This is a genomic window from Mesobaculum littorinae, assembly GCF_004011175.1.
In the GTDB taxonomy this organism is placed as follows: Bacteria; Pseudomonadota; Alphaproteobacteria; order Rhodobacterales; family Rhodobacteraceae; genus Tranquillimonas; species Tranquillimonas littorinae.
This window is the reverse complement of the sequence record NZ_RQXX01000009.1, coordinates 1-55184: the sequence shown is the minus strand read 5'-3', so window position 1 is coordinate 55184 and position 55184 is coordinate 1. Positions and strand designations below refer to the sequence as shown.

The window sequence follows — 55184 nt, the reverse complement described above, 5'->3', positions numbered from 1 at the left end:
TCCTCCAGCATCGGGCCCAGCGTCTTGCAGGGGCCGCACCATGTCGCCCAGAAGTCCACGATGACCGGAACGGTCTGGGACGCCTCGACCACATCGGCCATGAACGTGGCCTCGGTCGTGTCCTTGATGTCGCCTGTCGCGCCCGCGTTGGGCGCCTGGCCGAATTCCAGCATGCCTGCGCTCCCTTGAAAAACCCGTGTGATGTGCGTCGTCGCGGCGTTAGATGGAGCACGGGGGCCCATTGTGCAAGGTCACCCTGGCCCGGCGGCCGCCCTGCGCGCCCCACGCCCCCGTCAAAGCGTGGCGAGGTAGGTGTCCCAGAACCCGTTGCGAAAGCGCAGATCGGGGTCGAGCCTGCGTTTCGCGGCGGCGAATTCGGCCGCGCGCGGGTAGGCACGGCGGAACTGCGCGGACGTGGCATGGGGCCTGTACGGCAGATAATAGCTGCCCCCCAGATCAAGCGCGCGGTCGATCAGATCGCGGGTCAGCCGCGTCATGTCGGCCTCGGCCCGCGTTGTCATCTCCTGGCTGAAGGTCAGGGCGACGCCAAGGCGTGGCCCGTCGGGCGCGTAGGACAGCCAGCTTTCGCGGTCGGCGCCGACATGGCGCAGCGTCGCCTTCAACAGCTCCTGGTACGAGGCGGGCACGATCTCGGCGCAGGATGCCAGGAACTCGGCCAGACGCGGCGGAGGGAGGAAATATTCCTGCTGGATGCCGGTGCGCCCCCTGCCCCACCGAACGGGCCCCGCCGGGCAGTTCAGCAGCGTGTTGCGGGTGACGTCCGAGGGCCGGACCAGCGGCGCGGCCTCGGTCTGTGCCCACCAGCGCAGCCGCTTTGCCGCCGCGCGCCCGGTCTGCGCGGTCAGCGTGCGCCGGGCAAGCGCCCCGACCCGGCCGGGCGCGGAGACGGGCGGCAGTTCGGACTGGTTGTCGGTTGCCTCAAAGGCCGTGACCTGCACCTGCCGGAACGCCGCTGAGGGCGAAACCGACAGCCATCCCACGGCCTGCACGACCTGCGGATCGGCGGCGATCCGGGCGAAGACCTCTCCCGCCTCGGCGACGGGCAGCGTGCGGCGCACCGGCGTCAGCCGGCGGTTCGGCACCATCTCGAGCTCGAGATCGGTGATCAGGCCGGTCAGCCCGTACCCCCCCATCGTCATCGCGAAAAGCTCGGGTGCGTCGTCGCGGCTGCAGGTGACCCAGTCGCCCGAGGCGGTAATCATCCGTAGCGACCGGACCGTTGCACCCACGGGCGTCGCCGGCACGTCCCCGCCATGGGCATTGACACAGAAGGCCGCCGCGACGCCGAAATCGCGCCCCGCCTGCATCACCGCCGGGGAAAACCCCAAGGGGTCGAGCGCACCGATCACCTGGTGCCAGCGCGCCCCGGCATGAACCCGGTAGGTGCCGCGCGATGTGTGCGGTTCGACAAACCCGTTGTCGAACCTGACCGCGTGGCCCGCCCGGGGCAGCGCGTGGCCGCCCATCGACTGCCGCGCGGCGCCGATGCAGACGGGCGCGCCGGTTTCGGCGGCCTCGTCCATCGTGTTGCGCAACAGGTTGGCCAGCCTCTCGTCCGCCTCGGCGTCGATCACCCGGGCAGAGCGCACCGGCGTGGGGCTGAGACCGCTGGCATCGTTCAGAATCCCCTCGACCTCGGGGCGCTGCAACGACCGTGTGCCTGTCCGCGTCGGAAGGGCGGGCGCCACGACGCGCACGCCCAGGACCCCGACCGCCGCACCGGACGCAAAGAGCAGCGCGCGGCGGGTCAGGCTGCCCATGCCTGCCTCAAAGATCGAAGCGGGCGAAGACGGGGACGTGGTCCGACGGCTTTTCCCAGGTGCGCGCGTCGCGCAGGATGCGGCTTTCGTCGGCCGCCGGGGCGATATCGGGCGTGGCCCAGATGTGGTCCAGCCTGCGCCCCTTGTCGTTGGTCTGCCAGTTCGGGTTGCGGTAGGACCACCACGAATAAAGCTGCCCCTCGGGGTGGTGCATCCGGGTGATGTCGACCCAGCTGCCGGCGTCCTGCGCCTGGGCCAGATGCTCGACCTCGACCGGGGTGTGGCTGACGACCTTGAGCAGTTGCTTGTGGCTCCAGACATCGTCCTCGCGCGGGGCGATGTTCAGATCACCCACGAGGATCTGCCGCTCGGGCCGTTCGGCATGGAAGCGGTCGCGCATCTCGGTCAGGAAATCCAGCTTGTGGCCGAATTTCGCATTCACCTCGCGGTCGGGCGTGTCGCCGCCAGCGGGGACGTAGAAATTGTGGATGACGATGCCGTTTTCCAGCCGCGCCGCGACATGACGCGCGTCGCCCATGCCGACCCAGTCGTGGTGGCCCGCATCCTCGAGCGGGAGTTTCGACAGGATGGCGACGCCGTTATAGCCCTTTTGCCCGCGCGCGACGGCGTGGGTATAGCCCAGCTCGCTGAATGTCTCGAACGGCATCTTGTCGACCGGCGACTTGCACTCCTGCAGGCACAGGATGTCGGGCAGTTCCGTGGTCAGCAGATGGCTGACCAGCCCTGCCCGCAGGCGGATCGAGTTGATGTTCCACGTGGCGATTGTGAAGGGCATGGGACCTGCTGTCTTTGAAGGGGCTCACCCCGTCTTGGGCCAGCCCGCTGCGGAAGGCAACCTTGGCCCGCGGGTCCCCACCTGCGGAACCGCGGCCGACGCGCCATCCGGCGCCCGGGGATCGCGCCCACGAGAGGCGCAGAAAAAAGCCCGGACGCAAAGGTCCGGGCGAAGTCTGTCAGGGAAAATGCGCACCTCACCCGGGCGCGCGCGGGTCTCTTCGCGAGGGCGGGACAAAGCTGCCACCGCCACGTTCGTCGTCAGCCCAACCACCCTGTCACGCTGCGGTTCCACGGAGCGGAAGAAAAATCGCGATCGTGTCCGCGGGGCCTGCGGGATCAGGCCACCAGACGGTAACCTCCCGACTCGGTCACCAGCAGGCGGGCGTTCGACGGATCGGGCTCAATCTTCTGGCGCAGACGGTAGATGTGCGTCTCCAGCGTGTGCGTGGTCACGCCCGCATTGTAGCCCCAGACCTCGTGCAGCAGGACATCCCGCGCCACGACGCCATCGGTCGCGCGGTAGAGGTACTTGAGGATATTGGTCTCTTTCTCGGTCAGGCGGATCTTGCGCTCTTTCTCATCGACCAGAAGCTTCTGCGCGGGACGGAAGCTGTAGGGCCCAAGCTGGAACACCGCATCCTCGGACTGCTCGTGCTGCCGCAACTGCGCGCGGATGCGGGCCAGCAGGACCGGAAACTTGAAGGGCTTCGTGACATAGTCATTGGCCCCGGCGTCGAGACCCAGGATCGTATCCGCATCGCTGTCATGGCCGGTCAGCATCAGCACGGGGCACTTGACCCCCTGCTTGCGCATCCGACGGCACAATTCGCGACCGTCCGTGTCCGGCAGACCGACGTCGAGGATCACGAGGTCGAAGTGACCGGCCTTGACCTTCTCCATCGCGTCCGCGCCGGAGCCCGCCTCGAAGACGTCGAAATCCTCGGTCATCACAAGCTGTTCGCTTAATGCCTCGCGCAGATCGTCCTCGTCGTCGACCAGCAAAATCTTCTTCAGACCACTCATTCCTCGGCACCTCCGCTTCTTCGCCACAACAAGTCGTGATGCATGGCGGTTCCCTCAAGGCGACGCCGCCGCGACTCACGCGGACGTGTCGAAATCACGGGGTTTGTTTCAATTCCGCGAAGATGCGCCTAGATCGGGGCAAACGCCGAAAGAGTCCCGCCCCATGACCTATGCCCCCACCGACGCCGAACGCATTGCCCGCGCCCGATCCGACCTGCGGATGGGGTTGCCGGTGATCCTGTCGCGGGGCGGGGTCGAGGCGCTGGTCGCCGGGGCCGAGACGCTGAAACCCGCGCGCCTGACCGCGCTGGCCCAGGGCGGGGCCGCGGAACTGGCAATCACCCACCGGCGGGCCGAGACGCTGAAAGTGCGGGTCTACGACGACGACATCGCCCGCCTGCCCGTGCCCGAGGATATCACGCCGCGCGGGCTGAGGGCGATCATCGATCCCGCCGGAGACCTCGCAACCCCGCTCAAGGGTCCGTTCCGGGCGTTGCGCGGGGGCGAGGCCGGGCTGCACCGTGCCGCGATCCAGCTGGTCAAGTCGGCGCGGCTTTTGCCGGCCGCGGTGCTGCGCCCGGTCGCGGCGGGCGAGGCGCTGGCACGCGACAGCGCGCTGACGCGAATCGTGATCGGCGACCAGGTGCCGTTCCTGTCGCAGGCGCCGGCCCTGGACCCCGTCATCTCGGCCCGCCTGCCCATGGCCGCGGCCGAGGCCGGGCGGCTGCACATCTTTCGCCCCGACGACGGGGGCGAGGAACACTACGCGGTGGAAATAGGCCAGCCGGACCGGTCGCTTCCCACCCTGACGCGGCTGCACTCGGCATGTTTCACGGGTGACGTTCTGGGATCGCTCAAATGCGATTGCGGGCCGCAGCTGCGCGGCGCGCTGGCGCAGATGGCGGCGACGGGCTCCGGCGTGCTGCTGTACCTCAACCAGGAGGGGCGCGGCATCGGGCTGGCCAACAAGATGCGTGCCTACAGCCTTCAGGACCAGGGGTTCGACACGGTTGAGGCCAATCACCGGCTGGGGTTCGAGGATGACGAGCGCGATTTCCGCATCGGCGCCGCGATCCTGCGGAAAATGGGATTCGCGCAGGTCAGGCTGCTGACGAACAATCCCGCCAAGGTCGCCATGCTGGAAAAGAGCGGCGTCGCGGTGACCGAGCGGGTGCCGCTCAAGATCGGGCGCAATCCGCTGAACGAATCCTACCTCGCGACCAAGGCGGCGAAATCGGGACACCTGTTGTGACGGACCTGCGCCTGACCCCGCGTGGGCTGTTTGCCTTTGGGCACCGCCTGCCCTGCACGATCGGACGTGGCGGCGTCGTGACGACCAAGCGCGAAGGCGACGGCGGCACGCCTGCCGGGACATGGCGGATCGAGGCCTGTCTTTACCGGCCCGACCGAATGCCCGCCCCGGCCCCCTGGGCCCGCCCGATCGGGCCGCGCGACCTCTGGTCAGACGACCCGGCCGACCCCAACTACAACGGCCCGGTGCAGGCGCCGCACGCCTATTCGCACGAAAGGCTGCGGCGGGGAGATGCGCTTTACGATCTGATCCTGGTCACCGACTGGAACCGGCACCCGGCGGGCCGGGGGCGCGGGTCGGCGATCTTCCTGCACCGCTGGCGCGGACCCGCGCGGCCCACCGAGGGGTGCATCGCCATGGCCCCCGGCGATCTGCTTTGGCTGGCCCGCAACGCGCCGCCGGGCACGCCCCTTGCGGTGCCCGCGGGCCTGCCGCCGCGTGGCGGCTGAGAAGGCGGCCGCAAAACCGCTTCCGGAGGGCGGTCAGCCGGTCTGGCGCGCCCCGAAGATGGCCGAGCCCACGCGGACATGGGTCGCACCCTGCATCACCGCCTCTTCGAAGTCCCCGCTCATCCCCATCGACAGCGCCGGCAGGCCGTTGCGCGCGGCGATCTTGGCCAGCAGCGCGAAATGCAGGCTGGGCTGTTCGTCGGCCGGAGGGATGCACATCAGGCCCTTTACCGGCAGGTCCAGTGCGCGGCACTGGCTCACGAACTCATCGGCCCCGGAGGGGGCGACACCGGCCTTCTGCGGCTCTTCCCCGGTGTTGACCTGCACGAAGAGGTCGGGGCACTGCCCCAGCTCCTGCGCCAGCCGGGCCAGCGCCTGCGCCAGCTTGGGCCGGTCCAGCGAATGGATCGCCTGGAACAGCTCCATCGCCTGCCGCGCCTTGTTGCTTTGCAAGGGGCCCAGAAGATGCAGGTCGACGGGCCCGTGACTGTCGCGGAATCCCGGCCATTTGCCGGCGGCCTCCTGCACCCTGTTTTCGCCGAACACCCTGTGGCCCTGGTCCAGCACGGCGCGCACGCGGTCGTCGGGCTGCACCTTGGACACGGCGATCAGCGTGACCGACCCCGGGGCGCGGCCCGCACGGATCTCAGCCGCGCGCAGACGGCGGGTAATGTCATCAAGGCTCATGGCGGCACCTCCCTTTCGCGACCCTCGTAAAGCCACAGGACTGCGCAAAAGAAAAGGGCGGGCCAAAGGCCCGCCCTCTCGTCTTCAATCCCAGTGGGATCAGAAGGACATCGCCACACCCAGCGAGTAGGTGTCGAAGTCGACGTCGTCGTCGCCGAAGTCGTTGTTGCCGTAGCCGGCTTGCACTTCGGCACCGCCGCCCAGGTCGTAGTTGGCGATCAGGCCGTAGCCGCTGACGTCGTCTTCGCCGTCGAGTTCACGATCGAACACGCCGTAGTTGGCAGCGACGGTCAGAGCACCGGTGGTGTAGCCCAGCGCGATGCCGGTGTGGCTGTCGTTGCCGTTGTAGCCGTCGAGATCCGAGTAGTTCGCGATGGCCGAGAAGCCGCCGCCGAACTCGGCGCCCAGCGACAGACCGTAGATGTCGAAGCCTTCGTCGTCGACGTCTTCGTCGTCGAAGTCAACGTCCGAGGTCTGGTAGCCGAGGCCGGCCGAGAAAGCGACGCCAGCGAAATCGCCGGTGTACTTACCACCCAGGCCGAAGACGGGGTTGCCGTCGCCATCGGTGTCCGGATCGTCGTCCATTTCGACCGACGCGGCGACTGCGAAGTCGGCGAAGGCATATTCGTAACGAACGATCTGACCGTCGTAGATGCCGTCCAGGCCAGCGTTGCCGTTGTAGCCGGCATGCTCGTGGTCGTCACGGATCGACGAGCCGATGATGGCTTCTTGCAGGGCCCAGTCGAAGCCGCCGTCGGTGTCACCGAAGGTGATGGTGCCGAAGGCGCCCGACACGAAGATCGACGCGCCGCCGTCGTCCGAGTCGTCGCGGGTCGCGCCGGATTCAGCACCGCCGGTGACGGCGTTGTTGTCACCGATTTCCTCGTCGAGGTCGATGTCGAAGCCGAAGGTCAGGCCGGTGTCGGTTTCGCCGGTGCCGGTGAAGGTGACGTCCACGTCGGTGTGGAACTGGTCTTCGATGTCCGAACCGCCGAAGATACCGGCTTCGGCAGCACCCGAAACTTGCATTTCCTGGGCCATCGCAAAGCCGGAGGTCGCCAGCAGCGCGGTGGTCGCGAAGAGAACCTTTTTCATGTTTTCCCTCATTTTCAGAACTTGGCCCCGAGGGAAAACTCCCCTCAGGCACGGGGCGAGAAATGCGCCTTTCCCCCTCTTCGTGCAAGACTGCCGAGCCCCCGGCCGGGCTAGTCCCCCAAAATTGGTGCAAGCGTGCCACACCGGGGAAACCCGCCTGCCCGACACCGGCCCGGACGCCGCCCTGCACCCGTTTCATACAAGGGAAAGACAGGACTTTCGCGGCCGCCCCTCGCTGTCCGCCCCGGCCCACCAGGTGCGCCCCCCGCGTAGGCCCGCGCCCGCGCCCGGCGCCTCGCGCGCGGGCGCGCCATCATCTCTATGGGCTCCTTGGCGGGGCGTTCGCGGCCATGCCGACCGCGCTGCGAAGGAGCCGACGCGGAAAGACCGCCGGGCCTGCGCCGCGCGGGCCACGTGGCCCGCGGGGGCTTGGAATCACCGGGTGGGCCGCACAGGGGATTCGCCTGCGCCTTGTGGCAGGGTCGCGAGTGCGTTACCAAATCCTCGCATTTCTAACGGGCCGGAGACCGGGGAAGTATGAACATGTTGAGTCTCGCCAGGGCCTGCGCCCCGCTCGTCCTTCTTGCCGGTTGCGGCGTGGGACCCTTTGGCGGCGGCGCGGCCGAAACCGCCGGGCCGCAAACCGGCCCAAGCGAGGCCGTGCTGCGCCAGCGCGAAGCGACGCCGCTTGCCCGCCGCGCCAACCGCGACACGGTGTGGGACCTGTTCAATTCGGGCGACGACCCGAACACCACCGTCGAGGTGAACAAGTACATCTGGACGGCGGCGCAGGAAGTCCTGGACTTCATGCCGGTCGAGGCCGCCGACCCGTTCTCGGGCGTTCTGGTCTACGGCTACGGCACGCCTCCGGGGGGCGGCACCCCCTACCGGGCTACCGTCTACGTGCAGGACCCCGCGCTGGACGCGCGGTCGCTGAACGTGGCGCTGGCCTCGCGCTCGGGCCCCGCGACCGCCGACACGGTGCGCGCGATCGAAGACGCGATCCTGACCCGCGCCCGCCAACTGCGCATTCGCGACAGCAAGCTGTGATCCGCGGCGCCGCGACCGGCGCCGCAACATATCCCCACCGCCCCTGCCCTCCGGGCCCGCGCAGCGCCGAATCCTCATGGGCCTCGGGGATCGTCGCGCGCCCGGCGATGGCAGGCCAGGCTACGCAGTGCCGTTTCGCGCAGGGCCCGAGGCCGCAAGCCGCTCGACCCAGGCGAAATGCTGCGGCAGGCAGACCCGGCTCAGGTCGTAGCGCTCCACGATCCTCTGCCGCGCGGCCCGGCCCAGCGCGGCGCGCCGCTCCGGGTCGGCGGCCAGCCGCGCAATCTGGTCGGCGATCGCGGCCGGATCGAAGAAATCCACCAGAACCCCCGTCTGCCCGTCCTCGATCACCTCGCGCACCGGGGCGGTGTCGCTGGCGACGATCGCGCATTCCGCCGCCATCGCCTCCATCAGGCTCCAGCTGAGCACGAAGGGATAGGTCAGGTAGACATGCACGGTCGAGACCTGCAGCAGCGACAGGAATGCGCCATAGGGCAGCTGGCCCACGAAATGGACCCGCGCCCAGTCCTCCTGCGGGATCTGCGGGCGCACCTCGTCGAGGAAGACCTGCTTCCACGACCGGCCGTCCTTGGGCGCCGCCCCGTAGGAAACGCCGTCGCTGCCCACGATCATCACCCGCGCCCGCGGCCGCGCCTTCAGAAGAGCCGGCAGCGCGCGCATGAAGGAGTGATAGCCGCGATAGGGTTCAAGGTTGCGATTGACGAAGGTCACGACCTCGTCGTCGCGGGTCAGGCGCAGGCTGTCATGGTCGTAGACCGCGTCGGCCGCCGGGCGGATGGCGTCGGTGTCGATGCCGTCGTGGATCACGTCGATCCGGTCGCGCAGGTCGGGCGGATGCGTATCGGCCTGGAACCGGGTGGGGCTGATTCCGCGGTCCGCCGACTCAAGCTGCATCCGCATCGCCAGGTTCCGCATGCGGATCCGCGCGCTGCGCCCGAACTCCTGTCCGGTCTGGAACTCGGGGTCGAAATCGATATCGCTGCCCTCGGCCCGGTAATAGAGCTCGGAGAAGATGCCCAAGGGGGTATCGGGAAAGACGTCGCGCACGAAGAGCGCCTCGCCCCAGCCCGAATGCGCGATGATCGCGTCGGGCTGAAGTCCCCGCGCCTTGAGCGACTGCAGCGCGCGCAGGCAGACCTCGCCCCGGTGGACGGCGCGGTTCATCAGGCCCAGCCACGCGTGGTGTCGCTGCGCCTCGGGCTCGGACCAGCGATAGGCGATGATGCGGACGCCGCGCCATGTCTGCGACTGCTCGAAGCGTGAGGTCAGGGCGAAGACCTCGTGCCCCGCCTGCACCAGCGCCGGGGCCAGATGCTTGAACTGGCCGGGAAAGTTCTGGTGCAGGAAGAGGAATTTCATCGCCGTCCGTCCGTTGCTGCGCACGCGCCAGCCTAGTCGCCCGCCGCCCCGCTGGCCAGCGCGGGGGCCCCGCCGCGGGGTCGCCGGGCAAAGCTTCTGGACGTGACCGGCCCCCGCCCGTATCAAGCCCGGGGCGCGCGCGCCGCCGCAAGGCGGCCGCGCCCGGCCGAGCCGGGGTGGCCGAAGGCCCCGGCCGACAGAAGAAGGCGAGGGTTATGGCGCGCTACGCGGCAGGCGAGATCGAACCGAAATGGCAGGACGCCTGGTCCGAGGACGAGACGTTCAAGGCAGTCCGGGATCCGGGCAAACCGAAATACTACGTGCTCGAGATGTTTCCCTACCCGTCGGGCGACCTGCATATCGGGCATGTGCGCAACTACACGATGGGCGACGTCGTGGCCCGCTACAAGCTGGCCACCGGCCACGCGGTGCTGCACCCGATGGGCTGGGACGCCTTCGGCCTGCCCGCCGAGAACGCCGCGCAGGAGCGCAAGGTGCATCCCGGCGACTGGACCTACGGCAACATCGCCAACATGAAGGCGCAGTTTTCCAAGCTGGGCCTGTCGCTGGACTGGAGCCGCGAATTCGCCACCTGCGACCCCGACTATTACGGCAAGCAGCAGGCGATGTTCATCGACATGATGGAAAAGGGTCTGGCCTACCGCAAGAACGCGGTGGTGAACTGGGACCCCGTCGACATGACCGTGCTGGCCAACGAACAGGTCGAGGACGGGCGCGGCTGGCGCTCGGGCGCCCTGGTCGAGCGGCGTGAACTGACGCAGTGGTTCTTCCGCATCTCGCAGTATTCGGATGAGCTTCTGGCCGCGCTGGACCGGCTGGACAACTGGCCCGACAAGGTCAAGACGATGCAGCGCAACTGGATCGGCAAGAGCCAGGGCCTCGCGTTTTCCTTCGGATTGAAGGGCGCGCCCGAGGGCTTTGACGACCTGCCCGTCTATACCACCCGCGCCGACACCATGCGCGGCCCGAGCTTTGCCGCCATCGCCGCCGACCACCCGCTGGCCCGCGCACTTGAGGCGCAAAGCCCTGAGGTCGCCGCGTTCTGTGCGCAGTGCCGCCGGATAGGCACCTCGGAAGAGGCGCTGGAAACCGCCGAGAAGCTGGGCTTCGACACCGGCGTCAAGGTGACCCACCCCGCCGATCCCGACTGGGAGCTGCCGCTCTACATCGCGAACTTCGTGCTGATGGACTATGGCACGGGCGCGATCATCGGCTGCCCGGCGCATGACCAGCGCGACCTCGACTTCGCGCGGAAATACGACCTGCCCGTCCATTCCGTCTTCGTGCCCGCATGGTGGACCGACGAGGTCGCCGACCACGGCTCGCCCGACTACGTGCCGCCAGAACGCGGCGGCCCGGCCTTCGTGCCCGCGAAGACCGAGACCGTGAAATACATCCGCTGGTTCGGCGAGGCGGGGACCGAGATCACCTGCCAGGAGGCGATGGACCAGACGCTGGCGCTGTTCGACGAGAACGGCTGGGGCACCGCCCGGACCCAGTTCCGCCTGCGCGACTGGGGGCTCAGCCGCCAGCGCTACTGGGGCTGCCCGATCCCGGTGGTGCATTGCGACGCCTGCGGCGTGGTGCCCGAGAAAAAGGAAAACCTGCCGGTCGAACTGCCCAAGGACATCGATTTCGACAAGCCGGGCAATCCGCTGGACCGCCATCCGACGTGGCGCGACGTGGCCTGCCCTTCCTGCGGCGGGCCGGCCAAGCGCGAAACCGACACGATGGACACCTTCGTCGATTCGTCGTGGTACTACGCCCGCTTCACCTCGCCCCGGGCCGAAACGCCCACCGACGCCGAGGAAGCCGCCTACTGGATGAATGTCGACCAGTATATCGGCGGCATCGAGCACGCGATTTTGCACCTGCTTTATTCGCGGTTCTTCGCGCGGGCGATGAATGCCACCGGCCACCTTCCCGAAAAGGGGGTCGAGCCCTTCGACGCGCTGTTCACCCAAGGCATGGTCACGCACGAGACCTATTCGACCCGGGACGCGACCGGCCGCACCACATGGTATTTCCCCTCGGACGTCGAAGAGCGGGACGGCCGCACCGTGCTGAAATCCGACCCCGCGGTAGAGGTGACGGTCGGCCCCTCGATCAAGATGTCGAAGTCCAAGCGCAACGTCGTCGACCCGGTGGCGATCATCGACCATTACGGCGCCGACACCGCGCGGTGGTTCGTCCTGTCCGACAGCCCGCCCGAGCGGGACGTCGAATGGACCGCCAGCGGGGCCGAGGCCGCGCATCGCCACCTGTCGCGGGTCTGGCGCCTGGCTTCCGAGGTCGACGAGACCGCGGTCGAGGGCGACCCCGAGGCGGACCAGGATCTGCTGCGCGCTCTGCACCGCACCATCCACGACGTGACGATGGGGATCGAAAGCTTCGGCTTCAACTCGGCGGTCGCGCGGCTTTACGCCTTCACCAACCAGCTGTCGAAGTCCGAGGCCGGGCGTGGCGCCAAGCGCGAGGCGATGCAGACGCTGGCGCAGCTGATGGCGCCGATGACCCCGCACCTGGCCGAGGAGATCTGGCAGATGCTGGGCGGCAAGGGGCTCGTCGCGCGCGAGGAGTGGCCAGAGGCCGATCCCGCCCTGCTGGTCGAGGACAGCGTCACCATGCCGATCCAGATCAACGGCAAGCGGCGCTCGGAAATCACCGTGCCGGCAGACATGGGCCGGGCCGAGATCGAGAAGCTCGTGCTCGACACCGACACGGTGCAGAAGGCGCTGAATGGCGGCAGCCCGAAAAAGCTGATCGTCGTGCCCGGACGGATCGTCAATGTCGTGGTCTGATCGCCGCAGCCTGCTGCGCGGCGGGGCCGCGGCGGGGGCGGCGGCCCTTCTGGGCGCCTGTGGCTTCCGCCCGGCCTATGGGCCCGGCGGCGCGTCCGAGGGCCTGCGGGGGGCCATCGCCGTCGATCCGCCCGACGACCCCGAGGGCTATGTGCTCGTCCAGCGGCTGGAAGAGCGGCTGGGCCTGCCGCAGGCCCCGCAATACCGTCTCGCCGCCGACATCTACGTGGGCGAGGACGGGCTGGGCGTCAGCCCGGACCAGGAAATCACACGCTACCAGGTGTTGGGCCGCGTCACCTATCGCCTGACCCGGTCCAGCGACGGCGCCCTCGTCTCCTCGGGCGAGGTGGAAAGCTTCACCGGGTATTCGGCCCCGGTCTTCGACGCCGCCCGCGGCACCAGCGCGGGCAATCCCGTTTCGGTGCAGACCGCGCGCACCGCCGCGCGGGAACGGCTGATGGTGATCCTGGCCGACCGTCTGACGCAAAGGCTGCTGGCGACGGCGGCCGACTGGCGCGCATGAAGCTGTCGTCGCGCGATGGCGCCGCCTTCATCCGGCGGCCGCCCTCCGGCGCCGCGGGCGCGCTGCTATATGGTGGCGACGCGATGCGCGTGGCGATGAAGCGGGCCGAACTGGTCGGCACGATCGTCGGACCCGAAGGCGAGGCCGAGATGCGGCTTACCCGCATCACCGCCGCCGACCTGCGCCGCGACCCCACGCTTGCCGTCGACGCGCTGCGCGAACAGGGATTCTTTCCCGGGCCGCGCGTCGTGCTGATCGAAGAGGCGGGCGACGGGCTGACCGATCCGATCAAGTCCGCGCTTGCCGACTGGCGCGAGGGCGACGCCCAGCTGGTCGTGACCGCCGGCGTCCTGCCCGCACGCTCGAAGCTGCGCAAGCTATTCGAAAGCCACCGCTCGGCCGCGGCCATCGGCATCTACGACGACCCGCCCGGCCGCGACGAAATCGAGGCAATGCTGTCCAAGGCCGGCCTGCGGGATGTGGGCCGCGACGCGATGGGTGATCTCGAATCGCTGGCCCGCGCCGTGGGGCCCGGCGACCTGGCGCAGACTATCGAGAAGCTGGGGCTATACAAGCACGGCGACACCTCGCCCCTGTCGTCGGAGGACGTCACCGCCTGCGCCCCCGCCTCGACCGAGGCGGCGCTCGACGACCTGCTCAATGCCGCGGCCGAGGCGCGCACCGCCGATATCGGCCGCCTGATGAGCCGGATCGAGGCGCAGGGCACCTCGCCCACATCCCTGTGCATCGGCGCGGTCCGCCATTTCCGCCAGCTTTACGCGGCCGCCTCCGACCCCGGCGGCCCGGGCTCGGGCATCGCCAAGCTGCGGCCGCCGGTCTTCGGCCCGCGGCGCGACCGGATGCTGCGGCAGGCGCAGGGCTGGGGCGCGATCAAGCTGGAGCAGGCGCTGAGCCTGCTGGTCGACTGCGACCTGACGCTGCGCTCGGCCGCGCGGGCGCCGCAGATGGCGGTGATGGAGCGCGCGCTGATCCGGCTGTCGATGATGGCGCGCTAGCCGGGTCGCGACATACGCGCCGTCACGGCGTCGGTGGACACCCCCTTCGGGTTGCGCCACACTCCGGCCGGTTAAAGGGAAGGAGCCCTTTCATGCGCAAGTTCCTCGTCATCCTCGACGACACCCGCGAATGCCTGAACGCGATGCGGTTCGCGGCGATGCGGGCCGCCAAGACCGGCGGCGGGGTCGAGATCCTGTCGGTCATCCCGCCGGACGAGTTCAACCACTGGATCGGCGTCGGCGAGATCATGCGCGAAGAGGCGCGCGAACGCATCCGCGCCCATTTCGAGGTCTTCGCCAAGTGGATGCGCGACAAGCAGGGCGTCGAGCCCGAGCTGGTGATCCGCGAAGGCGAACCCGTGCCCGAGATCCTGGCCCAGATCCGCGAGGACCCCGACGTGGGCGTTCTGGTGCTGGGCGCCGGAACCGACAAGAACGGGCCCGGTCCGCTGGTCACCCAGCTGTCGCGCAGCTCGGGCACCCTGCCCGTGCCGATCACCATCGTCCCGGGCGAGCTGTCGAAAGAGGGGCTCGAGGCCGTCACCTGAGGGCGCGGGCCGGAGGCAGCCCCCCGCGACCACGTCCCGGCGCGACCGCCGCACCGGCCCCCGGATTTAGAACCGTTCCAAACTATTGACTTCATGCCCCCCAGGGCGCACATGGGGAGGGCGACAGGAGGCAGAGACATGTTCATCCAGACCGAATCCACGCCGAACCCGGCGACGTTGAAATTCCTGCCCGGGCAATCCGTGCTCGACGCCGGGACGGCCGATTTCCCCAGTGTCGAAGCGGCCGAGAAATCGCCGCTGGCCGCGCGGATCTTTGCCGCGGGCGGTGTCAGCGGCGTGTTCTTCGGCACCGATTTCGTGACCGTGACCAAGACCGACGATGTCGAGTGGGACCATATCAAGCCCGCCGTCCTCGGCGCGATCATGGAGCACTACCAGTCCGGGCAGCCGGTGATGTCGGGCACCAGCGGCACCGTCGATCATGCGGTCCATGACGGGCCCGACGGTGAAATCGTAGGCCAGATCAAGGAACTGCTGGACACCCGCGTGCGCCCCGCCGTTGCGCAGGACGGCGGCGACATCACGTTCCACGGCTTCGACCGCGGCGTCGTCTACCTGCATATGCAGGGCGCCTGCGCGGGCTGCCCCTCTTCGACCCTGACGCTGAAGATGGGGATCGAGAACCTCTTGCGCCACTACATCCCCGAGGTGGTCGAGGTCCGGCCGGTTGCCTGAGCCGTCGCCTGCCGCGGGCCCGGACGGCGGGCTCGTCCTGGGGTTCGACACATCGGCCGCGCATTGCGCGGCCGCTTTGCTGTCGGGCGACACGGTGATCGCCGCCCGCACCGAGGAGATGTCGAAGGGACAGGCCGAACGCCTGTTTCCCCTGCTCGAAGAGATCCTGGCCGAGGGCGGCGCGGGCTGGAGCGATCTGGCGCGGATCGGGGTCGGCACCGGGCCCGGCAACTTTACCGGCGTGCGCATCGCCGTCGCGGCCGCGCGGGGGCTGTCGCTGTCGCTCAAGATTCCGGCCATCGGCGTGACCATGTTCGACGCCCTGGCCCACGGAACAGATGCACCAGTGCTCGTCAGCCTCGACGGGCGGCGCGGGACGCTTCTGATCGCACCGCCCGACGGCGCCCCCATCATCGCGACCGAGGATACCTTGCCCGAAGGCCTGTCTCGCCCCGGGCTGACCTGCCTGGGCCACGCGGCCGCCCCCCTTGCCCGCCGCCTCGACGCACAGGCCGGCACGCCGGCGTACCCGGCGGCCGTGGCCATCGCACGACTCGCCGCGCGGGCCACGCCGCCCTTCGACCGCCCCGCCCCGCTTTACCTTCGGCCCGCCGACGCCGCGCCGCCGCGCGACGCGCCGCCGCAGCTCTTGCCATGATCGCCGCTTCCTTGAGACCGCTCCTGTGGCCCCTGCGCGCATGACCCTTCCCCGATGACGCTGCCCGACGCCGATCCCGTCGCTTTGGCACGCCTGCATGCCGCCGCGATGGAGGTGCCCCGGCCATGGAGCGCTGCGGACTTCGCCGCGCTGATGGGGGCCCCGGGCGTCTTTCTGCGTTGCGTCCCGCACGGGTTCGCCCTGGGCCGCGCGGTGCTGGACGAAGCCGAGCTTCTGACCCTCGCCGTCGACCCCGCCGCGCGGCGCCGGGGCCACGGGCGCGCGGCGCTGACCGCGTTCGAAACCGCCGCGCAGCAGGGCGGCGCCCGGGTCGCGCATCTTGAAGTTTCGGCCGAAAACATTGCTGCCCGGGCGCTTTACGCGGCGGCGGGGTGGGAGGTATCCGGCCAGCGGCGGGGCTACTACGACCGCCCCGGCGGCGGGCGCATCGACGCGATCGCGATGCGGCGGATGCTGTCGCCCGCCTGACCTCGCCAGATCGCGCGGACCAGAGTCCGGGCCATCGCCACTGACGGTACGTCATGCGCCCATTCTGCGGGCAAGTGCCTGTGAACCATGCGTGAGATCCGGAAAAAGCTATTGACCCTATGGGGTCGCTGCGGCCTTATTCGCCAATGGATTGCGTGGCAACGCGCGGTCACGGGGTCTGGTCCCCCGGCGCGCGGAGGCCGGGGCCCCGCAATTAAAAACCTGGGAGATTCACATGACCGCACTCACGAAGTTTCTCGGCGCAGCCGCCACGCTGGCCCTGTCGGCCGGCGCCGCGCTGGCCGAACCGGGGCTCGTCATCGACCTCGGCGGCAAGTTCGACAAATCGTTCAACGAAAGCGCCTATACCGGCGCGCAGCGCTGGGTCGAGGAAACCGGCGGCGACTACATGGAGACCGAGCTTCAGTCCGAAGCGCAGCGTGAACAGACCATGCGCCGCATGGCCGAGCGCGGCGCCAACCCGGTCGTGGTGCTGGGATTCGCCAACACCTCGACGCTGGAAAAGGTCGCCCCCGACTATCCCGACACCAAGTTCGTGATCATCGACGGCGTCGTCGAACAGCCCAACGTGCAGTCGATCATCTTTTCCGAACATCAGGGGTCGTACCTGGTCGGCATGATCGCCGCGATGGCGTCCGAGACCGGCACGGTCAGCTTCGTCGGCGGGATGGACGTACCGCTGATCCACAAGTTCGCTTGCGGCTATGCCCAGGGCGCCAAGGCGGTGAACCCCGACATCGAGATCGTGCAGAACATGACCGGGACCACCCCCGCGGCATGGAACGACCCGGTGAAGGCGGGCGAGCTGACGCGCGCCCAGATCGGCCAGGGCTCGGACGTGGTCTTTGCCGCGGCGGGCGGCTCGGGCGTGGGGGTCCTTCAGACCGCCGCGGACGAAGACATCCTGTCGATCGGCGTCGACAGCAACCAGAACTACATGCACCCCGGCAAGGTCCTGACCTCGATGACCAAGCGGGTGGACAACGCCGTCTACAACGCCTTCGAGATGGGCGAAGAGATCGAGCCCGGGATCAACATCCTCGGCATTCAGGATGACGGCGTGGGCTACGCCGTGGACGAGTACAACGAAGAGCTCATCACCGACGAGATGAAATCGGCCGTGGAAGAGGCAATGGAAGGAATCGCCTCGGGCGAGATCGAGGTGCACGACTACACCTCGGACGACTCCTGCCCGGTGATGTAAGCCCCTTGGCTTTCCAGGACACAGACACGGGGCGGCCCGGCGCCGCCCCCGACCCGTCGCCCGGCAACCGGGGCGACGGGGCCACCCCTGCGATCGAGCTGCGGGGAATCTCGAAATCCTTCGGGCCGGTGCAGGCCAACAAGGATATCGCGATCCGCGTCATGCCGGGCACGATCCACGGCATCATCGGCGAGAACGGGGCCGGGAAATCGACGCTGATGTCGATCCTCTACGGCTTTTACAAGGCCGACGCGGGCGAGATCCGGATTCACGGGAAACAGACCGCCATCCCCGACAGCCAGGCCGCGATTTCGGCCGGCATCGGCATGGTGTTCCAGCACTTCAAGCTGGTCGAGAATTTCACTGTGCTTGAGAACGTGGTGCTGGGGGCCGAGGACGGCGCCCTTCTGCGCCCGTCTCTCGCCAAGGCCCGCAAGCTTCTGAAACAGCTTTCGGACGAATACGAGCTTCACGTCGAGCCCGACGCCAAGATCGAGGATCTGGGCGTCGGCATGCAGCAGCGGGTCGAGATCCTCAAGGCGCTCTACCGGCAGGCCGACATCCTTATCCTCGACGAACCCACCGGCGTTCTGACCCCGGCCGAGGCGGACCACCTGTTCCGCATCCTCGACGGGCTGAAACGCGAGGGCAAGACGATCATCCTGATCACGCACAAGCTGCGCGAGATCATGGAGACGACCGATACCGTCAGCGTGATGCGCCGCGGCGAGATGACCGCAACCGTGCGCACCGCCGACACCAGCCCCGAGGAACTGGCCGAGCTGATGGTGGGCCGCAAGGTGCTGCTGCGCGTCGACAAGACCGCCGCCCAGCCCGGCGCGCCGGTGCTTCAGGTCGAGGATCTGCGCGTCGTCGACAGCCAGGGCGTCGAACGTCTGCGCGGCGTGTCGCTGGACGTGCGCCGGGGCGAGATCCTGGGCATCGCCGGGGTCGCCGGCAACGGGCAGTCGGAACTGCTCGAGGTGCTGGGCGGCATGCGCGAAGGCCAGGGCCGCGTTCTGGTCAACGGCGAGCCCATCGATCTGACGGGCACCCGGTCCGACGCCCGCACCCGGCGCCGCCGCGGCATCGGTCACGTCCCCGAGGACCGCCAGCGCGAGGGGCTCATCATGAACTTCTACGCGTGGGAGAACGTGGCCTTCGGCTATCACGACGATCCCGCCTATAACCGCGGTCCGCTGATGGACCAGGCGGCGATCCGCGCCGATACCGAAGCCAAGATCGCCAAGTTCGACGTCCGCCCCGCGAATGCGTGGCAGGAGGCGCGGAACTTCTCGGGCGGCAACCAGCAGAAGATCGTCATCGCCCGCGAGCTTGAGCGCAATCCCGACCTTCTGCTGGTGGGGCAGCCAACCCGCGGCGTCGATATCGGCGCGATCGAGTTCATCCACGAGCAGATCGTCGCCCTGCGCGATCAGGGCAAGGCGATCTTGCTGGTCTCGGTCGAGCTGGACGAGATCATGTCGCTGTCGGACCGCATCGCGGTGATGTTCGACGGCCGCCTGATGGGCGAACGCCTGCCCTCGGAAACCGACGAACGCGAACTTGGCCTGATGATGGCGGGGATCTCCGACACCGGCGGCGATCACGACATCGCCGAGGTCGAGCGCAACCTCGCCCATCCCTCGGGCGATCCCCACAAGGAAAGCTGAGCGATGCAAGCGCCCCACCTGCCCGGGTCCGCCCGCCCCCTGCCCATGGAGGGCGCGGCCTGATGGACAAGATGCCGAAATGGGCCGACGTCCTGCTGATCCCGCTTCTGAACCTCGTGCTGGCGCTGGTCGTGTCGGGCCTCGTCGTCGTTCTGATCGGGCAAGACCCGTTCGAGGCGATGGCCATCATGGTCCGCGGCGCCGTCGGCTCGACCTATGGCTGGGGCTACACGCTTTATTACGCGACGAACTTCATCTTTACCGGCCTCGCGGTCGCGGTGGCGTTCCACGCACAACTGTTCAACATCGGCGGCGAGGGGCAGGCGCAGCTGGGATCGCTCGGCGTGGCGCTGGTGTGCCTGTTTGTGCCCTGGCCGCACTGGAGCCTCGCCCTGGCCGCCGCGATCGCGGGCGGCGCGCTGTTCGGAGCGGCCTGGGCCGCGATTCCGGCCTATCTGCAGGCCAAGCGCGGCAGCCACATCGTGATCACCACGATCATGTTCAACTTCATCGCCTCGGCACTTCTGGTCTATCTGCTGATCTCGTCGCTCAAGGCACCGGGCATGGCGCCCGAGACGGCACGCTTCCCCGAGGCGACGCGCCTGCCCTTCGCGCAGGACGTCTTTGCCGCCATCGGCATCGACTGGAGCCGGTCGCCCCTGAATGTCTCCTTCCTCGTCGGGCTTGCCGCCTGCTGGCTCGTGTGGCTGCTGATCTGGCGCACGCGGCTTGGATACGAGATCCGCGCCTACGGCCAATCCGAGCCCGCCGCGCGCTATGCCGGCATTTCGCAGGTGAAGATCGTCATGGTGACGATGCTGATCTCGGGCGCCCTGGCGGGGCTCATGGGCATCAACGCGGTGATGGGCGAACAGCAACGGCTGTTGCAGGACAACGTGCTGGGCGCGGGCTTCGTGGGCATCGCCGTGTCGCTGATGGGCCGTGGCCACCCCGTGGGCGTGCTGCTGGCCGCGATCCTCTTCGGCGCGCTCTACCAGGGCGGGGCCGAGCTGGAGTTCGAAACCAGCGTCCCGCGCGAGATGATCGTCGTGATCCAGGCGCTGGTGATCCTGTTCACCGGGGCGCTCGACAACATGGTGCGCGATCCGGTGTCGCGCATGTTCCTGCGGTGGGGCCGGCGCAAACCGACCCCGCAGCCCGCGGGCGACTGACGCCCCTTGCCCGCCCCTTTTCCGACCTAGCCCGGGACCCGCACCATGGATTTTCTGACCGTCATCCAGATCCTCGATTCGACCGTGCGGCTGGCCATCCCCCTGCTATTCGCCTGCCTCGCCGGCCTGTTTTCCGAACGTGCGGGGATCGTCGACATCGGGCTTGAGGGCAAGATGCTGGTCGCGGCCTTCTTCTCGGCGGCCGTGGCGGCGCTGACCGGGTCGGTCTGGCTGGGGCTTCTGGCAGGGATCGCCGCGGCGCTGATCTTTGCGTTAATCCACGGGCTGGCCTCGATCACCTTCCGGGGCGACCAGCTGATCTCGGGCGTTGCGATCAACTTCCTCGCATCAGGGATGACCGTACTGATCGCGCAGGACTGGTTCAGCCAGGGCGGGCGCACGCCGTCGCTTTCGGGGACCGGCCGATTCAACAGCATCGACCTGCCCGGGGCCAATGCGCTCGAGGCCGCCCACGCCGCGGCCGAGTCACCGGGGATGGGCCTCTCCGCGATCTACTGGGAGCTTCTGTCGGGCCACACGATCCTGGTCTACGTGGGCTTTCTGGCCGTGCCGATCACGTGGTGGGTGCTGTTTCGCACCCGCTTCGGCCTGCGGCTGCGGGCAGTGGGCGAAAACCCCGGTGCCGTCGACACCGCCGGCGTGTCGGTGGTGCGGCTGCGCTACGCGGCCGTGCTGATCTGCGGCCTGCTGAGCGGCCTTGCCGGTGCCTACCTTGCCACCGGGCTTGCCGCTGGGTTCACCCGCGACATGACCGCCGGGCGCGGCTACATCGCGCTGGCCGCGCTGATCTTCGCCAAGTGGCGGCCGGTCTACGCGCTGGGGGCCTGCCTTCTCTTCGGGTTCCTCCAGGCCGTGTCGAACCGCTTCAACGTGATCGACCTGGGCCTGATCGAGATCCCCAACGCCTTTGTCCTGGCCCTGCCCTACATCCTGACCGTGGTGATCCTCGCCGGGTTCGTGGGCAAGGCGATCCCGCCGCGCGCCGGTGGCCAACCCTACGTCAAGGAACGCTGATCCCATGTCCGACCCTCGTGCCGCCGAAGACCTAGCCGCCTTCATCCGCGATCGTGCCGGAGCCGAGCCGCCCCGGATCGGGCTGATCCTGGGATCGGGTCTCGCCACCCTGGCCGACGAGGTCGAGGGCGTCGCGATCGGATACGACCAGCTTCCGGGCTTTCCGGGGACCGGCGTGTCGGGCCATAGCGCCGCCCTGACCATCGGCGATCTTGCCGGGGTGCGGGTGGCCGTCTTCGGCGGCCGGTCGCATTACTACGAACACGGCCGGCCAGACGCGATGCGTCTGCCGCTCGCCGTGCTGCGCGCGCTGGGGGCCGAGACGCTGATCGCCACCAACGCGGCGGGATCGCTGGACCCCGAGATGCCGACAGGCAGCCTGATGATGCTGGAGGACCACATCAACTTTTCCGGGCTGAACCCGCTGATCGGCGAACCCTCGGACGCGCGCTTCGTTCCGATGGGCGACGCCTACGACCCCGATCTGCGCCGCACCCTCGCCGCGGCGGCCGAGGCCGAAGAGATCGCGCTGAACCGGGGTGTCTACGCGTGGTATTCCGGCCCCTCCTTCGAGACCCCGGCCGAGATCCGCGCAATCCGGATGCTGGGCGCCGATGCCGTCGGCATGTCGACGGTGCCCGAGGTGATCCTTGCACGGTTCTTCGGCCTGCGTGCCGCCGCGATCTCGACCATCACCAACATGGCCGCGGGGATGAGCGACGAATCGATCAGCCACGAACACACCAAGGCGATGGCCCCCATCGGCGCCGAAAAGCTGGCCCGCGTCCTGCGCCGCGCCCTGCCGATGATGTAGGGCGCCGTCTCGGCGAAATCCCGTCGCGCGGAGGTCAGGGCGTCTGGCCATTTCGCGCAATGGGTGGTTTCTAGGGGCACGTGCGCTGGCGGACGACGTGGCCCATATGCAGATCTACCTTCCCATCGCCGAGGTTTCGGTCAATGCCTTCCTCATCCTCGGGCTGGGGGGGATCGTCGGCATCCTGTCGGGCATGTTCGGTGTCGGCGGCGGCTTCCTGATCACGCCGCTTCTGTTCTTCGTGGGCATTCCGCCCGCCGTGGCCGTCGCCACCTCGGCCAACCAGATCGTCGCATCCTCCGTGTCGGCCGTGCTTGCGCACCTCAGGCGTCGCACCGTCGACCTAAGGATGGGCACCGTCCTGCTGTGCGGCGGGCTGGTCGGGGCCGCCGCGGGGGTGCAGGTCTTTGCACTGCTGCGGCAGATGGGCCAGGTCGACCTGCTGGTGCAGCTGTCCTACGTGCTGTTCCTTGGGGTGATCGGGCTTTTGATGTTCATCGAAAGCCTCAATGCCATCCGCCGCGACAGCAAGGGAGGTCCACGCGGACCGCGCAAGCGTCACAACTGGGTGCATGCCCTGCCGATGAAGATGAAGTTCCGCACCTCGGGGCTCTATATCTCGGTCATCCCGCCGGCGCTGGTCGGGGTCTTCGTCGGGATCCTGTCGGCCATCATGGGGGTCGGCGGCGGCTTCATCATGGTGCCCGCGATGATCTACCTTCTGGGCATGCCCACCAAGGTCGTGATCGGCACGTCGCTGTTCCAGATCATCTTCGTCACTGCGGCGACGACGCTGATGCATGCCGTCACCACCCATTCGGTCGACATGGCTCTGGCGCTTCTGTTGCTGTTCGGCGGCGTGATCGGCGCGCAGCTGGGCACCCGGATCGGCCTGATGATGAAGGCCGAACAATTGCGCATCCTGCTGGCCCTTCTGGTTCTGGCCGTCTGCGGCAAGCTGGGGCTCGACCTGCTTCTGCGCCCGGACGAACTTTATTCCCTCGGCGCGCCGGGGCAGACATGATCCGCCACGCGCTCGCCCTTCTGGCCCTGACCCTGCCGCTGCTGCCCGTCCTGGCCTTGCCCGCTGCCGCGCAGGAGGAGGTTCTGGCCGGCCTCAGCCAAAGCCGGATCTCCATCGACGCCGATTTCGACGGCTCCGAGATCCTGATCTTCGGTGCGATCAAGCGGCAGGCGCCGGTGGCGGGCCCCGGGCTGGAGGTGATCGTCACCGTTTCGGGTCCGCGCCTGCCGGTCACGGTGCGGCGCAAGGACCGGTTCGCGGGCATCTGGCTGAACCGCGATTCGGTCGACGTGGACGCCGCGCCCAGCTTCTACGCCATTGCCACCACCTCTCCGCTCAGCGACATCCTGAGCGCGACCGCGAACCTGCGCCATGGCATCACCATCGACCGGGCGATCCGGTCGGTCGGCGCGCCCGCCTCGATCCGCGACTCCAACAGCTTTACCGAGGCGCTGATCCGGATCCGCGAAGAGGCAGAGCTGTACCAGATCAACGAGAACACCATCGATCTTGTGGAGGAGACGCTGTTCGACACCTCCGTGTCGCTGCCCGCGAACCTGATCGAGGGCAATTACACCGTGCGGATCTTCCTCACCCGCGGGGGCGAGGTCGTGGCGGAAAGCGAATCGCTGATCTATGTCCAGAAGGTCGGGCTTGAACGGTTTCTCTACAACCTCGCCTACGAACAGCCGCTGATCTACGGGATCCTGTCGATCGCCATCGCGATCTTTGCCGGGTGGGGCGCGTCGACCGTATTCCGCTACATCCGCAGCTAGGCGAAGCCAGCGGTGGGCGAGGTGTCCGCGCCTTCGCCCTCGGCTCCGCCATCCGACCCGCCGTCGCGCGGGGCATCGGATCCACCGTCAAGCTTCAGCGGCGTGGGCTTTGCCTTCAGATCATCGGTGGTCAGCCCGCCCTCCGGCCGCGCCAGCCGGTTGCGCACGACCCAGTGCAACCGCTCTTCGGCGCGGGTGATGGCCACGTAGGCGAGGCGTTTCCACAAGGGCTGCCCGGCCTCGACCCGCCCTGCCCGCGCCGCGGCCCAGAGGTCGGGCGCAAAAACCTGCACCTCGGGCCATTGCGAGCCCTGCGCCTTGTGGATCGTCACCGCGGCACCATGCAGAAAGGCGGCGCCCATGTTGGCGGCAAAGGGAATGAACGGCTCTTCCTCGTCCGGCATCTCGATCTTGACGATCGAGGCCGCGGAAAGCTGCGGATCCTCGGCGCCGATCACGTGCAGGCGCGAAAACCCCGGCCGCTTGCCGGGGCCCAGCCAGACGACCTGCGCGCCCTTGATCAGGCCGCGCGCCTCGAGGTCGATCCGCTTCTTGCGGTGCTTGAGCGGCAGCTCGATCCCGTCGCAGATCAGCGGCTCGCCGGGCAAGAGCGCGTCGGGCGGCGCGCCATAGGCCGCTCGGAAGGCATGGATCAGCCGGATGCGGGTCGCGTTGCGCCACACCAGCACCGGCGACCGGGCCATCAGGTCGGCCTGCACGCGCTGGCCCATGACCACGCGGTCATCGCGGGCCGCGGCCTCTTCGACCATCCGCTCGAACTGATCGAACGTCAGCCCCTCGTCACCCAGCGCGTGGGCCAGGTCGAGGATCGGGTTGTCGCGCGTCTGCCGGTGGACCCGGCTGAGCGTCAGCCGTTGGGGTTCGGGCAGCGTGTCGAAGACCATTTCGCCCGACTGGTTCACGGGGGCCAGCTGCGCCGGATCCCCGAACAGCACGAGCGTCGGAAAGATCTCCTGCAGGTCGTCGAACTGCCGCTTGTCCAGCATCGAGCTTTCGTCGACGAACCCGATGTCGAGCGGCTCTTCCCGCCGTTTCCAGCCGGTGATGAAGTCCGAGCCGCGCAGCCCTGCCGCCGCAAGTGCACCGGGGATCGAGGCATGCTGCTGGTAGAACGCCTGCGCCCGGTCAAGCGCGGTGTCGGTCATCCCCTCGATTTCGGGCCGCTCGCCATTGCCCAGCAGCCATTCCGCGATGCGTTCGTATTCCGGGTCGTAGACCGGGGTATAGAGGATGCGGTGGATCGTGGTCGCGGGCACCTTGCGGTTGCGCAGGACGCTTGCCGCCTTGTTCGTCGGCGCCAGGATCGCCAGCGTGCGGCGGTCCTTCTTGCGACGCGTCTCGTAATCGCCGCCGACGATGTCGACCCCGGCCTCGGCCAGCGCCTCGTGCAGCTTGGCCAGAAGCAGGGTCTTGCCCGACCCCGCCTTGCCAATCACGGCCAGCGTCTGGGACTTGCCCTCGGCCATCGGGCGCAGCGGGCCGCCGGACAGGTCGATACCGGCCTGCGCCAGCGCCTCGGCCACGCGGTCATATGCTTCGGCCTGGTCGTCCGAGAAGGTAAGCTGGGTCAGCGTCATGGCAACAACCCTACCCCGCCCGCGTCGCCTGGACCAGAGTCAGCGCGCCACGGAAAGGTCGACGGCGCCGTGTTTCACGGTGCCGTCACGCCGTTTTGGCGCCGGGCCGGTGGCCATACCTCCCCGCGTGCGTGGCCGGTGGGGGGCCTGCTGCGAAGCTCTGGCGGAACATCCGGCCTCCTGTCGGGCGGCGCGGGTCAGCGGGACAGTTCGGCGGCCCTTGCCCCCCGTGTCGGGTCAGGCCGCCAAGGCCAGCCGACCCTCGCCAAAGCCACGGCGCAGACACCAGGCAGCCAACTCGGGCGAGATCCCGGCAACCCGGCGCAGCACGGGCCGCAGCGCGGGAGTGAACGCCCACCGCCCAGCGGCGATCCCGTCCTTGCCAGCCCCATCCTCGCCCAGCACGACAGGTGGCCATCCCAGTCGGCGATAGACCCGCAGCATGCGCGCATCGAACACGCCAACCGAGCCGGTGAGCCCCAGCTGCAGCCCCATCTCGAGCGCACCCAGCATCAGGGCTGCGGAGATCCGCGCGCCCCCTGTCCCGGTCGCCCCCGGGGCAAGGCAGAAGCGGGTGCATTCCCAGACCCCCGGGGCGCGCGGGGCGCCCTCGGGACAGAGATGCGCGAAATGGTCCGCCAGCATCGTCCGCCCCGTGGTGGGCAGGAACCGCATAGACCCGCGATGACATCCGTGCGGGCCCACGACCATGACGTAAAGCGCGGCATCGGTGTCGTAGGCATCGATCTCGCGCCCCGCCGCATCGCGGTCGAGCGGCCAGCCCAGCCGGTCGCAGAACTGTCCGGCCCGATCGCGAAACATGCCGTCACGCAGGGCGGGATGACGGGCCAGGGCGCTGCCATAGAGATAGCGGATCATGCGAGGGTCCCCCCTTAGGATGCCGTCCGCGGCGGAAGCGCCGCGGCCAATACGGGGGATGTGCAAGCGCGACGGTTAAGGGCGGTCGAAGGCACCGTACGGAGGGTCGGGGCGCCAGGGTCAGGGCGCAGAGGACAAGCGGCGTGGCGTCAGGCTGCGGGGGTCAGGGCGCGATCAGCCCCTGTTTCACGGCGCAAACCACGGCATGCAGCGTATTGCTGGCGCCCAGCTTGTGCCGGGCGCCTTCGATGTAGACGCGCAGCGTATGCTCGGAGATGGCCAGCCGATCGGCGGCCTGCGCCCGGCTGCACCCCGTCGCCAGCAGCGTCAGCGCGTCCGCCTCACGCGGGGAAAGGCGGCAGGCCTCTTCGGTCTGGGCCGCCCCCGCCAGTTCGAGGGAGGCATGGTTGATGTGATGCGCCAGAAGCATGAGCGTCGCGGCATGCTCGGCGGTAAAGCTCTGCCACTGTGCGGTGCTGCAGGAATCATTCACCGTCAGGATCGCGAAATGCCCCCCGGGGCCACGCAGAGGGATGGAATAGCCCCGCGCGCCGATATCGAAATCGGCCGCCTCGCCCAGCAGGGTACGCTCGCGCCGCCCGTCCCATTCCAGCGTCGTCCAGCACAGCGGTGCGACACGCCGATGGCAAGCCAGGACAACAGGGTCGATACGATGGTAGTCGGATGTGACGTAGCGGTCGACCCACCCTTCGCAATAGGTCAGGGACGCGGTCTGCCCGCCCGACCCGTTGACCGAGTGGTAAACCAGGTGCTGGACGCCCAGCATGTCCCGGATCCTGACGATTCCGTCGTGCAGCGCCGCGACGCTATCAACCTGCAGAACCGTCTGGACGATATCGTATCCCGCTGTCGTATTCATGCGCACCGATCGCGCACTCCCCCGCTTTGAGGACGAGCTCGCGTTCCGCGACGCGCGACACCCGGTCGAGATGCGCCGCAAGAGCCGGAAGATCGTGTTCACCGGCATAGGCCCTGAGATCCGCAAGCACGTCCAAAATCCACTCTTCGGCCATTGCAGACAAGCCTCCCGAAAAAAGCTTAACGATTTACTAATTTGACATTAGACTTGCCGTGCTCCCCCCGAAACTCACCGCTTCTCTCTCCCCAGAAATGGGGGGTCACCTAGCGGCAGCTTCCAGGGCATCCTCGACTGTGCGCAGGCCGGTCCGGGGGGCCTGCACGAGGACCGCCATGTTCCCGGGTTTGTGTTCATTGCGCAGCATCTTCATGTGGGCCTGCGGGATTTGCGCCCACGGGAACACCTCGGACATGCAGGGATCGATCCGCCGCTCGATCATCAGCTTATTGGCAGCGGCCGCCTGTTTCAGGTGGGCGAAATGGGATCCTTGGATGCGCTTTTGATGCATCCACAGATATCGCGCGTCGAGCGTCAGGTTATAACCCGTCGTGCCGGCGCAGATCACGATCATCCCACCCTTGCGGCAGACGAAGGCCGACACGGGAAATGTCGCCTCTCCGGGATGTTCGAATACCATGTCCACCGCGACGCCCTGCCCGGTAATGTCCCAGATCGCCTTTCCGAACCGCCTGACCTCGGCCAGCCAATCGCGGTAGGCATCCGTGCCCACCGTCGGCAATTGACCCCAGCAGTTGAATTCCGTCCGGTTGATGACCCCCTTGGCCCCCAGCCCCAGGACAAATTCGCGTTTGCCTTCGTCGGAAATGATGCCGATCGCATTTCCACCCGCCGTGTTGATCAACTGGATCGCGCAGGAGCCCAGCCCGCCCGAAGCCCCCCACACCAGGACATTCTGTCCGGGCTTCAATTCGTGCGGATGGTGCCCGAACAGCATGCGATAGGCCGTCGCCAGCGTGAGGGTATAGCAGGCGGATTCCTCCCACGTCAGATGACGGGGCCGCGGCATCAGCTGTTGCGCCTGTACCCGCGTGAATTGCGCGAAACTGCCGTCCGGCGTTTCATAGCCCCAGATCCGCTGGGACGGGGAAAACATCGGATCACCACCATTGCATTCCTCGTCGTCCCCGTCGTCCTGATTGCAGTGAATGACGACCTCGTCTCCGACACTCCAGCGCGTGACCCTGTCGCCCACAGCCCAGACGATGCCCGCGGCATCGGACCCCGCGATGTGGTAATCGGCCTTGTGGATGTCGAAGGGACTGACCGGAACCCCGAGCCCGGCCCAGACCCCATTGTAATTCACCCCCGCGGCCATCACGAGCACAAGCACTTCCTGGCTGCCGATCGCCGGGGTATCGACCACCTCGCATTGAAAGGCAGTGTCGGGCGGACCATGCCGGTCCCGCCGTATCGTCCAAGCGTACATTCGCGCGGGAACATGCCCCAGGGGGGGCATTTCCCCCACCTCGTACAGATCCTTCGAGACGGCGTCGTAGGCCGGAAACTCGGTCAGGGGGCTCTGGGGCATCGGCTCCTCCCGTCGCTGCAATGCAGAACGCCTGCCTCCGGGATAAGCGGCAAAGATGCGTCTGGCAACCTGCGCCCGCGAAGGGCCCAAGGTCGATAGATTGAAGAAAAAAATCCGGTGTTATGAATTGTGACGGTGCGTCAATTGCATGCGCCAATCAGACAAACATGACCGGAATCCCCGCGACGCGTGCCCAAAAAGATTGCAGGCATTCGACCTTCTTCAACCCAAGGACGTCAGGGGCTGAAGAAATATCTCTATAGATTGTTTGCAAAGCGAAACAAGCGGCCTGAAACGACGTGTCTGACATTATTTCCTTTACTGGTAATTTACTTTCTCTTCAGATATTGCGATCCGTAATGTAAAGAATACCCCCTCATGATTGGAAATCGACATGGACAAAGATCTGAACCAGATGTCCCAGAAAGAGCTGGAAGCTCTCAAAGCAGACATCGACCAAGCGCTCGCCTCTCTTGAAAGCCGTCGCCGGACCGAGGCGCGCGTTGCCGCGGAATCCGCTGCGCGCGAACACGGCTTTTCGCTGGACGAGCTTCTGGAGATGGGAAAGGCGCGTGGGTCCCGCACGGCCAAGAAGAACCCCCCTCGCTATCGCAATCCTGAAAACCCGACCGAAACCTGGACCGGTCGCGGCCGCAAACCCGGCTGGATCAAGGAAGCGCTGGAGCAGGGTCGCCCGCTTTCGGACCTCGAAATCTGATGGGAGTCCATATCGGAGCGGATCGCGGGGAGATTGCGGAAACGGTTCTGCTGCCCGGTGATCCGTTCCGGGCCCGGTGGGCGGCCGAGACATTCCTGGACACGCCGCGCTGCGTGAACGAGGTGCGCGGCATGCTGGGCTATACCGGCACGTGGCAAGGCCAGCCGGTCACGATCCACGGCACCGGAATGGGGATGCCGTCGCTGTCGATCTACGTCAATGAACTGATCCGGGACCACGGGGTGCGCACCCTGATCCGGATCGGGTCGGCCGGCGCGATGCAGACCGGGGTGAACCTGCGCGACATTGTCCTGGCGATGAGCGCCTCGACCATCTCGACGCCGTCCCGGGCGATCCTGCGCGACCTGAATTACGCGCCCGTCGCCGATTTCGGCCTGCTGACCGCCGCGCATGCCGCTGCCCGCGCTATCGGCGCGCAGACGCACGTGGGAGGTGTCTATTCGTCGGATACCTTCTACGACGAACGCCCCGAGCTGGATGCCGAGCTGACGCGTCACGGCACGCTCGCGGTCGAGATGGAGACAGCCGAGCTTTATATCCTCGCCGCGCGCCACGGATGCCGGGCCCTGTCGGTGTTGACCATCTCGGACCATCTTCTGCGGGACGAAGCGCTGCCTGCGGAAGAGCGCGAAAAGAGTTTTGCGCAAATGGTTCAGGTCGCGCTTCGGGCCGCTTTCACGGACTGACCCCGGGCGGTCCATCGCACGTCGTCGACGGTTTTCGAAAATGTTGGAACCTTGCGCGCGCGCGCAGGTTGAGCCGGGAAATCAACAGGAGACAGTGACCATGAAAAATCGCATTCTGCTCGGCCTTCTCGCGCCTGCCGCCTTCGTTCTGGCCGCATGCGAAACCACGTCGACGCCCCGTACGACCGCCGATGAACCTGCCCGCGGTCTTGAGAACCTGAACGAGCCGACCGACGGCTTCGACAACGAGATCGGCGCCGACATCTAAGTCCTAGCCCGCTCCATGGGTCCTGTCGTAGCCACCGGGCTGCGGCGGGACCCAGCGGGCCAGAAGATCGGGGTCGGGATCGTAAACCTCGATACGCAGCGGATGGCATTTGGCCGTATCGCTGGAATGCTCGGCCCCACAGTCGCCGCCCGGACAGGCAGACAGGGCGAGCAGCAGATCCATTTCACAGAAGAATTCGATATAGTCGCCCGGCCTGACCGGGCTTTGCTTCATGAAGTACTGCCCCGAGTCCTGCGTGAACCCGGTGCACATGAAGACATTCAACACATCATGTACATGCGGCTCGGCCTCGGTGACGGAGATGCCAAGGTATTCGGCGAGGGCACGGGTCAGGTTCGAGTGGCAGCAGTGGTGGTAATCGTCACCTGAAAGCAGACGGTTGGTATAGGGATCGCAGCGCGTTCCGATCACGTCGTGAACCCGTCCGCCATGGGGGTCGGTGCCGTACCACGCCAGCGTGTCGGCGATAAGCGTCGCCATCGGGCGCAGGAACGGGAAGCATGACCAGAGGCGGTCGCCCGTCGTCACGTGGGTGCCGTGAAGCTGCCGGGTCTTGCCGGAATAGAATTTTTCAGAGAGGTCGTTCGCCGCCCAGAGGTTCAGGTCGCCGACCTGCGGCCCCTCCACCGACAGGATGCGCACGACCTGCCCTGCCCGGGCGCTCAGCACCCGCGCATCGCGCGGGGGGACGGTGACCGTTCCGGCCGGCGTGAGGCTGTCCCGCATCAGGGACATGAGCGCCATGTCGGGCTGCGGCAGGCGATCCAGCGGGTAGCACAGCACCGGAGGGACGGCGCGGCGGCTTTCCGCGTCGGCAGGCGGCGTCCTGCTCATCTGCCGGTTCCGGGTCTAGGCCGCAGGCAGTCGTTCGGAGCCGTGCCGGTGGGCAGGTCGGTCTCGGCGCCGCAGGCGACGCAGGACCAGTGCACCTGCCCCTCGCCGCCCCGGCTGCGATCCTCGCGCCACCGGCATTCGCGCGTCAGCGAGCTGTTGCGCTGCAACAGGTACATCACCACGAAAACGGCTATGATCCCGAAGACGGCCAGCATGCGATCAGATCGTACGTTCGACCATCATCTTCTTGATGTCCTGAATAGCCTTCGCGGGGTTCAGGCCCTTCGGGCAGGTCTTGGCGCAGTTCATGATCGTATGGCAGCGGTAAAGCTTGAACGGATCTTCCAGATCGTCCAGCCGCTCGCCAGTCGCTTCATCCCGGCTGTCGATGATCCAGCGGTGCGCGTGCAGCAGCGCAGCGGGACCAAGGTACCGGTCGCCGTTCCACCAGTAGGACGGGCAGGCCGTCGAGCAGCAGGCGCACATGATGCATTCGTAGTGACCGTCAAGCTTCTTGCGGTCCTCGATCGACTGCTTCCACTCCTTGGCGGGCGTGTTCGACTTCGTCTCAAGCCACGGCATGACGCTTTCATGCTGGGCGTAGAAATGGGTGAGGTCGGGGATCAGGTCCTTGACCACCGGCATGTGCGGCAGGGGATAGATCCGCACATCGCCCTTGATCTCGTCGATGCCCCAGGTGCAGGCCAGCGTGTTGACCCCGTCGATGTTCATCGCGCAGGAGCCGCAGATGCCTTCGCGGCAGGACCGGCGGAAGGTCAGAGTCGGGTCGATCTCGTTCTTGATCTTGATCAGCGCGTCCAGAACCATCGGACCGCAGCTGTCGAGGTCGACGAAATACGTATCGACCCGGGGATTTTCGCCGTCATCCGGGCTCCACCGGTAGATCGAGAACTTGCGGACGTTCTTCGCACCCTCGGGCTTGGGCCAGGTCTTGCCGGTGCGGATGCGGCTGTTCTTGGGAAGCGTCAGTTGCGCCATGGAAGTCTCTCCTGTTCCGGACCGCCCGCCGCGTGGGGGCGTCCTTCGAAGTCCTCTGCAGCCCGCGTCAAAGCCGCATCTGCGGGATCGCGGCCTGCAGGCAGGTTACGGTCCCCGGGCGCCCCAGCACGCCGGCAACGGTCTGAACCGTCGCTTCGGTCGGGCCGGTCACCGCATCGCTGGCCAGCGCCCGGATCTCGGTCGACGAGGCGTTGTCGATCACGCAGTTCACCGCCGGTTCGGCGTTCACCCCCGGCATACGCTGGGCCAGAACCGGACGTACCGCGGATTTGGCGCTGGCGCGCGTCAGGTCGGTGCCCAGGTTCGGCGAACACGCCGCCAAGAGGATCGTGGTCAGAACGACAAGCCGTCCGGTCATCTCAACACCAGGGGTCGGATCGGCCCCTGCCCCGTTTTGTCGCGCACGCAGCGATCATATACATCGTAAGGGTCCTTGCCGAAGACATAGTCCGACGAGATCCCGATTTCGAGGTTCGACACCGGCCCGTCATTGCCGATGCCAACGCCCACGCTGCCCGTGGGCCCTGCCGCTGCCTGCGCACGCTCGGCACACTGACGGGCGGCCAGCTCGGGCGACATCGGCCCGCAGGAGGCCAGCAGGACGCCAAGCGCCCCCAGCAGGCCGAGGGTGCCGAGACGGGTCAATAGACCCGCGCCTTGGGGGCGATCTTCTTGAGATCGATACCCCCCTTGTCATGTGTCGACAGCGGGTCGAGGTGTACCGGGCGGTAGTCCAGCCGCACCTTGCCGTCGACCCAGGCCAGCGAATGCTTGCGCCATTCGTCGTCCTTGCGGTCGGGATAATCCTCGTGCGCGTGGGCGCCGCGGCTTTCCTTGCGCGCCTCGGCGCCGACGATGGTGGCCAGCGCGTTGGGCATCAGGTTGGTCAGCTCCAGCGTCTCCATCAAGTCGCTGTTCCAGACCATCGACCGGTCGGTGACCTTCAGATCGTCCATCTTGGCCGCAACGCCGTACATCTTCTCGACCCCTTCGGCGAGCGTCTTGTCGGTGCGGAAGACGGCGGCGTCCTGCTGCATCGTCTTCTGCATCTCCAGCCGCAGCTCGGCGGTGGGTGTCGTGCCGTTGGCGTGGCGCAGCCCGTCGAAGCGATCCAGCGCCTTGTCGATCGAGGCCTGGTTCGGGATCGGGTTCGGCGTCTCGGGATTCACCGTCTCGCCGGCGCGGATCGCCGCGGCACGGCCGAAAACCACGAGGTCGATCAGGCTGTTCGACCCCAAGCGGTTCGCGCCGTGCACGCTGGCACACCCGGCTTCGCCCACGGCCATCAGGCCCGGGGCCACGGCGTCGGGGTTCTCTGCCGTGGGGTTCAGCACCTCGCCCCAGTAATTCGTGGGAATGCCGCCCATGTTGTAGTGCACCGTCGGTAGCACCGGGATCGGCTCTTTCGTCACATCGACACCGGCGAAGATGCGCGCGGATTCCGAGATGCCGGGCAGACGTTCGGCCAACGTCTCGGGCGGGAGGTGGTTGAGGTGCAGGTGGATGTGGTCGTTGTTTGCCCCCACACCGCGGCCCTCGCGGATCTCCATCGTCATGCAGCGGCTGACGACGTCACGGCTGGCGAGGTCCTTGTAGGTGGGCGCATAGCGCTCCATGAACCGCTCGCCTTCCGAGTTGGTGAGGTAGCCGCCCTCGCCCCGCGCGCCTTCGGTGATCAGGCAGCCGGCGCCGTAGATGCCGGTGGGGTGGAACTGCACGAACTCCATGTCCTGCAGAGGCAGGCCCTGGCGCGCGATCATCCCGCCGCCATCGCCGGTGCAGGTATGCGCCGAGGTGGCCGAGAAATAGGCGCGGCCGTAGCCGCCCGTCGCCAGCACCACCATCTTGGCCGAGAAAACGTGCAGCGTGCCGTCGTCCAGCTTCCACGCCAGAACGCCCTGGCATTGCCCGTCCTCGGACATGATCAGGTCGATGGCGAAGTATTCGATGAAAAACTGTGCCTGCTGCTTCAGGCTCTGACCGTAGAGCGTGTGCAGGATGGCGTGGCCGGTGCGGTCCGCGGCGGCGCAGGTGCGCTGCACCGGGGGACCTTCGCCGAACTCGGTCGTGTGGCCGCCGAAGGGGCGCTGGTAGATGGTGCCGTTCTCGGTGCGCGAGAAAGGCACGCCGTAGTGCTCCAGCTCGTAGACGGCCTTCGGCGCTTCGCGGGCGAGGTATTCCATCGCGTCCGTGTCACCCAGCCAGTCCGACCCCTTGACGGTGTCGTACATGTGCCACTGCCAGTTGTCGGGCCCCATGTTGCCGAGCGATGCGGCGATGCCGCCCTGCGCGGCCACGGTATGCGACCGGGTCGGGAAAACCTTGGTCACGCAGGCGGTTTTGAGCCCCTGTTCCGCCATGCCGAGCGTGGCGCGCAGCCCCGATCCCCCGGCGCCGACGACGACCACGTCATAGGTGTGCGTCTCGTATTCGTATGCAGCCATTGTTCCGGTCCTAGCGTAATCAGAGCGCGATGCGGGCGATGGCGAAGATCGCCACGGCGGCGGCGCCGTAGCTGATGCAGATCATCAGGAGGATCAGCGCCTTGCGGGCCAGGCCGCCGACATAATCCTCGATCGCCACCTGCACCCCGCCGCGGAAGTGATGAAAGCCCACCAGAAAGGTCAGCGCCGCGACCAGCGCCGGGAACGGTGCCGAGAACCTGGCGATGACCTGCTCGTGGGATTGGCCCAGCATCGGGCCGAAGGTGAAGACGAAGAGCGGCACCAGCACGACCAGCGCGACCGAGGAAATCGTCATCTGCCAGTGATGCGCCGTCCCCGTCTTGGCCGAGCCCATGCCCGTGGCGCGTTTGCGGTCGGTGATAAAGGACATCTGTTGCCTCCTCAGACGATCAGGGCGGTCAGCACGGTCAGGACGATCGACCCACCGATGCAGGCCCAGCCCAGACGCTCGGCCACGTGAATCTCAAGCCCCCGGCCGGTATCCCAGTAAAGGTGCCGCAGCCCGGCGAGCGAATGGTACCACAGCGCCCAGAGCGACAGGAACATCACCAGATCGCCGAACCACGAGGTCAGGAACCCGTCCGCGGTGGCAAAGGCCTCGGGCCCCGTCGCGGCGGCGATGAACCACCAGATCACCAGCAGCGCGCCGACCAGCAGGCCACACCCGGTGATCCGCGTCATGATCGAGCTCATCGAGGTGATCTGCGGCCGGTAGTAGGTTCCGAACATGAAGGGTGAAAGCGGGCGGTCCCCCCGGTTCACGTCTGGCATTGGGCTATCCTTCGTCTGGCTGCGCCGTACCGGCGCCTTGCATGACGTTTAGCAGCATTTGCGCCCATGTCACGGCCCGCGAGCGCAAAGAGCGGGGGGATGCGGCGCTGAACCGCAGATTTTGGCCGGTTTGTGATCACGCCCCGATTTCGCGTGATCACAAACGACCCGACTGCCGATTCTATTGCGCGCCCAGCTTGAGATCCGGGGAATATGCGACCTCGACCTCCTTGGTGACGGCCTGGGCACAGCGCATCACGCCGTTTCCCTGGTCGAAGGCATAGGACGGGTCGCCGTGCAGGACCCAGCCCTTGGCCAGTGCGTCGCTGACCTTGTGGCAGAAGGCGGACGTGTCGTCGCCTGTCAGCAAGCGGTAGAGCGTGGTCATCGTGATAGCCTCCTTGTTCCGGCTTTCGCGCCTTGAAGCCTCAGCCCAGTGGCCATGGCCCCAGCCAGCCGTGCAGCAGGACGATCGCCGCGAACACGACACATGTGATCACGGCCAAACGGATATCCCCGGCAAGACTGCCGCCAGCGAAGGGCGTATAGGAATGCGCCGCGCGATTGACGAGCTTCATCTCGACCAGTGCCCAGAGCCCCATGCCTCCGAACAGCAGCAGCGACGCCAGGTCGCCGTTGGCCAGAAGATGCGCCACGGCCCAGACCACGACGCCCCAGAGCATCGGGTGGCGTATGTGCCGACGCAGCCTGCTTTTCGAGTTGCCGAGCCCGAAGAGCGCCACCGCGATCAGCATCATCAGGTTGTTGATGTGGCGCAGGAACAGGGGCGGGTCGTAGACCGCCACGAAATCGGCGCTGCGGTAGCCCCAGATCATCAGCACCAGCGACACGATCAGGGCCAGCGTGATGACGCCCTTGGCGCCGTTGCCCATGCGGGCCTGCATATCCTCGCGCACCCCGGGGGCTGCGCGTTTGAACACGTGGGCGGCGACCCAGAGGATCTCGCCCAGGACAAGGATGATCATTCGGTCCCCCGGCTGGCGATGGCTGCGGCTTTGGCAAGCGTCGCCCGCGCGGTGGCGACATGCAAGCCCTCGACGATGCGACCGTCGAGCACGGCAATGCCCTGCCCCTGCGCCGCGGCCGCCTCGTACGCGGCGATCTGCCGGCGCGCCAGGTCGATCTCGGCCCCGGTCGGCGCAAAGACTACGTTGGCGATGGCGATCTGCCCCGGGTGGATCACGGTCTTGCCGTCCATGCCCAGATCGCGCCCCTGCTCGCATTCCGCGCGCAAACCATCTTCGTCACGAAAGGCGTTGTAGACCCCGTCGAGGCAGAGGATCCCCGCCGCCCGCGCTGCCAGCAGGCAGGCCTGCAGAGATGCCATTAGCGGCAGGCGGTCGGGCCGGCCGCGGCATCCAAGCTCCTTGCCCAGATCATTGGTGCCCATCACCAGCGCCTGCATGCGGGGCGCGGCCGCGATGTCGGGTGCGTTCAATACACCCCCAGGCGTTTCGATCATCGCCCAGATCCCGGTTTCGGCACAGCCCGGCGCGGCGGCCAGCCGATCGGCGATGCGCGTGATCTCGTGGGCATGCGACACCTTGGGCACCAGAACCGCGTCGGGCGCCATGTCCGTCACCGCCTCAAGATCCGCAGCGCCCCAGGGCGTGGCCGCGCCGTTGACCCGCACGATTCGTGACCGGGCGCCATAGCCGCCCTGCGCCAGCGCCTCGCGCAGGGTGATCCGCGCGGCATCCTTTTCGGACGGCGCGACGGCGTCCTCGAGATCGAAAAGGATCGCGTCGACCGGCAGGCTGCGGGCCTTGTCCAGCGCGCGGGCCCGCGAGGCCGGGATATAGAGTGCCGACCGCCAGGGCCGTGCCGTGATGTCCAAAGCGTAGCCTCCTGCCATCGGTCGGGCAGCGGACCACAGCCCGGTCGCGCGGGCAAGCGGCATTCGGTGACAGTTTATGGACTTTCCGGGCGGGCCGCCCGCCCCGGCGGCCGCCCTGTTAACCCTATCTCAGCGCCTCGGCCGCAAGCTGGTCGACGATTTCACCGGCTCGCCCGCATGTTCGCCGGCCCGGGCCACCCCTTCCGCGCCGAACCGCCTGCCCGACCTGTGGTCACTGCCTGAAAGGACCTCGAAATGCCGAAATTCCCCTTCGCCGCCTGCGTTGCCGCTGCCCTGACCGCCAGCGCCCTCGCGCCTCCCGCCTTGGCCGAGTCCAAGAAATGCGGGCCCCGCGACAAGGTGCTGGCGCGTCTGGCCGAAAAGTTCGGCGAAACCCGCCAGTCGATCGGGCTGGGCACCAAGAACCGGGTGGTCGAGGTCTTCGCCTCGGACGACAGCGGCAGCTGGACGATCATCGTCACGGCGCCCACCGGCACCACCTGCCTGCTGGCCAGCGGCAAGTCCTTCGAACGGCTGGAAGAGGCGCTGCCGCCCGCGGGCAACCCCGCCTGATCCCGCCCCGCCATGCCGGCGCGCCGGACCGGGCGCCCGGCCACCCCATCCGGACCGGCATTCCGGTCGGCGCTCAGGTAAGCGCGTCGAAGATCAGCTTGCCGCCCGTCACCAGCAGGAAGGCATAGGTCAGGCGGAAGAACAGCTTTTCATTCACCCGCGAATGCAGGTGGACGCCGAGCCAGAGGCCCGCAAAGGCCACGGGCGCCAAGATCAGATCGGCGATCAGGGTGTCGCGGGTGAAGATCCCCAGCGCCATGTAGGGGCCAAGCTTGGCCAGGTTGACCGCCCAGAAGGTCAGCACGGTCGTTGCCTGAAACGTCGTCTTGTCCAACCCGCGTCCCAGCAGGTAAACCGCCGCCGGCGGCCCTCCGGCATGGCTGATGAAGCTGGTCAGCCCCGTCACCCCGCCCCAGAACACGCCGGCCAGACGGCCGCGGCTGGGATCGGGGCGATGCACTGCCCGCAGCTTCAGCAGGTCGCTGGCCCGCGCCATCTGGAACGCGACAAAGCCTATGGCCACCAGCCCGATCAGCAGCCGGAACATGTCCGGGTCGGCCACGCGGTAGAGCGCGGCGCCCGCCGCGATGCCCGGAAGGCTTCCCCCGATCAGGCGCAGCGCGTCGCGGCGGCTCCACCGTCCCCAGTAGGCGCGGATGGCGCCCAGATCGATCAGCATCAGCAGCGGCAGCATCAGCCCGATGGCCTGCCCCGGGCTGAGCACCAGCGCGAGGAACGGCGCTGCGGCGAAGGCCGCGCCCGACCCGAACCCGCCCTTCGACACGCCGGTGAAAAGAACCGCGGGCACCGCGAGCGCAAAGACAGTCCAATCGAAACCCACGTCTGACCTTTCCCGTGCCGCTGGGGCGATTGTGCCCCTGCCGCGCAAGCCTTGCCCCCTGCGTCGGCCAAGTTCCACCGCCCACGGGAATATTTTGACGGAACGCAAACCCTCCGATCGACATTGCCACCCCATACATGCCGGGACACCGACGCCCCGGCTCAAGGACCGCATTTTCTTGGAGGACTTATGAAACGCCTCATGACGACCGCCGCGATGGCCATGGTGCTGGGCACCGGAGCGATCGCACAGGACAGCACGACCGAAAACACGACCTTCATGGATTACTCCGAAGGAACGCAGGACGGGCTTTTCGCCTCTGACCTTATTGGCTCGCGCATCTATGCGACCGAGGACGATGTTTCGGCCGATACGGAGATGGCGGATGGTGCCGAATCCGAATGGGACGATATAGGCGAGATCAACGATATTGTCCTGTCGCCGGACGGCAACGTCGAGTCGGTGGTGCTGGGCGTCGGCGGTTTCCTCGGGATCGGCGAGCGCGACGTGGCCATTGCGATGGACCAGATCACCTTCGTGTCGGACGGCCCCGACTCCGAGGACTATTTCCTCGTGGTCAATGCAAGCCGTGAGGATATCGAGAACGCCCCGGCCTACGAACGTGAGATGGAGGCGGACACCGCGATGACCGACGACGCCGCGACCGATGGCGCCGTGGTTGCCACCGATCAGGACGAGATGGAGACCGACGCGACCGAGGGTGAAGAGGTCGAGATGTCGGCGGAAGACGGCGACATGAATGTCACCGAAGTCGAAGACACCGAGACGGCGACCGACGAGGCGCCCGTCGAAGGCGCGACTGATGTCGACGGTGAAAACGCCGATGCGACCGAGGGTGAAGAGCTCGACATGGCTGCCGAAGACGGCGACATGGACGTGACCGAGACCGAAGACACCGCAGCGTCGGAGACGGCGACGGACGACATGGCCGCCGATGATGCGGCAACCGAGGGCGAAGAGGTCGAGATGTCCGCCGAAGACGGCGACATGAACGTCACCGAAACCGAAGAAGCTTCGGCGGATGAGGCCGTGGCAGACGACGCCGCGACCGAAGAGCCTGCTGCCGAAGACGCCGCGACTGGCCCCACCGTCGAGCGTGAAGGCTATGCCGCGAGCCAGATCACCGAGCTGACCGCCGAAGATCTGGACGGCACCACTGTCTACGGCACTGACGACGAATCGATTGGCGAGATCGGCGAGCTTCTGCTCGACGACGAGGGCAACATCGAAGAGATCGTCGTGAACGTGGGCGGCTTCCTCGGCATTGGCGAAAAGCCCATTGCCGTCGGCTTCGACCAGCTGAGCGTCCTGCGTTCGGACGACGGGTCGGACGTGCGTGTCTACATGGACGCGACCGAAGAGCAGCTGGAAGCCCAGCCGCGCTATGAGCCCGCCGAATAAGGGCGACCTTTCTGACAGACGGGCGCGGTCTGCGTGCCCATCGGGGACCCGGGCCATCGGCCCGGGTTCTTTCGTAACGGCCCCTCGCGCCCGGGCGCCGCGACAGCGCGGGGGCGGGCCCGGCCTTGCGTGGCGGCGCGCTTGGCACTACCCCTCGCGGCACTAGACGGATCACATGAACGGATCGGAGACCCAAAGTCATGGCCAGACCTAAGATCGCGCTTATCGGATCGGGGCAGATCGGCGGCACCCTCGCCCATCTCGTGGCGCTCAAGGAACTGGGCGACGTTGTGATGTTCGACATTGCTGACGGCGTGCCCCAGGGCAAATCGCTCGACATCGCGGAATCGGGCCCGGCCGAAGGCTTCGACGCCAAGCTCAGCGGCACCACGGATTACGCCGACATCGCCGGCGCCGACGTCTGCATCGTCACCGCAGGCGTTCCGCGCAAGCCGGGGATGAGCCGCGACGACCTGCTGGGCATCAACCTCAAGGTCATGAAGGCCGTGGGCGAAGGCATCAAGGCCCATGCTCCCGACGCCTTTGTCATCTGCATCACCAACCCGCTCGACGCGATGGTCTGGGCGCTGCGCGAATTCTCGGGCCTGCCGCACGAAAAGGTCGTGGGCATGGCAGGCGTGCTCGATTCGGCGCGCTTCCGGCACTTCCTCAGCCTCGAATTCGACGTGTCGATGAAGGACGTCAGCGCCTTCGTCCTCGGCGGCCACGGCGACACCATGGTGCCGCTGCCGCGCTACTCGACCGTTGGCGGCATCCCGCTGCCCGATCTGGTCAAGATGGGCTGGACCACGCAGGAGAAACTGGACGCGATCATCCAGCGCACCCGCGACGGCGGCGCCGAAATCGTCGGCCTGCTGAAGACCGGTTCGGCTTTCTACGCGCCCGCGACCAGCGCGATCGAGATGGCCGAAGCCTACCTCAAGGATCAGAAGCGCGTCCTGCCCTGCGCCGCCTGGGTCGACGGGTCCTATGGCCTCAAGGGTCTCTATGTCGGCGTGCCGACGGTGATCGGCGCCAACGGCATCGAACGCGTCATAGACATCTCGCTCGACAAGGACGAGCAGGCGATGTTCGACAAGTCGGTCGACTCGGTCAAGGGCCTGGTCGAGGCCTGCAAGGGCATCGACGACTCGCTCGCCTGATCCCGGTCGGCATCCACGTATAATAAGGGGCGCCCGCGGGCGCCCCTTTGTCGTTTCGGACCGAGCAGACCGGGCAGGCTGCTCCGGATCTTCTAATTTTGTGATCACAGGAAATTTCGTGTGATCACAAACGGACCTTTTACCGGCTAGTTAGCGCTCACTCTACCGAAATGCCTTAATCTCGGCGGCGAGGCATGGCATGGAAGGGCGGAGATGAGCAATTGACGGGATAGTCGACGTGAACATCCACGAATATCAGGCGAAGGCGCTGCTGCGCGATTACGGCGCTCCGGTTTCGGACGGCCGTGTGGTCACCAAGGCCGAAGAGGCCAAGACGGCCGCGGGCGAACTGGACGGGCCGCTGTGGGTCGTCAAGGCGCAGATCCATGCGGGCGGCCGCGGCAAGGGCCACTTTGCCGAAGCCGATGCCGGCGAAAAGGGCGGCGTCCGCCTTGCCAAGTCGGTGGAAGAGGCCGAGGCCGAAGCCAAGAAGATGCTGGGCCGCACGCTGATCACGCACCAGACCGGGCCCGACGGCAAGCAGGTCAACCGCGTCTACTTCGAAGACGGCAGCGACATCGAACGCGAGCTTTACCTTGCGCTTCTGGTCGACCGTACCACAAGCCGGATCTCCTTCGTTTCCTCGACCGAGGGCGGCATGGACATCGAAGAGGTCGCCGCCGCGACGCCCGAGAAGATCCTCAGCTTCAGCGTCGATCCGGCCACGGGCTACCAGCCCTACCACGGCCGCCGCATCGCGTTCTCGCTGGGCCTCGAAGGTCAGGCGATGAAGCAGTGCGTCAAGCTGATGGGCATCCTCTACCAGGCCTTCGTCGAGAAGGACATGGAGCAGCTCGAGATCAACCCGCTGATCGTCACCGACAAGGGCGATCTGAAGGTGCTGGACGCCAAGGTCGGTTTCGACGGCAACGCGCTCTACCGCCACCAGGACATCGCCGCCCTGCGCGACGAGACCGAGGAAGACCCCAAGGAGCTTCAGGCCAGCAAGTACGACCTGAACTACATCGCTCTGGACGGCGAAATCGGCTGCATGGTCAACGGCGCGGGCCTGGCCATGGCTACGATGGACATCATCAAGCTGAAGGGCGCCGAGCCCGCGAACTTCCTCGACGTCGGTGGCGGCGCGACGAAGGAGAAGGTGACCGAGGCCTTCAAGATCATCACGTCCGACAAGAACGTGAAGGGCATCCTGGTCAACATCTTCGGCGGCATCATGCGCTGCGACATCATCGCCGAGGGCGTGATCGCCGCGGTCAAGGAAGTCGGTCTCAAGGTGCCGCTGGTCGTCCGGCTGGAAGGCACCAATGTCGAGAAGGGCAAGGAGATCATCCAGACCTCGGGGCTCGACGTCATCGCCGCCGACGACCTGTCGGACGCGGCCGAGAAAATCGTGAAGGCGGTCAAGGGCTAGGCCCGCGGGACCCGATTTCCGTAAGGCGGGTTTAACCCCGCCTGCGCCAGACACATTGGCGGGCACGGCCCGCCCCATTTTGGGAGAACGCCACAGTGGCCATTCTCGTAGACGAAAATACCAAAGTCATCTGTCAGGGCTTCACCGGCTCGCAGGGGACCTTCCACTCCGAACAGGCCATCGCCTACGGCACGCAGATGGTGGGCGGCGTGACGCCCGGCAAAGGCGGTCAGACGCATCTCGACCTGCCCGTGTTCGACAGCTGCCACGAAGCGGTCGCCAAGACCGGCGCCAATGCCAGCGTCATCTACGTGCCGCCGCCGTTCGCGGCCGATTCGATCCTCGAGGCGATCGACGCCGGGATCCCGCTGGTCTGCTGCATCACCGAAGGCATTCCGGTGCTGGACATGATGAAGGTCAAGCGCGCCCTCGAAGGGTCGCAGACCACGCTGATCGGCCCCAACTGCCCCGGTGTCATCACCCCCGGCGCCTGCAAGATCGGCATCATGCCCGGCCACATCCACAAGCGTGGCAAGGTGGGCGTTGTTTCGCGCTCGGGCACGCTTACCTATGAAGCCGTGAAACAGACGACGGACGTAGGACTGGGCCAGTCGACCTGTGTCGGCATCGGCGGCGACCCCATCAAGGGGACCGAGCACATCGACGTGCTGGAATGGTTCCTGGCAGACGACGAGACCGAGGCGATCATCATGATCGGTGAAATCGGCGGGTCGGCCGAAGAGGACGCCGCGCAGTTCCTCGCCGACGAACGCAAGGCCGGCCGCTGGAAGCCCACGGCGGGCTTCATCGCCGGGCGCACCGCCCCTCCGGGCCGCCGCATGGGCCATGCCGGTGCCATCGTCGCCGGCGGCAAAGGCGGTGCCGACGACAAGATCGAGGCCATGAAGGCGGCCGGCATCACCGTCGCCGACAGCCCCGCGGGCCTCGGCGAAGCCGTGCTTAAGGCGATCGGTTAATCCCTACCGGGCCGGGGGCCGGCCCTGCGCCAGCCCCCGGCCCGGCCGAACGAAGGACGCGCCCTCATGGGCCTTGAGATCATCAGAGCGGTCGGCACGGGCAGCGCAGGACGATGCGCCGCGCACCCCGCGACCGTCGCACCCCAAGAGGGCCCACGATGACCTTTCCCGGCGCCGTCCGCAGCTGTCTTTCGCAGTATTTCACCTTTTCCGGCCGCGCCTCGCGAGCCGAGTACTGGTATTTCGTGCTGTTCCTGTTCCTCGGCCTGCTGGCTGCCGGTTTCCTTGACGAGCTTCTCTTCGACGCGGTCGAGATCGAAGCCTCGGGCGGCGCCATCGATGCGCAGTCGAACGGCCCCATCGCCGCGACGTTTTCGCTGGTCACCCTGATCCCGGGGCTGGCCGCCGGATGGCGTCGGATGCACGACACCGGCAAGTCCGGCCTCTTCGTGCTCTACCCCCTTATCGTGATGATCGGTATCTTCGGCTTCATGCACCTAGCCGCAGGTTTGGGCAGTTTTACCCAGGGCGATCTGGCCGCCACCTTTACCGGAGGCGTCGGCATCGTGCTGTTCATCGCCTTCATCGTGCTGATCATCTCGCCGCTTCTGGTGATCTGGTGGCTGACCCGCCCCTCGTCCCCGCACAGCAACGCCTGGGGCCCGCCGCCCCCGGGGGCGACATGACCCGCCCCTGTCATCCCGTTCCCGCCGCCGTCTTCCCTCCCCTGCCCGCGACCATCAAGAGGTCTGAGCCATGACCGACCAATCCGCCAACGACCAGTTCCGCGCCTCCTCCTTCATGCAGGGGCACAACGCCGAGTACCTCGAACAGCTCTACGCCCGCTACGCCGAGGACCCGTCCTCGGTCGACGACAGCTGGGCCGCCTTCTTCGCCGAGCTGGGCGACGCGGCGGATGATGTCCGCGACGAGGCCGCAGGTCCGTCGTGGCAGCGCGGCGACTGGCCGCCCGCCCCCACCGACGAATGGGTCGCGGCCTTCGACGGCCAGTGGCCGATGGTCGCCGCCGCCCCTGCCGCCGACGGCGGCGCGCCCGCGGTCGACACCAAGGCGCTGGCCCGCAAGATCGCCGAGAAGGCCGGCAAGGAAAACATGCGCGTGACCGAGGCGCAGATCCGCCGCGCGGTGCTGGATTCGATCCGTGCGCTGATGCTGATCCGCGCCTACCGCATCCGTGGACACCTGGTCGCCGACCTCGACCCGCTGGGCATGCGCGACCCCACACCGCACCCCGAGCTGGACCCGAAATCCTATGGCTTCACCGAAGCCGACATGGATCGGCCGATCTTCATCGATAACGTGCTGGGCCTGCAGGTCGCGTCGATGCGCGAGATCACGGCGATCGTTCAGCGCACCTACTGCGGCACCTTCGCCCTGCAATACATGCACATCTCGAACCCCGAAGAGGCCGGCTGGCTGAAGGAGCGGATCGAGGGGCTGGGCAAGGAGATCGCCTTTTCCCAGGAAGGCCGCCGCGCCATCCTGAACAAGCTGGTCGAGGCCGAGGGCTTCGAGAAGTTCCTGCATGTCAAGTACATGGGCACCAAGCGTTTCGGTCTCGACGGCGGTGAAAGCCTGATCCCCGCGATGGAGCAGATCATCAAGCGCGGCGGCGCGCTGGGGGTCAAGGAGATCGTCATCGGCATGCCGCACCGCGGGCGCCTGTCGGTGCTTGCCAACGTGATGAGCAAGCCCTACCGCGCCATCTTCAACGAATTCCAGGGCGGCAGCTTCAAGCCCGAGGACGTCGAAGGCTCGGGCGACGTGAAGTATCACCTGGGCGCCTCGTCTGACCGTGAATTCGACGGCAACAAGGTGCACCTGTCGCTGACGGCCAACCCCTCGCACCTCGAGGCGGTGAACCCGGTTGTGTTGGGCAAGGCGCGGGCCAAGCAGGACCAGCTGGGCGACACCGAACGCAAGGCGGTGCTGCCGGTGCTGCTGCACGGCGATGCGGCCTTCGCAGGCCAGGGGGTAGTCGCCGAATGCTTCGGCCTGTCGGGGCTGCGCGGTCACCGCACCGGCGGCACGATCCACATCGTGGTGAACAACCAGATCGGCTTTACCACCGCACCGGCGTTTTCGCGGTCGTCGCCCTACCCCACCGATATCGCGCTGATGGTCGAAGCGCCGATCTTCCACGTCAACGGCGACGACCCCGAGGCAGTGGTTCACGCCGCCAAGGTCGCGACCGAGTTCCGGCAGAAATTCCACAAGGACGTGGTCATCGACATCTTCTGCTACCGTCGCTTCGGGCACAACGAAGGCGACGAGCCGATGTTCACCAACCCGGAGATGTACAAGAACATCAAGAAGCAGAAGACCACGCTCACCCTTTATACCGAGCGTCTGGTCAAGGACGGCCTGATCCCCGAGGGCGAGATCGAGGATGCAAAGTCCGGCTTTCAGGCCCACCTGAACGAGGAGTTCGAGGCCGGCAAGGAATACCGCCCGAACAAGGCCGACTGGCTGGACGGACGCTGGAGCCATCTCGACAAGCAGGGCGAAAAGTACCAGCGCGGCAAGACCGCCATCAAGCCCGAGACGATGGAACAGATCGGCCGTGCCCTGACCACCGCGCCCGAGAACTTCGCCACCCACCGCACCGTCGACCGGCTGCTGGGCGCCAAGAAGGAGATGTTCGAGACGGGCGCCGGCTTTGACTGGGCCACCGCCGAGGCGCTGGCCTTCGGCTCGCTTTTGACCGAGGGCTACCCGGTGCGCCTGTCGGGCCAGGATTCGGCGCGCGGCACCTTCTCGCAGCGGCACTCGGCCATCGTGAACCAGGACAACGAGGACCGGTATTACCCGCTGAACCACATCCGTGAGGGCCAGGCGCATTACGAGGTCATCGACTCGATGCTGTCGGAATACGCGGTTTGCGGTTTCGAATACGGCTATTCGATGGCCGAACCCAACGCGCTGACCCTGTGGGAGGCGCAGTTCGGCGATTTCGCCAACGGCGCGCAGATCATGTTCGACCAGTTCATCAGCTCGGGCGAATCCAAGTGGCTGCGGATGTCGGGCCTCGTCCTGCTTCTGCCGCACGGGTACGAGGGGCAGGGCCCCGAACACTCGTCCGCGCGGCTGGAACGCTTCCTGCAGATGTGCGGCCAGGACAACTGGATCGTCGCCAACTGCTCGACGCCCGCCAACTACTTCCACATCCTGCGCCGGCAGCTGCACCGCAGCTATCGCAAGCCGCTGGTAATGATGACGCCCAAGTCGCTTTTGCGGCACAAGATGGCCGTGTCGGACGCCGAGGCCTTCACGACCGGGTCGAGCTTTCACCGCGTGCTGTGGGACGATGCCGAGAAAGGGCATTCCGACACCCAGCTTGCCGCCGACGACAAGATCCGCCGCGTGGTGATGTGTTCGGGCAAGGTCTATTACGACCTTCTGGAAAAGCGCGATGCCGAAGGGCTGGACGACGTCTATCTGCTGCGCGTCGAACAGTTCTATCCGTTCCCGGCCCTGTCTCTCGTCAAAGAGCTTCAGCGCTTCCCGACGGCGGAAATGGTCTGGTGCCAGGAAGAGCCCAAGAACCAGGGCGCCTGGACCTTTATCGAACCCAATCTCGAATGGGTCCTGACGCGGATCAAGGCCAAGCACGGGCGCCCGGACTATGCCGGTCGCGCCGCCTCGGCCTCGCCCGCGACGGGGCTCGCCTCGCAGCACAAGCAACAGCAACAGGCGCTGGTGAATGCCGCGCTGGGCATCAAGGAGTGATCCCCCGTGAGTACTGAAGTTCGCGTTCCAACCTTGGGCGAATCGGTGACCGAAGCGACCGTCGCCACATGGTTCAAGAAGCCGGGCGATACGGTCGCGACAGACGAGATGCTCTGTGAGCTGGAAACCGACAAGGTGACCGTCGAAGTGCCCGCGCCCGCTTCGGGCGTGCTGGGCGACATCGTCGCCGCCGAGGGCGAGACGGTGGGCGTCGACGCTCTGCTGGCCACCATCGCCGAAGAGGGCAACGCGGGTCCCGAAGAGACCAAGCCGCGCCCCGAACCCGCGCAGAGCGAAGAGAAGGCCGATACCGGCAGCGCCTCCGCGGCATCGGCGGGCGAAGGCGGCAACGACGGCGGTCAGGTCGTCGACGTCCCCGTGCCCACGCTGGGTGAATCGGTGACCGAGGCCACGATCGCCACGTGGTTCAAGAAAGAGGGCGACAGCGTCGAGGCCGACGAGATGCTGTGCGAGCTTGAGACCGACAAGGTGTCGGTCGAGGTGCCCGCCCCTGCCGCGGGCACGCTGACCAAGATCCTCAAGGGCGAGGGCGAAACCGTCGAGGCCGGCGGCAAGCTGGCCGAGATGACGCGCGGCGGCACCGGCGGCCAGCCGCATTCAGCCGATCAGGGCACGCCCGAGACGACCGAGGCCCCCGGCGGCCGCCAGGGCGCGGATACCGCGCGCGGCGACGTCGAGGATGCGCCCTCGGCCAAGAAGTTGATGGCCGAAAAGGGCCTGTCGCGCGACGACGTGACCGGCACCGGCAAGGATGGGCGCATCATGAAGGAAGACGTGCAGAAGGCGGCTTCGGGCGCCCGCGCGTCAGACGGGCCCAAGGCCCCCGCGCCGCAGCCCGCGCAGCCCAAGCGCGGCCCCTCGCCCGCGGCGGATGCGGACCGCGAGGAGCGGGTCAAGATGACCCGCCTGCGCCAGACGATCGCCCGCCGCCTGAAGGACGCGCAGAACACCGCTGCGATGCTGACGACCTACAACGAGGTCGACATGACCGAGGTCATGGCGCTGCGGAAGGAGTACAAGGACCTCTTCGAGAAGAAGCACGGCGTGAAGCTGGGCTTCATGTCCTTCTTCACCAAGGCCTGCGTGCACGCGCTGAAAGAGGTCCCCGACGTCAACGCCGAGATCGACGGCACCGACGTGATCTACAAGAACTACGTCCACATGGGCATCGCCGTCGGCACGCCCACGGGTCTGGTGGTTCCGGTGATCCGCGACGCCGACGCGATGTCCTTTGCCGAGATCGAGAAGTCGATCAACGAGATGGGCAAGAAGGCGCGCGACGGCAAGCTGTCGATGGCCGACATGCAGGGCGGCAGCTTCACCATCTCGAACGGCGGCGTCTACGGTTCGCTGATGTCCTCGCCGATCCTGAACCCGCCGCAGTCGGGCATCCTGGGCATGCACAAGATCCAGGAGCGTCCGATGGTCGTGGGCGGCGAGATCAAGGTGCGCCCGATGATGTACCTCGCGCTCAGCTACGATCACCGCATCGTCGACGGCAAGGGTGCGGTGACCTTCCTCGTCCGCGTCAAGGAGGCGCTCGAGGATCCGCGCCGCCTGCTGATGGATCTCTGATCTTGCCGCAAGGCGGATCCATAACCGTTCCGGAGGGCGCCGCCCGGCGCCCTTCGCCCCCCCTCCCGGGACTTGCCCGCATGTTTCGACGCCTGCTCCCCCTGCCGCTGCTTGCCGCCGCCTGTGCGCCCGCGGTGAACACCCCCGGCGCGCCGCAGGTCCGGCACGTGGAGAGCACCAAGACCGCGGGCGACGGCGCCCGCTGGCACCTGTTCATCTACGACCCCGCCCAGCCCCGGCCCCTGGACGAACGCATTGCGCTGGCGCAGGCCGCCGTGCGCGACGATCCCGCCTGCCGCTGGGTCGGTGCCGGGCGCGACACGCTGGCCGCCGAAACATCCTCGCAAGGGGCGCGTTATGCCGAGACAACGCTCGCCGCGCCCCTGCGCTGCGACACCTGATGCGGAACGCGAGGAGCTGATGAGCGACGATCTTCCCACCCTGATCCGCCACGACGATCCCGAGCGCCAGAGCCGGCGCGACGATCGCCATGGTCACTTCGAATTCCAAGACGTGGTCGACGGCGCCGCCGGTCCGACCAGCGGGCTCGCCCACACCATCGTCAAGTTCGACGAGGGCGGGCACGAGGCGCCGCATAGTCACGGCGTGGCCCGCACGGTACATGTGCTCGAAGGGTCGGGCGAGGTTGTGATCGGGGACAAGACCCACGCGCTGGAGAAGGGCGACACCGTCTTCGTGCCCGCGGGCGTCACCCACGCCCTGCGCGCGCCCGCGGGGCCGCTCAGGGTCTTCTGCTCCTTCCCGGCCGATAGCCTCGACGCCATCGGTCACAACTTTGACGGAGAGGAATGACATGCAGCTTCTGGCCCGCTTCGAGACCCGGAACGCCGCCACGTGGCGGCAAAGCTTCGACGCCGCCGCGGAATCGCGTGGTGCGGCGGGGCTGACCGTCCTGCAGATCTGGCAGGAGGCCGACAGCCCCGGCACCGCCTGGGTGCTGTTCGAGGTCTCCGACCCCGCCCGGGCGCGCAGCTATATCGACACCGGGCAGGCCGCGCTGCACGATACCGAGGCCGGCGTCACATCGGCCCAGTGGCATTTCGTTAAGACGGCCTGACAAGATGGTTTGCCCTGCAACCCCGATGCCCCCGAGACGCGCCCGCCGGCCGGGTGGCAGGGCCTTGATACGCCAAGGTGCGGCGCCCCGCCCCCGCGGTCCGGGCGCAGCTCACAGCCCCCCTTGCCGCAAGGACGACCGCGCATGACCCCTGAGCTTTACGTCCTTACCCTTGCCGGTCTTTGGCAGGTGGTGCAGTTCGCGCTGGCCGCGATCCCCGCCAACCGCGAACTCGGTCCCGCCAAGACCATGAGCCCGCGCGACCCGCAGCGGATGGACAAGCCACTGACCGAGCAGATGAGCCTGCGCACCGGCCGACTGTTCCGCGCGCTCAACAACCATTTCGAGGCGTTGATCCTCTTCACCATCGCGGTGGTCACGGTCAGCCTCTCGGGCAGCTCCGGCTGGTTCACCACGGCCTGCGCCTGGGTCTACCTTGCCGCCCGCATCCTCTACGTCCCCGCCTACGCCTATGGCTGGGTTCCGGGGCGGTCGATCATCTTTGCGGTGGGCCTCGGCGCCACCACGCTCATGCTTCTGGCGGCGCTGTTCTGATGTCGCCGTACGTCATCCACATCCCCGGCGGGCTTCACGCCGCCGATGCAGGCGCGGCCCCCGCGTCGCCCTGCCCGGCCAGCCCACCGCACGTCCTCTGAAATCCAAGGAGTTCCCATGTCCAGCTACGACGTCATCGTGATCGGCTCCGGCCCCGGCGGCTATGTCTGCGCCATCCGCTGTGCCCAGCTCGGGCTCAAGACCGCCTGTGTCGAGGGCAACGAGACGTTGGGCGGCACCTGTCTCAACATCGGGTGCATCCCGTCCAAGGCGCTGCTGCATGCCACGCACCAGCTGCACGAAGCCGAACACAACTTTGCCAAGATGGGCCTTAAGGGCAAATCCCCCTCGGTCGACTGGGCGCAGATGCAGGCCTACAAGGACGACGTCATCGCCCAGAACACCAAGGGCATCGAGTTCCTGTTCAAGAAGAACAAGATCGACTGGCTCAAGGGCTGGGGATCGATCCCCGAGGCTGGCAAGGTCAAGGTCGGCGACGAGGTGCACGAGGCCAAGAACATCGTCATCGCCTCGGGCTCGGTGCCCGCCGGTCTGCCCGGTGTCGAGATCGATGAAAAGACCGTGGTGACCTCCACCGGCGCGCTGTCCCTGTCGAAACCGCCCAAGACCATGGTGGTGATCGGCGGCGGTGTCATCGGGCTTGAAATGGGGTCGGTCTACGCGCGCCTCGGCGCCGAGGTAACGGTGGTCGAATACCTGGACCGCATCACCCCCGGCATGGACATGGAGACGACGCGCCAGTTCCAGAAGATTCTGGGCAAGCAGGGCATCAACTTCGTGCTGGGCGCCGCCGTGTCCTCGGCCAAGCCCTCCAAGGGCAAGGCCAAGGTCACCTACACCCTGCGCAAAGACGACAGCGAGCACGAGCTCGACGCCGACGCGGTGCTGGTCGCCACGGGCCGCAAGTCCTTTACCGACGGGCTGGGGCTGGCCGAGGCGGGGGTCGAGATGACCGACCGCGGCCAGGTCAAGACCGACCACTTCGCCACCTCCGTCAGGGGCATCTACGCCATCGGCGACGCCACCACCGGTCCGATGCTCGCCCACAAGGCCGAGGATGAGGGCATGGCCGTGGCCGAGATCCTCGCCGGCAAGCAGGGTCACGTGAACTACGGCGTGATTCCGGCGGTGATCTACACCCACCCCGAAGTCGCGACCGTGGGACAGACCGAGGAGCTTCTGAAGGACGAGGGCCGCGCCTACAAGGTCGGCAAGTTCTCCTTCATGGGCAACGGCCGGGCCAAGGCGAACTTTGCCGCCGACGGCTTCGTCAAGATCCTCGCCGACAAGGAGACCGACCGCATCCTCGGCGCGTCCATCATCGGTCCGATGGCGGGCGACCTGATCCACGAGATCTGCGTCGCGATGGAGTTCGGCGCGGCAGCGCAGGACCTGGCCCTCACCTGCCACGCGCACCCCACCTACTCCGAGGCGGTGCGCGAAGCCGCGCTGGCCTGCGGCGATGGGGCCATCCACGCATGAGGCGCCGGGCCGGGGCGCCCCGGCCCAGCCCATCCGCCTTTAGACACAAAGGACCCCGGCCACGCGGCCGGGGTCCTTTTTCGTTCGGGCAGGCTTATGCCCTCTCCGCCCATCCCGCCGGCAGTTGCAGGCCAAGCGGCTACTCACGCTCCGATGCCGTTCGGCCGCAACGCCGCGCAAAGCCTGCCCCTCCCCCTTCCGGGGGCGCGCATTGGGACGTCCAGCAGAGCCGAAGCGACGCCAATGCTCCATGGGCCCGCCTCGCCGCGCTCGACCCAGCGCCACCCGAGGTCGGGGGGAACTATGTGCGGCAAGGCGGGAGGACGCCCCCTATGCCACGACGTGTTCAGACGGCTCCTTGGAAGACTGGTTGCCGAAACTTCCTGCCCGATCGGGTCAGCAGCCGGCACCAGGTGCAAGCGTAGCCGGATCCTGCCCCGGCCCACCACGGGGCGGCGGGCGTGCGATTCTCGGATCGGTCCACTGGATCGATCCGCCCGGGGCGTAGCCCCGGGCCGGATCCTGCCCCGGCCCGCCGCGGGGCGGCGGGCGTTCGATCCTTGGATCGGTCCACTGGACCGATCCGCCCGGGGCGTGGCCCCGGGCCGGATCTCACCCCACAAGAAGTCTGAGGCCCTGGGTCACGTCGGTGCGCACGGCCAGACGCAGGCCGGGCTCGTCCCCCGCCTGCAACGCCGCTACGATCAGCCTGTGGTTCGACGGCACCTCGGTGCGCCGCAAGCGCCCGTACAGCTTGCGCATCGTGGGACCGAGCTGAAGCCAGACCGTTTCCGCCATCGCCAGCATCGCCGGCGCCTGCGCCCGCAGGTACAGCGTGCGGTGGAATTCGAGGTTGGTGCGGATGTAGCCCACTGCATCCTCCTTAGCGATCACCTCGGCAATGGCGCCGTTGATCGTCTGCAGCCGGTCCGTCAGGGCGAAATGCGCCCGTGGCAGGGCGCGGCTCGCCAGTTCGGTCTCGATCAGCGCCCTGAGCGCAGCCAGCTCCTCGATCCGCTCGGGCGAAAGCTCCGGCGTGGAGACCCGGCCCGAAGCCGACAGCGTCAGCGCACCTTCCGCCACCAGCCGTCGCACGGCCTCGCGCGCGGGGGTCATCGACACGCCGAACTGCTTGCCGATGCCGCGCAGCGTCAGCGACGCACCGGGCGCAAGCTCGCCATGCATGATCTGGCCGCGCAGGGCGCGATAGACCCGGTCATGGGCGGCGCCGGCGGGCAGGGTATCGGTCGAGGGCGGGCGGGGCTGGATCAGCATGGGTCATCCTGCGGGCAAGAACGAGGGGGCGTCAATCGCCGAAGCGCCAGCGATGCAGGCCGGCCCCCTCTTCCCGCAGCCAGCGCCTTTGGGCGGCGTGGTCGGGGCAAAGCTCGGCCACCAGCGACCAGAAGGCCGGAGAATGATCCATCCGGCACAGATGCGCGACCTCGTGCGCGGCAACGTAGTCGAGGACGGGAACAGGGGCGAGGATCAGCCGCCACGAATACATCAGGTCGCCCGCCGACGAACACGACCCCCACCGCGACCGCGTGTCCCGCAGCGTGATCCGCCCCACGCGGGCGCCCAGACGGCGGGCATAGTGTTCCGAGGCGGCCGAAAGCCGGGCCCGCGCCGCTTCGCGCAGGGCCGCGCGCAGGGCCGGCACGCCGCGCGGGCCGTCGGGGATGGCGATGCTGTCGGGCCCCAGCCGGACGCCGCGCCCCGGCCCCGCGATGACCGGGAGGTCGCGTCCCTCGAACGCCACGCGCCCACCGATCCCCACCTGCACCGCCGGCGCCTGCCGAGCCAGTGCATCACGCACCCAGTCCTCTCGCGCCTGCAGGAAGGCCAGCGCGCTGCGCTCGCTGGTACGCCGCGGGACGCTCAGCGTGACCCGCCCATCCAGCGCGGAGACACGCAGCGACAGCCGCCGCGCCTGGGCCGAACGGCGCAGCGTGACCTCGATCGGAGGGTTGCCTGTCAGCGTCGTCGTGCCCATATCCGTTCTCTGCCACGTCCTTTTCGGGCCATCATGGTCCGTTCGCCCCGCTTCGGGACGAATTCGCTTTGACAGGCCCGGGGGCATGTGGCAACTGGCTTCGACTTCAACGGACGCATGAAGGGGATGACCCATGCCCAAGGAAGAATGGGGCACGAAGCGGCTGTGCCCGACCACCGGCAAACGCTTCTACGACCTCAACCGTGACCCTGTCGTCAGCCCCTACACGGGCGAAGTGGTGACGCTCGACACCGGCAAGGGGTCGCGCACCATGCTGGCGGACAAGGCCGACAAGCAGTCGCAGAAGAAGGACGACAGCCTTGTCGACGAAGAGGACGTGGTTCTCGAGGACGACAACGACGACGACAACGTCGATCTGGGCGACGACGTCCTGGAAGACGATGACGACGACGACAACGTGTCGCTCGACGATATCGCGGACGTTTCGTCGGAAGACGAAGACAACTGAGGCGCGCCGGCGGGCGACGCGGCGGCAAGCAGGGATTTTTCCGCTTGCACGCCCCGCCCGCCTCGCCTAGAGAAGCGCGCACAGGACGACGCCGACACGGCGTCACCTGATCGGGGCCTTAGCTCAGCTGGGAGAGCGCCTGCATGGCATGCAGGAGGTCAGCGGTTCGATCCCGCTAGGCTCCACCAATATCCCTCTGAAAAGCACCAGATAGT

The 55184-nt window shown here is 67.3% G+C and carries 60 protein-coding genes and 1 tRNA gene (1 of these 61 running past the window's edge); 35 read left to right on the top strand and 26 right to left on the bottom strand.

What is annotated here, in order from left to right:
• The 4 genes from trxA to EKE94_RS17485 all read right to left on the bottom strand — a co-directional run.
• Positions 1 to 173, bottom strand: the 5' end (the start) of a protein-coding gene (gene trxA / locus EKE94_RS17500; protein ID WP_127907933.1) for a thioredoxin. Its footprint begins 742 nt before the window's first position; only the first 173 of its 915 coding nucleotides appear in the window; the start codon lies at positions 171 to 173; its stop codon lies beyond the left edge, outside the window.
• Positions 174 to 293: 120 nt separating this feature from the next.
• Entirely contained in the window at positions 294 to 1781 is a 1488-nt protein-coding gene (locus tag EKE94_RS17495; protein ID WP_127907932.1) for an FAD-binding protein, read from the bottom strand.
• Between the two features lie 7 nt (positions 1782 to 1788).
• Positions 1789 to 2577 (bottom strand): exodeoxyribonuclease III, encoded by a 789-nt coding sequence (locus EKE94_RS17490; protein ID WP_127907931.1) that lies wholly within the window; start codon positions 2575 to 2577, stop codon positions 1789 to 1791.
• 338 nt (positions 2578 to 2915) lie between these two features.
• Complete coding sequence (locus EKE94_RS17485) at positions 2916 to 3602, bottom strand: response regulator transcription factor (RefSeq protein WP_127907930.1); 687 nt, start codon at positions 3600 to 3602, stop codon at positions 2916 to 2918.
• Between the two features lie 163 nt (positions 3603 to 3765).
• On the opposite strand from EKE94_RS17485, the gene ribA reads away from it, so the two are divergent.
• Together ribA and EKE94_RS17475 are read left to right on the top strand one after the other, a co-directional pair.
• Entirely contained in the window at positions 3766 to 4854 is a 1089-nt protein-coding gene (ribA, locus tag EKE94_RS17480; protein ID WP_127907929.1) for a GTP cyclohydrolase II, read from the top strand.
• Positions 4851 to 5363, top strand: coding sequence for a L,D-transpeptidase family protein (locus EKE94_RS17475; RefSeq protein ID WP_127907928.1), 513 nt, complete (start codon positions 4851 to 4853; stop codon positions 5361 to 5363). The genes ribA and EKE94_RS17475 overlap by 4 nt, the downstream gene beginning before the upstream one ends.
• Before the next feature lie 33 nt (positions 5364 to 5396).
• On the opposite strand, the gene EKE94_RS17470 is transcribed toward EKE94_RS17475, so the two are convergent.
• Together EKE94_RS17470 and EKE94_RS17465 are read right to left on the bottom strand one after the other, a co-directional pair.
• Positions 5397 to 6050: a YggS family pyridoxal phosphate-dependent enzyme gene (locus EKE94_RS17470; protein ID WP_127907927.1), complete on the bottom strand. Its 654-nt coding sequence runs from the start codon at positions 6048 to 6050 to the stop codon at positions 5397 to 5399.
• 99 nt (positions 6051 to 6149) lie between these two features.
• Complete coding sequence (locus tag EKE94_RS17465) at positions 6150 to 7145, bottom strand: porin (protein ID WP_164871013.1); 996 nt, start codon at positions 7143 to 7145, stop codon at positions 6150 to 6152.
• A gap of 537 nt (positions 7146 to 7682) precedes the next feature.
• Between EKE94_RS17465 and EKE94_RS17460 the strand changes: the two genes are divergently transcribed.
• Entirely contained in the window at positions 7683 to 8195 is a 513-nt protein-coding gene (locus tag EKE94_RS17460) for a DUF3576 domain-containing protein (RefSeq protein WP_127907925.1), read from the top strand.
• A gap of 120 nt (positions 8196 to 8315) precedes the next feature.
• Here the strand turns inward: EKE94_RS17460 and EKE94_RS17455 are convergent, their stop codons facing one another.
• On the bottom strand, positions 8316 to 9575 hold the full coding sequence (locus EKE94_RS17455; RefSeq protein WP_127907924.1) for a glycosyltransferase: 1260 nt from the start codon (positions 9573 to 9575) through the stop codon (positions 8316 to 8318).
• 215 nt (positions 9576 to 9790) lie between these two features.
• Between EKE94_RS17455 and leuS the strand changes: the two genes are divergently transcribed.
• From leuS to EKE94_RS17385, 14 genes are all read left to right on the top strand, one after another.
• Entirely contained in the window at positions 9791 to 12397 is a 2607-nt protein-coding gene (gene leuS / locus EKE94_RS17450) for a leucine--tRNA ligase (RefSeq protein ID WP_127907923.1), read from the top strand.
• On the top strand, positions 12384 to 12920 hold the full coding sequence (gene lptE / locus EKE94_RS17445; protein WP_127907922.1) for an LPS assembly lipoprotein LptE: 537 nt from the start codon (positions 12384 to 12386) through the stop codon (positions 12918 to 12920). Before leuS ends, lptE begins: the two co-directional genes overlap by 14 nt.
• Positions 12917 to 13936, top strand: a complete 1020-nt coding sequence (holA, locus tag EKE94_RS17440; protein WP_127907921.1) for a DNA polymerase III subunit delta — start codon at positions 12917 to 12919, stop codon at positions 13934 to 13936. The genes lptE and holA overlap by 4 nt, the downstream gene beginning before the upstream one ends.
• 92 nt (positions 13937 to 14028) lie before the next feature.
• Positions 14029 to 14484, top strand: coding sequence for a universal stress protein (locus tag EKE94_RS17435; protein WP_127907920.1), 456 nt, complete (start codon positions 14029 to 14031; stop codon positions 14482 to 14484).
• 138 nt (positions 14485 to 14622) lie between these two features.
• Positions 14623 to 15180 carry a NifU family protein gene (locus EKE94_RS17430; protein WP_127907919.1) on the top strand — a complete coding sequence of 186 codons (558 nt, stop codon included), beginning with the start codon at positions 14623 to 14625 and terminating at the stop codon, positions 15178 to 15180.
• A complete protein-coding gene (gene tsaB / locus EKE94_RS17425) occupies positions 15173 to 15838 on the top strand; it encodes a tRNA (adenosine(37)-N6)-threonylcarbamoyltransferase complex dimerization subunit type 1 TsaB (RefSeq protein WP_127907918.1) in 666 nt (221 codons plus the stop codon). Before EKE94_RS17430 ends, tsaB begins: the two co-directional genes overlap by 8 nt.
• Before the next feature lie 54 nt (positions 15839 to 15892).
• Positions 15893 to 16327, top strand: a complete 435-nt coding sequence (locus EKE94_RS17420; RefSeq protein ID WP_127907917.1) for a GNAT family N-acetyltransferase — start codon at positions 15893 to 15895, stop codon at positions 16325 to 16327.
• A gap of 235 nt (positions 16328 to 16562) precedes the next feature.
• Positions 16563 to 17552, top strand: a complete 990-nt coding sequence (locus EKE94_RS17415) for a BMP family lipoprotein (protein WP_127907916.1) — start codon at positions 16563 to 16565, stop codon at positions 17550 to 17552.
• A gap of 92 nt (positions 17553 to 17644) precedes the next feature.
• Positions 17645 to 19225, top strand: coding sequence for an ABC transporter ATP-binding protein (locus EKE94_RS17410; RefSeq protein WP_235856089.1), 1581 nt, complete (start codon positions 17645 to 17647; stop codon positions 19223 to 19225).
• A 62-nt stretch (positions 19226 to 19287) separates the two neighbouring features.
• A complete protein-coding gene (locus EKE94_RS17405) occupies positions 19288 to 20397 on the top strand; it encodes an ABC transporter permease (protein WP_127907914.1) in 1110 nt (369 codons plus the stop codon).
• Positions 20398 to 20442: 45 nt separating this feature from the next.
• The gene (locus EKE94_RS17400; protein WP_127907913.1) at positions 20443 to 21432 is read left to right on the top strand and encodes an ABC transporter permease; all 990 of its coding nucleotides are present in this window, start codon (positions 20443 to 20445) and stop codon (positions 21430 to 21432) included.
• Between the two features lie 4 nt (positions 21433 to 21436).
• Positions 21437 to 22246, top strand: a complete 810-nt coding sequence (locus EKE94_RS17395) for a purine-nucleoside phosphorylase (protein WP_127907912.1) — start codon at positions 21437 to 21439, stop codon at positions 22244 to 22246.
• A 106-nt stretch (positions 22247 to 22352) separates the two neighbouring features.
• Positions 22353 to 23270, top strand: coding sequence for a sulfite exporter TauE/SafE family protein (locus tag EKE94_RS17390; protein WP_127907911.1), 918 nt, complete (start codon positions 22353 to 22355; stop codon positions 23268 to 23270).
• Positions 23267 to 24046, top strand: coding sequence for a TIGR02186 family protein (locus EKE94_RS17385; RefSeq protein WP_127907910.1), 780 nt, complete (start codon positions 23267 to 23269; stop codon positions 24044 to 24046). Before EKE94_RS17390 ends, EKE94_RS17385 begins: the two co-directional genes overlap by 4 nt.
• On the opposite strand, the gene EKE94_RS17380 is transcribed toward EKE94_RS17385, so the two are convergent.
• From EKE94_RS17380 to ccrA, 5 genes are all read right to left on the bottom strand, one after another.
• A complete protein-coding gene (locus EKE94_RS17380; protein ID WP_127907909.1) occupies positions 24043 to 25644 on the bottom strand; it encodes an ATP-dependent DNA helicase in 1602 nt (533 codons plus the stop codon). The two genes, EKE94_RS17385 and EKE94_RS17380, sit on opposite strands and share 4 nt — an antisense overlap.
• A gap of 237 nt (positions 25645 to 25881) precedes the next feature.
• Entirely contained in the window at positions 25882 to 26523 is a 642-nt protein-coding gene (locus EKE94_RS17375) for an acyl-homoserine-lactone synthase (RefSeq protein ID WP_127907908.1), read from the bottom strand.
• A 163-nt stretch (positions 26524 to 26686) separates the two neighbouring features.
• On the bottom strand, positions 26687 to 27403 hold the full coding sequence (locus tag EKE94_RS17370) for a helix-turn-helix transcriptional regulator (protein WP_127907907.1): 717 nt from the start codon (positions 27401 to 27403) through the stop codon (positions 26687 to 26689).
• A complete protein-coding gene (locus EKE94_RS17365) occupies positions 27354 to 27557 on the bottom strand; it encodes a hypothetical protein (RefSeq protein ID WP_127907906.1) in 204 nt (67 codons plus the stop codon). Before EKE94_RS17365 ends, EKE94_RS17370 begins: the two co-directional genes overlap by 50 nt.
• A 105-nt stretch (positions 27558 to 27662) precedes the next feature.
• On the bottom strand, positions 27663 to 28952 hold the full coding sequence (gene ccrA / locus EKE94_RS17360) for a crotonyl-CoA carboxylase/reductase (RefSeq protein WP_127907905.1): 1290 nt from the start codon (positions 28950 to 28952) through the stop codon (positions 27663 to 27665).
• Positions 28953 to 29334: 382 nt separating this feature from the next.
• On the opposite strand from ccrA, the gene EKE94_RS17355 reads away from it, so the two are divergent.
• From EKE94_RS17355 to EKE94_RS18735, 3 genes are all read left to right on the top strand, one after another.
• Positions 29335 to 29670 (top strand): H-NS histone family protein, encoded by a 336-nt coding sequence (locus EKE94_RS17355; protein WP_328590511.1) that lies wholly within the window; start codon positions 29335 to 29337, stop codon positions 29668 to 29670.
• Positions 29670 to 30377 (top strand): purine-nucleoside phosphorylase, encoded by a 708-nt coding sequence (gene deoD, locus EKE94_RS17350; RefSeq protein WP_127907903.1) that lies wholly within the window; start codon positions 29670 to 29672, stop codon positions 30375 to 30377. Before EKE94_RS17355 ends, deoD begins: the two co-directional genes overlap by 1 nt.
• Before the next feature lie 100 nt (positions 30378 to 30477).
• Complete coding sequence (locus tag EKE94_RS18735; protein ID WP_164871011.1) at positions 30478 to 30645, top strand: hypothetical protein; 168 nt, start codon at positions 30478 to 30480, stop codon at positions 30643 to 30645.
• A 3-nt stretch (positions 30646 to 30648) separates the two neighbouring features.
• Here EKE94_RS18735 and EKE94_RS17345 read toward each other — a convergent pair whose 3' ends face one another.
• From EKE94_RS17345 to EKE94_RS17295, 11 genes are all read right to left on the bottom strand, one after another.
• A complete protein-coding gene (locus tag EKE94_RS17345; RefSeq protein WP_127907902.1) occupies positions 30649 to 31500 on the bottom strand; it encodes an urea carboxylase-associated family protein in 852 nt (283 codons plus the stop codon).
• Positions 31497 to 31715: a hypothetical protein gene (locus EKE94_RS17340; RefSeq protein ID WP_127907901.1), complete on the bottom strand. Its 219-nt coding sequence runs from the start codon at positions 31713 to 31715 to the stop codon at positions 31497 to 31499. The genes EKE94_RS17345 and EKE94_RS17340 overlap by 4 nt, the downstream gene beginning before the upstream one ends.
• 4 nt (positions 31716 to 31719) lie before the next feature.
• Positions 31720 to 32499 (bottom strand): succinate dehydrogenase iron-sulfur subunit, encoded by a 780-nt coding sequence (locus EKE94_RS17335; protein WP_127907900.1) that lies wholly within the window; start codon positions 32497 to 32499, stop codon positions 31720 to 31722.
• Between the two features lie 67 nt (positions 32500 to 32566).
• Positions 32567 to 32878: a hypothetical protein gene (locus tag EKE94_RS17330; protein ID WP_127907899.1), complete on the bottom strand. Its 312-nt coding sequence runs from the start codon at positions 32876 to 32878 to the stop codon at positions 32567 to 32569.
• Positions 32875 to 33165, bottom strand: a complete 291-nt coding sequence (locus EKE94_RS17325) for a hypothetical protein (RefSeq protein ID WP_328590510.1) — start codon at positions 33163 to 33165, stop codon at positions 32875 to 32877. The genes EKE94_RS17330 and EKE94_RS17325 overlap by 4 nt, the downstream gene beginning before the upstream one ends.
• Positions 33162 to 34964, bottom strand: coding sequence for a succinate dehydrogenase flavoprotein subunit (gene sdhA, locus EKE94_RS17320; RefSeq protein ID WP_127907898.1), 1803 nt, complete (start codon positions 34962 to 34964; stop codon positions 33162 to 33164). Before sdhA ends, EKE94_RS17325 begins: the two co-directional genes overlap by 4 nt.
• Positions 34965 to 34983: 19 nt before the next feature.
• Positions 34984 to 35355, bottom strand: a complete 372-nt coding sequence (gene sdhD, locus EKE94_RS17315; RefSeq protein ID WP_127907897.1) for a succinate dehydrogenase, hydrophobic membrane anchor protein — start codon at positions 35353 to 35355, stop codon at positions 34984 to 34986.
• 11 nt (positions 35356 to 35366) lie between these two features.
• Positions 35367 to 35756: a succinate dehydrogenase, cytochrome b556 subunit gene (gene sdhC / locus EKE94_RS17310; protein WP_127907896.1), complete on the bottom strand. Its 390-nt coding sequence runs from the start codon at positions 35754 to 35756 to the stop codon at positions 35367 to 35369.
• A 181-nt stretch (positions 35757 to 35937) separates the two neighbouring features.
• Positions 35938 to 36144, bottom strand: a complete 207-nt coding sequence (locus tag EKE94_RS17305) for a DUF1737 domain-containing protein (protein WP_127907895.1) — start codon at positions 36142 to 36144, stop codon at positions 35938 to 35940.
• A 40-nt stretch (positions 36145 to 36184) separates the two neighbouring features.
• The gene (locus tag EKE94_RS17300; protein ID WP_127907894.1) at positions 36185 to 36742 is read right to left on the bottom strand and encodes an NnrU family protein; all 558 of its coding nucleotides are present in this window, start codon (positions 36740 to 36742) and stop codon (positions 36185 to 36187) included.
• Positions 36739 to 37614, bottom strand: a complete 876-nt coding sequence (locus EKE94_RS17295; RefSeq protein WP_127907893.1) for an HpcH/HpaI aldolase/citrate lyase family protein — start codon at positions 37612 to 37614, stop codon at positions 36739 to 36741. The genes EKE94_RS17300 and EKE94_RS17295 overlap by 4 nt, the downstream gene beginning before the upstream one ends.
• A gap of 255 nt (positions 37615 to 37869) precedes the next feature.
• Between EKE94_RS17295 and EKE94_RS17290 the strand changes: the two genes are divergently transcribed.
• The gene (locus EKE94_RS17290; RefSeq protein WP_127907892.1) at positions 37870 to 38187 is read left to right on the top strand and encodes a hypothetical protein; all 318 of its coding nucleotides are present in this window, start codon (positions 37870 to 37872) and stop codon (positions 38185 to 38187) included.
• A 73-nt stretch (positions 38188 to 38260) separates the two neighbouring features.
• On the opposite strand, the gene EKE94_RS17285 is transcribed toward EKE94_RS17290, so the two are convergent.
• Positions 38261 to 39028: a sulfite exporter TauE/SafE family protein gene (locus tag EKE94_RS17285; protein WP_235856083.1), complete on the bottom strand. Its 768-nt coding sequence runs from the start codon at positions 39026 to 39028 to the stop codon at positions 38261 to 38263.
• Positions 39029 to 39217: 189 nt separating this feature from the next.
• On the opposite strand from EKE94_RS17285, the gene EKE94_RS17280 reads away from it, so the two are divergent.
• From EKE94_RS17280 to lpdA, 12 genes are all read left to right on the top strand, one after another.
• Entirely contained in the window at positions 39218 to 40450 is a 1233-nt protein-coding gene (locus tag EKE94_RS17280) for a PRC-barrel domain-containing protein (RefSeq protein ID WP_127907890.1), read from the top strand.
• A gap of 200 nt (positions 40451 to 40650) precedes the next feature.
• Positions 40651 to 41613, top strand: a complete 963-nt coding sequence (mdh, locus tag EKE94_RS17275; RefSeq protein ID WP_127907889.1) for a malate dehydrogenase — start codon at positions 40651 to 40653, stop codon at positions 41611 to 41613.
• 238 nt (positions 41614 to 41851) lie between these two features.
• Positions 41852 to 43045, top strand: a complete 1194-nt coding sequence (gene sucC, locus EKE94_RS17270) for an ADP-forming succinate--CoA ligase subunit beta (RefSeq protein ID WP_127907888.1) — start codon at positions 41852 to 41854, stop codon at positions 43043 to 43045.
• Between the two features lie 95 nt (positions 43046 to 43140).
• On the top strand, positions 43141 to 44022 hold the full coding sequence (gene sucD, locus EKE94_RS17265; protein ID WP_127907887.1) for a succinate--CoA ligase subunit alpha: 882 nt from the start codon (positions 43141 to 43143) through the stop codon (positions 44020 to 44022).
• A gap of 158 nt (positions 44023 to 44180) precedes the next feature.
• Complete coding sequence (locus EKE94_RS17260) at positions 44181 to 44708, top strand: DUF805 domain-containing protein (RefSeq protein ID WP_127907886.1); 528 nt, start codon at positions 44181 to 44183, stop codon at positions 44706 to 44708.
• Between the two features lie 70 nt (positions 44709 to 44778).
• Positions 44779 to 47772, top strand: a complete 2994-nt coding sequence (locus EKE94_RS17255; protein ID WP_127907885.1) for a 2-oxoglutarate dehydrogenase E1 component — start codon at positions 44779 to 44781, stop codon at positions 47770 to 47772.
• 6 nt (positions 47773 to 47778) lie between these two features.
• Positions 47779 to 49368: a 2-oxoglutarate dehydrogenase complex dihydrolipoyllysine-residue succinyltransferase gene (odhB, locus tag EKE94_RS17250; protein WP_127907884.1), complete on the top strand. Its 1590-nt coding sequence runs from the start codon at positions 47779 to 47781 to the stop codon at positions 49366 to 49368.
• Between the two features lie 80 nt (positions 49369 to 49448).
• A complete protein-coding gene (locus tag EKE94_RS17245; protein WP_127907883.1) occupies positions 49449 to 49769 on the top strand; it encodes a hypothetical protein in 321 nt (106 codons plus the stop codon).
• 19 nt (positions 49770 to 49788) lie between these two features.
• Complete coding sequence (locus EKE94_RS17240) at positions 49789 to 50181, top strand: cupin domain-containing protein (RefSeq protein WP_164871009.1); 393 nt, start codon at positions 49789 to 49791, stop codon at positions 50179 to 50181.
• A 1-nt stretch (position 50182) separates the two neighbouring features.
• Positions 50183 to 50446: a hypothetical protein gene (locus tag EKE94_RS17235; protein WP_206615113.1), complete on the top strand. Its 264-nt coding sequence runs from the start codon at positions 50183 to 50185 to the stop codon at positions 50444 to 50446.
• A gap of 144 nt (positions 50447 to 50590) precedes the next feature.
• Positions 50591 to 51001: an MAPEG family protein gene (locus EKE94_RS17230; RefSeq protein ID WP_127907881.1), complete on the top strand. Its 411-nt coding sequence runs from the start codon at positions 50591 to 50593 to the stop codon at positions 50999 to 51001.
• Between the two features lie 117 nt (positions 51002 to 51118).
• Positions 51119 to 52504 (top strand): dihydrolipoyl dehydrogenase, encoded by a 1386-nt coding sequence (gene lpdA / locus EKE94_RS17225; RefSeq protein ID WP_127907880.1) that lies wholly within the window; start codon positions 51119 to 51121, stop codon positions 52502 to 52504.
• 612 nt (positions 52505 to 53116) lie between these two features.
• Here lpdA and EKE94_RS17220 read toward each other — a convergent pair.
• Together EKE94_RS17220 and EKE94_RS17215 are read right to left on the bottom strand one after the other, a co-directional pair.
• The gene (locus EKE94_RS17220; protein ID WP_127907879.1) at positions 53117 to 53779 is read right to left on the bottom strand and encodes a GntR family transcriptional regulator; all 663 of its coding nucleotides are present in this window, start codon (positions 53777 to 53779) and stop codon (positions 53117 to 53119) included.
• A 31-nt stretch (positions 53780 to 53810) separates the two neighbouring features.
• Positions 53811 to 54500, bottom strand: coding sequence for a M48 family metallopeptidase (locus EKE94_RS17215; protein ID WP_127907878.1), 690 nt, complete (start codon positions 54498 to 54500; stop codon positions 53811 to 53813).
• A 133-nt stretch (positions 54501 to 54633) separates the two neighbouring features.
• Between EKE94_RS17215 and EKE94_RS17210 the strand changes: the two genes are divergently transcribed.
• Both EKE94_RS17210 and EKE94_RS17205 read left to right on the top strand, forming a co-directional pair.
• Positions 54634 to 54969: a TIGR02300 family protein gene (locus EKE94_RS17210; RefSeq protein WP_127907877.1), complete on the top strand. Its 336-nt coding sequence runs from the start codon at positions 54634 to 54636 to the stop codon at positions 54967 to 54969.
• A gap of 112 nt (positions 54970 to 55081) precedes the next feature.
• Positions 55082 to 55157, top strand: a tRNA-Ala gene (locus EKE94_RS17205).
• The last annotated feature ends 27 nt before the right edge of the window (positions 55158 to 55184 follow it).

Coding starts and splice junctions, on each gene's coding strand:
- EKE94_RS17370 (WP_127907907.1), bottom strand. CDS start 27,403: ATGAATACGACAGCGGGATACGATATCGTCCAGACGGTTCTGCAGGTT.
- lpdA (WP_127907880.1), top strand. CDS start 51,119: ATGTCCAGCTACGACGTCATCGTGATCGGCTCCGGCCCCGGCGGCTAT.
- EKE94_RS17255 (WP_127907885.1), top strand. CDS start 44,779: ATGACCGACCAATCCGCCAACGACCAGTTCCGCGCCTCCTCCTTCATG.
- EKE94_RS17470 (WP_127907927.1), bottom strand. CDS start 6,050: ATGAGCCTTGATGACATTACCCGCCGTCTGCGCGCGGCTGAGATCCGT.
- EKE94_RS17290 (WP_127907892.1), top strand. CDS start 37,870: ATGCCGAAATTCCCCTTCGCCGCCTGCGTTGCCGCTGCCCTGACCGCC.
- EKE94_RS18735 (WP_164871011.1), top strand. CDS start 30,478: ATGAAAAATCGCATTCTGCTCGGCCTTCTCGCGCCTGCCGCCTTCGTT.
- EKE94_RS17485 (WP_127907930.1), bottom strand. CDS start 3,602: ATGAGTGGTCTGAAGAAGATTTTGCTGGTCGACGACGAGGACGATCTG.
- EKE94_RS17300 (WP_127907894.1), bottom strand. CDS start 36,742: ATGATCATCCTTGTCCTGGGCGAGATCCTCTGGGTCGCCGCCCACGTG.
- EKE94_RS17465 (WP_164871013.1), bottom strand. CDS start 7,145: ATGAAAAAGGTTCTCTTCGCGACCACCGCGCTGCTGGCGACCTCCGGC.
- lptE (WP_127907922.1), top strand. CDS start 12,384: ATGTCGTGGTCTGATCGCCGCAGCCTGCTGCGCGGCGGGGCCGCGGCG.
- EKE94_RS17365 (WP_127907906.1), bottom strand. CDS start 27,557: ATGGCCGAAGAGTGGATTTTGGACGTGCTTGCGGATCTCAGGGCCTAT.
- EKE94_RS17490 (WP_127907931.1), bottom strand. CDS start 2,577: ATGCCCTTCACAATCGCCACGTGGAACATCAACTCGATCCGCCTGCGG.
- EKE94_RS17460 (WP_127907925.1), top strand. CDS start 7,683: ATGAACATGTTGAGTCTCGCCAGGGCCTGCGCCCCGCTCGTCCTTCTT.
- EKE94_RS17400 (WP_127907913.1), top strand. CDS start 20,443: ATGGATTTTCTGACCGTCATCCAGATCCTCGATTCGACCGTGCGGCTG.
- EKE94_RS17345 (WP_127907902.1), bottom strand. CDS start 31,500: ATGAGCAGGACGCCGCCTGCCGACGCGGAAAGCCGCCGCGCCGTCCCT.
- EKE94_RS17220 (WP_127907879.1), bottom strand. CDS start 53,779: ATGCTGATCCAGCCCCGCCCGCCCTCGACCGATACCCTGCCCGCCGGC.
- EKE94_RS17245 (WP_127907883.1), top strand. CDS start 49,449: ATGTTTCGACGCCTGCTCCCCCTGCCGCTGCTTGCCGCCGCCTGTGCG.
- EKE94_RS17455 (WP_127907924.1), bottom strand. CDS start 9,575: ATGAAATTCCTCTTCCTGCACCAGAACTTTCCCGGCCAGTTCAAGCAT.
- mdh (WP_127907889.1), top strand. CDS start 40,651: ATGGCCAGACCTAAGATCGCGCTTATCGGATCGGGGCAGATCGGCGGC.
- sdhA (WP_127907898.1), bottom strand. CDS start 34,964: ATGGCTGCATACGAATACGAGACGCACACCTATGACGTGGTCGTCGTC.
- EKE94_RS17420 (WP_127907917.1), top strand. CDS start 15,893: ATGACGCTGCCCGACGCCGATCCCGTCGCTTTGGCACGCCTGCATGCC.
- EKE94_RS17495 (WP_127907932.1), bottom strand. CDS start 1,781: ATGGGCAGCCTGACCCGCCGCGCGCTGCTCTTTGCGTCCGGTGCGGCG.
- EKE94_RS17215 (WP_127907878.1), bottom strand. CDS start 54,500: ATGGGCACGACGACGCTGACAGGCAACCCTCCGATCGAGGTCACGCTG.
- EKE94_RS17415 (WP_127907916.1), top strand. CDS start 16,563: ATGACCGCACTCACGAAGTTTCTCGGCGCAGCCGCCACGCTGGCCCTG.
- EKE94_RS17380 (WP_127907909.1), bottom strand. CDS start 25,644: ATGACGCTGACCCAGCTTACCTTCTCGGACGACCAGGCCGAAGCATAT.
- EKE94_RS17335 (WP_127907900.1), bottom strand. CDS start 32,499: ATGGCGCAACTGACGCTTCCCAAGAACAGCCGCATCCGCACCGGCAAG.
- EKE94_RS17435 (WP_127907920.1), top strand. CDS start 14,029: ATGCGCAAGTTCCTCGTCATCCTCGACGACACCCGCGAATGCCTGAAC.
- EKE94_RS17375 (WP_127907908.1), bottom strand. CDS start 26,523: ATGATCCGCTATCTCTATGGCAGCGCCCTGGCCCGTCATCCCGCCCTG.
- deoD (WP_127907903.1), top strand. CDS start 29,670: ATGGGAGTCCATATCGGAGCGGATCGCGGGGAGATTGCGGAAACGGTT.
- ccrA (WP_127907905.1), bottom strand. CDS start 28,952: ATGCCCCAGAGCCCCCTGACCGAGTTTCCGGCCTACGACGCCGTCTCG.
- ribA (WP_127907929.1), top strand. CDS start 3,766: ATGACCTATGCCCCCACCGACGCCGAACGCATTGCCCGCGCCCGATCC.
- holA (WP_127907921.1), top strand. CDS start 12,917: ATGAAGCTGTCGTCGCGCGATGGCGCCGCCTTCATCCGGCGGCCGCCC.
- EKE94_RS17385 (WP_127907910.1), top strand. CDS start 23,267: ATGATCCGCCACGCGCTCGCCCTTCTGGCCCTGACCCTGCCGCTGCTG.
- EKE94_RS17210 (WP_127907877.1), top strand. CDS start 54,634: ATGCCCAAGGAAGAATGGGGCACGAAGCGGCTGTGCCCGACCACCGGC.
- EKE94_RS17395 (WP_127907912.1), top strand. CDS start 21,437: ATGTCCGACCCTCGTGCCGCCGAAGACCTAGCCGCCTTCATCCGCGAT.
- EKE94_RS17390 (WP_127907911.1), top strand. CDS start 22,353: ATGCAGATCTACCTTCCCATCGCCGAGGTTTCGGTCAATGCCTTCCTC.
- leuS (WP_127907923.1), top strand. CDS start 9,791: ATGGCGCGCTACGCGGCAGGCGAGATCGAACCGAAATGGCAGGACGCC.
- sdhC (WP_127907896.1), bottom strand. CDS start 35,756: ATGCCAGACGTGAACCGGGGGGACCGCCCGCTTTCACCCTTCATGTTC.
- EKE94_RS17405 (WP_127907914.1), top strand. CDS start 19,288: ATGGACAAGATGCCGAAATGGGCCGACGTCCTGCTGATCCCGCTTCTG.
- EKE94_RS17430 (WP_127907919.1), top strand. CDS start 14,623: ATGTTCATCCAGACCGAATCCACGCCGAACCCGGCGACGTTGAAATTC.
- EKE94_RS17240 (WP_164871009.1), top strand. CDS start 49,789: ATGAGCGACGATCTTCCCACCCTGATCCGCCACGACGATCCCGAGCGC.
- sdhD (WP_127907897.1), bottom strand. CDS start 35,355: ATGTCCTTTATCACCGACCGCAAACGCGCCACGGGCATGGGCTCGGCC.
- EKE94_RS17235 (WP_206615113.1), top strand. CDS start 50,183: ATGCAGCTTCTGGCCCGCTTCGAGACCCGGAACGCCGCCACGTGGCGG.
- EKE94_RS17340 (WP_127907901.1), bottom strand. CDS start 31,715: ATGCTGGCCGTCTTCGGGATCATAGCCGTTTTCGTGGTGATGTACCTG.
- EKE94_RS17305 (WP_127907895.1), bottom strand. CDS start 36,144: ATGACCACGCTCTACCGCTTGCTGACAGGCGACGACACGTCCGCCTTC.
- EKE94_RS17330 (WP_127907899.1), bottom strand. CDS start 32,878: ATGACCGGACGGCTTGTCGTTCTGACCACGATCCTCTTGGCGGCGTGT.
- EKE94_RS17260 (WP_127907886.1), top strand. CDS start 44,181: ATGACCTTTCCCGGCGCCGTCCGCAGCTGTCTTTCGCAGTATTTCACC.
- EKE94_RS17280 (WP_127907890.1), top strand. CDS start 39,218: ATGAAACGCCTCATGACGACCGCCGCGATGGCCATGGTGCTGGGCACC.
- EKE94_RS17230 (WP_127907881.1), top strand. CDS start 50,591: ATGACCCCTGAGCTTTACGTCCTTACCCTTGCCGGTCTTTGGCAGGTG.